This is a genomic window from Methylobacterium sp. 37f (assembly GCF_023093475.1).
Taxonomy (GTDB): domain Bacteria; phylum Pseudomonadota; class Alphaproteobacteria; order Rhizobiales; family Beijerinckiaceae; genus Methylobacterium.
Genome location: NZ_JAGHKN010000023.1, coordinates 1 through 56867 on the forward strand (window position 1 = coordinate 1; position 56867 = coordinate 56867).

Here is a 56867-nt window from a genome sequence, read left to right on the forward strand (position 1 = left end):
GATCCCCCCTCCCCCTCGCCCCCCTCGAACATCCGGAGCTGAACCATGGCAGCGCAACGCGGCAAGGACCTGCTCATCCGCATCGCCAACGGCGGCGCCTTCCTGGCCGTGGCGGGCCTGCGCGCCCGCCAGATCGCCTTCAACGCCGAGGCCGTCGACGTGACCAACGCCGATTCCGCCGGGCGCTGGCGCGAACTCCTGGCCGGGGCGGGGGTGCGCCGCGCCGCCGTCTCGGGCGCGGGCGTCTTCCGCGACGAGGCCTCGGATGCCCGCCTGCGGCAGGTGTTCTTCGACGGCACGCTGGAGACCTACCAGATCGTGGTGCCGGGCTTCGGCACCCTGGAGGGAGCGTTCCAGATCGCCAGCCTCGAATATCGCGGCGACCATGCCGGCGAGGTGACCTTCGACATGGCCCTCGACTCGGCCGGCCCCCTCGCCTTCACGGCCGCCTGATGGCCAACCGCAGGCGCGGCGAGGTGGCGCTCGCCCTCGGAACGGAGCGCTACACCCTCTGCCTCACCCTGGGCGCGCTCGCCGAACTCGAGGATGCCCTGGGTGCCGCCGACCTCACCGACCTCGCGGCCCGCCTCGGCGAGGGCCACCTCAAGAGCCGCGACCTCATCGCGCTGCTCGGCGCGGCCCTGCGGGGCGGCGGCCACGACCTCGACGCCTCCGCGGTGGCGGACCTGCCGCTGGCCGGCGACCTGGAGACGATGGGCACGGCCATCGGGGCGGTGCTGGCCGCCGCCTTCGGGGAGAGCCCCGACCACCCTTGAATCCCACGGGCGGGACGGCGCCGGAGCCCCCCTCCGCCTTCCCGTGGGACGAGGCGCTGGCGCTCGGTCTCGGGCGTCTGCACTGGCGCCCGCGCGATTTCTGGCGTGCCACGCCGCGCGAATTGATGGCCGCCGCCGGCCTGTCCGGCCCCCGGGCCGCCCTCGACGCGACCGGCCTGCGCGACCTGATCGACCGCTATCCCGATCCCCCCTGAGCCGAGAGAATCCGCCATGACCGACACCGAACCCGGGAGCGGCACCGCCGCCCGTGCCGACACCGCCCGGGTCAAGCAACTGGAGACCCTCGACAAGCTCGCCCAGAATTTCGGCCAGAGCCTCTCGAAAGCGCTGACCGGCAATGTCGGGGCCGGGCGCCAGCTCGACAGCGTCCTGGGCAGCCTGACCACCAAGCTCTCGGACGTGGCGCTCAAGGCGGCCCTCAGCCCGGTGAAGGCCGGCATCACCCGGCTGGTCAACGGGCTGATGGGCGCGGGCGCCGGGGCGGCCGGGGGCGAGGCCGCCTTCGCCCGCGGCGGGGTGGTGGCGCAGGGCCGGGTGCGCCCGTTCGCGGCGGGCGGCGTGGTGGCGGCCCCGACCTACTTCCCGATGCGCGACGGCCTCGGCCTGATGGGCGAGGCCGGGCCGGAGGCGATCCTGCCGCTGAAGCGCGGCAGCGACGGCCGCCTCGGCGTCGCCGCCGGCGCCCAGGCCGCGAGCCCCATCACCGTCAACATCGCGACGCCCGACCTCGAGAGCTTCCGCCGCTCCGAGGCGCAGGTGGCCGCCGGCCTCGCCCGCGCGGTGGCGCGGGGCCGGCGCGGTCTGTGAGCGGGCGGGGCAGGAATCGCAGGAGCGCATCATGGCCATCGAACCGCCGAGCGACTTCCACGAGGTCCGCTTTCCCCTCGACGTCGCCCTGCGCGGCAGCGGGGGGCCGAGCCGCCTCACCGAGATCGTCACCCTGGCCTCGGGCCGCGAGCACCGCAACAGCCGCTGGGCCGATTCGCGCCGGCGCTACGATGCCGGCTTCGGCATCCGCACCCTCGATGCGCTGCACGCGGTGCTGAGCTTCTTCGAGGAGCGGCGCGGCCGGCTCTACGGCTTCCGCTACCGCGACCGGGTCGATGCGCGTTCGGGGCCGCCCTCCGGCCCGATCGCCGCCACCGACCAGTTTCTCGGGCTCGGCGACGGGACCACGCGGGTGTTCCAGCTCGCCAAGACCTACGGCACCGGCCCGATGCCCTATCGCCGGATCATCGCCAAGCCGGTGGCCGAGAGCGTGCGGGTGGCGGTGGACGGCGTCGCGGTGGCGCCCGCCCAGGTCGTCTGCGACGGCACCACCGGGCGTCTCACCTTCGCGGCCGACGCGGTGCCGGGCGCAGGCCTCCGGGTCACCGCGGGCTTCACCTTCGACGTGCCGGTCCGCTTCGACACCGACGATCTTACCATCGACCTGTCGGCCTTCAGCGCCGGCGAGATCCCGAAGGTGCCGCTCATCGAGATCGTGCCGTAGCCGGCGCAGCAAAGCGCAGCGGCCACGCGCCCGGACGCCGGATCACCGTGCGGGGGGCGAAGCGCCACAGGCGCTCGGCGCCGGGGAAGTCCGCACAGTCGGGGGCATCGAGGATCACCGTGGGGCGGCCGGTCATCTGCAGCAGGTCGCCGCTGGCGAAGTCGATGACCAGGAGCCCGGCGCGCGGATTGGCCAGCATGTTGCCCAGCGTGTTGAAGAAGCGGTTGCCGGCGTAATCCGGCATGCTCAGCACGCCGTCCGATCCGACCCGGACGAAGCCGGCCGGGCCGCCGCGATGCGAGACGTCGACCTGCCGCGTCCCGTCCGCGCCCACCGCGTAGCTGGCGACGAACATCGTCTCCGCGCCTTCGATCAGCGCGCGGGCGCGCGCATCGAGGTGATCCGACACCTGGGCGGCAACCGGCGCCGCCGGGACCGGCTCCGGGGCGGTCCGAACCCGGATGTATTGCGGGCAATTGCCGAAGCTCTGCGCCACGCGGATCGCGAAGCCCTCCGGCCGGTGGCACGCCACGGTGCCGTTGAGGCGGTTGCGCCGCCGGGTGGCGAGGTCGATGCCGAGGAGCCCGATGGCGGCGCCGTCCGCCAGCCCGCCCTCGGCGGGATCGTCGGGCAGGGGCGCCGCCCGCACCCGCAGGTGCTCGGCATCGGGGGCGTCGAGGAAGCCCGGCGCCCCGGTCCGCACCGTCGCCCAGGCCTCGCCGGCCGGGTCGACCGTGCCCAGCACCACGAAGGGCAGATGCGCGTAGAAGGCGCGGTGCTGGTCGATCAGGTGGTCGCGGATCACCCGGGGACCGAGCTCGGCCATCCGCCCGGCGACCCCGACATGCGCCTGGATCGCGACCTCGCCCGGATGCCAGGGCCCGGCGGGGTGGGTCTCCGAGCGCGCGTTGGGGAGGGACATGGGGAATCTCCCGAGATTGAGCTTGATCATGATCCGATGAAAGGGTTCGGCGGGATTGGGCACTCCGCCTCCTGACCGGCGCGGTGACGGCGGACGGCACCACAGGGTCTTTCCGGGGCGCCACAGATGAGCCCGGCCCCGAAGGGGCGCGCCGGCGGCGTGCGATCCAGAGCCGCCGACGGCATAACATCTTGCACCGTAAGACAGTCGCCAGGCTCCGCTGCGCGGCCCCGGGATGACGGGGTGCTGTGCGCGTGTTTCCCAGAGGACGAGTCGGATCCGCGCCAGCTTGCGACCGTTCGGAGCCAACCACCTGCCGGGACGGTCAGGCGGCGCGCAGGCCGGCCGGAGTTTGGGGGAACAGCACGAAGCCCGGCAGGGCCTCGATACGGGCGAGCCAGGCGCGGACCTGCGCATAGGGGGCGAGGTCGACGTTCCCCTCGGGTGCGCCGGCGACGTAGCTGTAGAGCGCCACGTCCGCGACGGTGGGGCGGTCGCCGGCGAGCCAGGGCCGGTCTGCGAGTTCGGCCTCGACGCGGCCGAGGATGGCGTGGGCACGGGCGATGACCTCCGCGGCGTCGAAGGTGGCGCCGAACAGGGTGACCAGGCGAGCCGCCGCCGGCCCGAAGGCGATGGGGCCGGCCGCCACCGAGAGCCAGCGCTGCACCCGCGCCGCGCCGGCCGCATCCTCCGGCAGCCAGTCGGTACGGCCGAGGCGCTTGGCGAGGTAGACCAGGATGGCGTTGGAATCCGGGACGACCGTGTCGCCGTCGACGAGCACCGGCACCTGCCCGAAGGGATTGAGCGTCAGGAAGTCCGGCGCCCTGTGCTCGCCCCGGGCGAGGTCGACCTCGACGAGGTCGCAGGGCTGGCCGACCAGGTACAGGAACAGCCGGGCCCGGTGGGCGTGACCTGACAGGGCAAAGTGGAACAGCTTCATGGGAGATCTCCTGTCGGGCCGGAGCGTCGGCGACATCCGCATTCAAGATCCTGCGCCGGACCAGGAGAATGCTCTTTCTCCGGAAGCCACCGTTCCGCAAAATGGAATAATATGACCATCGGGGAGGCGCAGGCATGGATCGGTGGCAGGCGATGCGGGTCTTCGTCCGGGTTGCGGAGGGCGGGGGCTTCGCCGCGGCCGCGCGCCAGCTCGCCATGAGCCCGCCCGCCGTGACCCGGGCGGTGGCGGCCCTCGAGGACCGGATCGGCACGCGGCTGCTGACGCGGACCACCCGCTCGGTGAAGCTCACCGAGGCGGGCGGGCGCTACCTGGAGGATTGCCGGCGCATCCTGGCGGAGATCGAGGAGGCGGAGGCCGCCGCGGCAGGGTCCTACGCCACGCCGTCCGGCACGCTCACCGTCACCGCGCCGGTGCAGTTCGGCCGCCTCTACGTGCTGCCCGTGATCACCGACTACCTCGCGCGCCATGCCGCCGTCTCCGCCCGCGCCCTGTTCCTCGACCGGGTGATCAACCTGATCGACGAGGGGGCCGATGTCGGCGTCCGCATCGGTCCGCTCGCCGATTCCGGGCTCACGGCGGTCCGGGTCGGCGCCGTCCGCCGGGTGCTCTGCGCCGCGCCGGGCTATCTCGAGCGGCACGGCCAGCCAGCGACCCTGCGGGACCTTCGCCACCACGCCGTCATCGGCTCGGCGAGCCAGGGGCTCGGGGCGGACGGACGCTTCGGCCCCGAGCCGGGGACGGCCGTCGCCCTGCGGTCCCGGCTGAGCTGCAACACCATCGATTCCGTCCTGGCGGCCGCGCTGGCAGGCCAGGGCATCGCGCAATTGCTGTCCTATCAGGTCGCGCCGGCCCTGGCCGAGGGGCGCCTGCGCCTCGTGCTCGAGGATCCGGCCGCCGCCGCGATGCCGGTCCATGTGGTGAGCCCGGAGGGGCGCCGGGCCCCCGCGAAGGTGCGTGCCTTCATCGACCTCGCCGTGGCGCGCCTCCGGGCCGATCCGCGGGTGAACCCGACCCATTCCTGAGGAGGTTGGACCATGCGCGATCTGCCCCCCGACCTCGCCGCGCATCTCGCCGGCGGGGCCACCACCCTGTGCCATGCCTGGGCGCTGAGCCGGCGCGACGGTGCCCGCCTCGGCTTCACCGACCACGACCGCGACCTCACCTTCGGCGGCCTGACCTACGCCGCCCGGTCCGGGCTGGAGGCCGCCGAGGCCAGCGCCGAACTCGGCTTCGCCATCGGGGGCGGCGAGGTGGCGGGCGCCCTCTCGGCCCTCGGCCTCACCGACGCCGACATCGCGGGCGGGCTCTACGACGGGGCCTCGGTGGAGACCTGGCTGGTGGATTGGAGCCGACCGGAGACGCGGATCCTCCTCGATATCGGCACCATCGGCGAGGTGCGCCGGGCCGGCACCGCCTTCGTGGCAGAACTGCGCGGGCTGATGGACCAGCTCGACGCCGAGCGGGGCAGGACCTATCGCGCCACCTGCGGCGCCGATCTCGGCGATGCCCGATGCCGCGTGAATCTCGCCGACGCGCGCGTTTCCACCACCGGGACGGTAAGTGCCGTGCCGGAACCGGGCACGCTCGGCGTGACCCTGGCGGGCGTGTTCGCGCCCGGCTGGTTCACCGGGGGGCGGCTGACCTGGACCAGCGGCACCCAGGTCGGCCAGGAGGGCGACATCCGCGAACAGGCCGACATTCAGGACCGCACCGGCGACGCGAGGGCGATCCGGCTCGACCTGTGGCAGGCGCCGGCCCGCCCGGTGGCGCCCGGCGACCGGTTCCGCCTCCATGCGGGCTGCGACAAGCGCCTCGCCACCTGCCGCGAGAAATTCGCCAACGTGCCGAATTTCCAGGGCTTCCCGCACCTGCCGGGCAACGACTTCGTGCTGCGCCCCGTCCCGGGCTCCGGCCCGGGCCTCGACGGCGGCAGCCTGTTCCGGTGAGGCACACCATGACGCCTGAAACGGGGATGACGCCCGGGACGATCGTCCTCCTGGCGCGCGGCTGGATCGGCACGCCCTATCGCCATCAGGCCTCGCTGAAGGGCGTCGGCTGCGACTGCCTCGGGCTGCTGCGCGGGGTCTGGCGCGAGGCGTTCGGATCGGAGCCGGAGGCCGCCCCGGCCTACGGCGCATCCTGGGCGGAATCGGCCCCGCCCGGCACCGATCCGCTGGCGGAGGCGGCCGGGCGCCACCTCGCGCCGGTTGCCCGCGCCGAGCCGCGGGCCGGCGACGTGCTGCTGTTCCGGTTTCGCGCCCACCTGCCGGCCCGGCACTGCGCCCTCGCGTCGGGCGCCGGCACGATGATCCACGCCCATGACGGCGCCGTCGTCACGGAGGTGGCCCTGACGGGCTGGTGGCGGCGCCACCTCGCCCACGTCTTCCGCTTCCCGATTTCGGGAGACGGAGGCTAGCCGCACCGCCCCCGCTCTCGCCCCCTCTTCCGGAGTCCGCCATGGCCACGCTGATCCTGCAAACCGCCGGGGCGGCGGCCGGTACGGTGCTGGGTGGCCCGATCGGCGGGATCATCGGCGGCGCCCTCGGGACGATGGCGGGGTCGGGCCTCGACGCGGCCCTGCTGGGGGGCCTCGCAGGGGGACGCACCGTCGAGGGGCCGCGCCTGTCGGACGTGGCGGGCCTGAGCTCGACCGAGGGCGAGCCGATCCCGCGCGTCTACGGCCGGGCCCAGATCGGCGGCACCCTGATCTGGGCGACGCGGCCCCTGGAGGTGGCGAGCACGGGTGCCGTCACGGCCGCCGGCGGCAAGGCGATCGGGGGCGGCAAGGTCAAGCGCACCGCCTATGCCTACTTCGTCGATCTCGCCATCGGCCTGTGCGAGGGCCCGGTGGCGGGCGTCCGGCGGGTCTGGGCGGACGGGCGCGAGATCGACCTGACCACCGTCGCCCTGCGGTTGCATCGCGGCGCGGCGGACCAGGAGCCCGACCCGCTCATCGTCGCCAAGGAGGGGCCTGAAAACGCGCCGGCCTATCGGGGCCTCGCCTACGTGGTGTTCGAGCGGCTGGCGCTCGCCGAATTCGGCAACCGGATTCCGCAATTCGCCTTCGAGGTGCTGCGCCCGGTGGCGGGCCTCGCCGGGATGATCCGGGCGGTCTGCCTCATCCCCGGCTCCACCGAGTTCGGCCTCGATCCGCTCCGCGTCACCGAGGAGGCCGGCTACGGCACCACGCGCCCCGCCAACCGGTTCCAAATGCAGGCGGGTGCCGACGTCGTCGCCTCCCTGGACGCGCTCCAGGCCCTGTGCCCGCGCCTCACCCGGGTCTCCGTGGTGGCGAGCTGGTTCGGGGACGACCTGCGCGCCGGCCGCTGCACCATCCGGCCCCGGGTCGACAACGCCGCCAAGGTCACCAGCGGCGACACCTGGGCGGTGGCGGGCCTGCGCCGCGACGCGGTCGCGCCCGTCTCGACGGCCCCGGGCGGCGGCCCGGCCTATGGCGGCACGCCCTCGGATGCGGGCCTGACCCGGCTGGTGGCGGAGCTGAATCGGCGCGGCCTCGGCGTGGTGCTCTACCCCTTCGTGATGATGGATGTCGCCGCCGACAACGCGCTGCTGGACCCGCGCGACGGGCAGGCGGGGCGCCAGCCGGCCTATCCCTGGCGCGGGCGCATCACCTGCGACCCGGCTCCCGGACGGCCGGGAAGCCCCGACGGCACGGAGGCGGCCGGCGCCCAGGTGGCCGCGTTCTTCACCCAGTACCGCACCCTGGTGCTGCATTACGCCGCGCTGGCGGCCGGCTGGGCGGCGCAGGGCCTACCGCTCGCCGGCTTCATCGTGGGTAGCGAGTTCGTCGGCCTCACCCGGGTGCGGGCGGAAGCCGGGCGCTACCCCGCCGTGGAGGGATTTCGCGATCTCGCCGCCACCCTGCGCCAGCGCCTCGGCCCCGACGTCGCCCTCGTCTATGCCGCCGACTGGACCGAGTACGGCGCCGATGTGCGCGACGGGGGCGCCACCCTCCGGTTTCCCCTCGACGCCCTGTTCGCCGATCCCGCCATCGACGCGGTGGGCATCGACTACTACCCGCCCGTCACCGACTGGCGCGACGGCGCCGCCCATGCCGACCTGGCGCTGGCCGACGCCATCTACGACCCCGCCTACCTGAAGGACCGGGTCGGCGCCGGCGAGGCCTTCGACTGGTACTATGCCGACGCGGCCGACCGGGCGGCGCAGCGGCGCACGCCGATCACCGACGGGCGCTACGCCAAGCCCTGGACCTTCCGGGCCAAGGATCTGGTGGGCTGGTGGACGAACCGCCACGTGGAGCGGGACGGCGGGGTCGAGACCCGCGCGACCGCCTGGGTGCCGCGTTCGAAGCCGATCTGGCTCACCGAGATCGGCGTGCCGGCGGTGGACAAGGGCACCAACGGGCCGAACGTCTTTCCCGACCCGAAATCCGCCGAGAACGCCAGCCCGCCCGCCTCGCGCGGCACCCGCGACGACCTGATCCAGGCCCGCGGTCTCGCCGCGATCCTGGGGCGGTTCGACCCGGCCCTGCCGGGCTTCGAACCCGCCCACAACCCGGTCTCGTCCCTGTATGGCGGCCCGATGGTGCCGGCGGAGGCGATCTTCGTCTGGTGCTGGGACGCGCGACCCTACCCGGCCTTCCCGGACTTCGACAGCGTCTGGGCGGATGCGGGCAACTGGTCGGTGGGCCACTGGATCACCGGCCGGATCGAGGGGCTGGAACTCGACCGGCTCGTCGCCGCCATCCTGTCCGACCTCGGCATCACGGTGCCGGCGGCGATCACCGCGAACGCCTTCCTCGACGGCTACGTCATCGACCGGCCGATGTCGGCCCGGGCCGCCCTCGAGCCCCTGGCGCAGCTCTACGGCCTCGACGTCTCGGCCCAGGCCGGCGCCCTGACGATCCGGGGGCCGCGCCGGGAGGTGCCGCTGGCGATCGCGGCCGACGACCTCGTGGTGCTGCGCGAAGCCGAAGCCCCCCTCGCCCGGGTCCGGGCGGAGGAGGCGGAGCTGCCGCGCTCGCTGGAGATCGGCTTCACCGACGGCGACACCGCCGAGTACCGCCGGGCGAGCGCCGCCGCGATCCGCCCCACCGGTGCCCGCCGGCGCGAGACCCGGATGGAAGCCGCCGTGGTGACCCGGCGCGCCTGCGCCGAGGCCCTGGCGGAGGCCGCCCTCGATGCCCGCCTCGCGGCCCGGGACACCGCCCGCTTCACCTTGAGCCCGCGCCGGATCGACCTCGCGCCGGGCGACCTCCTCGCCTTGCCGGGGGAGCCCGGACCGCACCGGATCCTGCGCATCGCCGACAGCCCGCGCGGGCGCCAGATCGAGACCCGCGGCGTGCCCCTCCACGGCTGGACGCCCCGGACGGACGACCGCGCCGGGATGCGCCCCCGCCGCGCCGTGCCGGCCCTGGCCGGGCCGCCCTTCGCCGTCGCCCTCGACCTGCCGGCCGATCGCGGCAGCTCCACCGCCCTTCAGGTGCTGGCGGTGGCGGCGGACCCGTGGCCCGGGCCGGTGGCGATCTGGCGCGCCGAGGGTGAGGACGCGGCGCTCGTCCCCCACGGCTTCGTCGATCTTCCCGCCTGCCTGGGGGAGACCCTGACCGCCCTGCCCCCCGGCCCGCTCTGGCGCTTCGATCGCGGCGCCCGGCTCGATGTCCGCCTGCGCCACGCCGGCGATCTCGCCGCCATCGGCGAGGCGGCGGCGCTGGCCGGCGGCAACCTGTTCGCGGTCCGCAGCACGAGAGATGGGGCGATCGAGCTGATCGCGGCCGCCGGGGTGACGCTGATCGGGCCCGGGACTTACCGGTTGACCGGGCTCCTGCGCGGTCTGGCCGGCAGCGAGGCGCAGGCCGCCCGGGCCAGCCCCGCCGGCAGCCTGATCGTGCGCCTCGACGGGGCGGTGGTACCGCTGGTGGAACGCCTCGACGAGGCCGGACGGCCCTTCCGCTACCGCATCGGCCCGGCGACGGGCGAGCCCGCCGATCCGGCTTATGTCGCCCTGCAGGCCACGGCCGGCCTCACCGCCCTGCGCCCCTTGAGCCCCGTCCACCTGCGGGCGCAGCGGGAGCCCGAAGGCGTGCGCCTCGCCTGGATTCGCCGGACCCGGCGCGACGGGGATTCGTGGGACGCCGCCGAGATCCCGCTGGAGGAGCCCGAGGCCTACCGGGTCACGATGTTCTCGCCCGAGGGCCGGCCCCTGCGGGTTCTGACGGCGGCCGCGCCGGACCTCCTCTACCCGGCGACGGACGAGGCGGCGGATTTCGGCGGCCCCCAGGGGCGCCTCGACGTCGCGGTGGCGCAGGTCGGTCTGGCGGCGGGGGTCGGCCCCGAGACCCGCGCGCAGGTGGCGGTCGCGTCCGCCTGATCCGCCGCGACGCCGCCGGAGATTCTCGACCCTCAAGCCGGAGCCGACCGATGCCCGAGACGACCCCCAGCCTGGCGCTGCCGCTGATCGCGGCGGGTCAGGCGCAGAAGCATGTCACGCACAACGAAGCGCTGATGGGCCTCGACGCGCTGGTCCAGCTCGCCTGCCGCGACAAGGACCTCGGCGCGCCGCCGCCCACCCCCGCCGAGGGCGATCGCTACCTGGTGCTGAGCCCCAGTCCGACCGGGGCCTGGGCCGGTCTGTCTGGACAGATCGCCCGCTTCCAGGATGGGCGCTGGAGCGGCCTCGCGCCCAAGCCCGGCTGGCTCGCCTGGATGCTCGACGAGGACGAACTCTACGCCTTCACGGCAACCGGATGGATCGGACTCCGCTCCGCTCCGAAGCTGCTCCAGAACCTGACGCGCCTCGGCATCGGCACCACGGCCGACGCCGCCAATCCGTTCGCCGCCAAGCTGAACACCGCCCTCTGGACCGCCCTGACGACGGCGGAGGGCGGCACCGGGGACCTGCGCTACACCCTGAACAAGCAGGCCGCCGGCAACATCCTGTCCCTGCTGTTCCAGAGCGCCTTCACGGGGCGTGCCGAGATCGGACTGTCCGGCAACGACGATTTCGCGATCAAGGTCGCGCCCGACACGGGCGGGTTTCGCGAGGCGCTGCGGATCGACCGGGCATCGGGCCGGGTCGATCTCAAGGGGCCGATGCCAAGCCCGCTCCTCGGCGCGCCCGCCCTGCGCCTGACCCAGGATCTCGCCACGGACGGCAGCCTGCTGGGGGGCGGCCTGACCGTGCAGGCCACCAGCGGCGGCACTCCCTGGCCCCTGGCGGGCCTTGCCGGCACGATGGGCACGGCCGGCGCGTCGAGCGGGTATCCGGGCGGCCTCGCGATCTTCGTGAAGCCGGCGGACGGCGCGCGCCCCGGCACCCTGCGCGAGGTGGCGCGCTTCGGCCCGGACGGCAATCTCGGCCTCGGCACCAGCGCCACCCTGACGACGAAGCTCGGGGTGGCGGGCATCATCGCCCACACGGCCGACAACACCTGGAGCCTCGGCACCCCGGCCCTGCGCGCCGCGGTGCTGTATGCCGGCACGGGCGCGATCAACACCTCGGATGCCCGCGAGAAGACGCCCGTCGTTCCCCTGGCCGAGGCCGAGATCGCGGCGGCGCGCGCGCTCGCCCGGGAGATCGGCACCTTCCGGTTCCTTGAAGCGCTGGCGCGCAAGGGCGCCGGGGCACGCCGACATGTCGGCCTGACCGTGCAGCGGGCGACGGCGATCCTCGAAGCCCATGGCCTCGACCCGTTCGCCTACGGCTTCCTGTGTCGCGACGCGTGGCCGGCCGTGCCGCCCCGGCCGGCGATCCCCGCCTCCACCGCCGAGGTCGATGCGGCGGGCGCCGAGATCGTCGCGGCCGTTCCGGCGGAGGACGCGGTGCCGGGCCGCGCCGCCGGGGAGCGCTACGGCTTCCGCACGGACGAGCTGCTGCTGTTCCTGGCCCGGGGCCTCGAAGCGCGGCTCACCGCCCTGGAAGCCGCCCCGAAAGGGGCCTGACCGAAGGGAGCCTGACCGCAAGGGGCCTCGCCATCCCTCCCGCGCCCCTCAGCGCAGGTAGCCCGCCGCCCGCAGGTCGGCCTCGACGGCGGCGCACAGATCGGTGAGCGGATTGTCGTTCTCAGCCGGGGGCGGGGCCAGGGACCGCATGGACGGGAAGGTCCGGTCGAGCGCCGGCGCGGCCCCGCCGCCGGACCGGTCCTGCCCACCTGATTTCTGCCTCAAAGCATCCGAGATGAGCTTTCGCAACACATCCCCCTCCTGATCCCGCGTCGGAATCAGTTGTCGCGTAGAGATTCCGGCAAATCAACCGGAACTTCTGCGCTCATCACTTCAGTGCTCTCTCACTTTCATCATCCGGAGACGCGGCATGACCCTCAGTGCCATCGGCGAAGCCGTGCTCATCGCCCGCGAAGGCCGGCGCTTAAGCGCCTATCGCGACAGCGTCGGCGTCTGGACCATCGGGATCGGGCACACTTCGGCGGCGGGTCCGCCCCTGGTGACGCCGGGCCTTCGCCTGACCGAAGCGGCTTGCGACGCGCTCTTCCGCCGCGACGTCGCCCGCTACATCCAGGCCGTCGCCACGGCGGTCGGCGACGATCTGCCGGACCACGCCTTCGACGCCCTGGTCTCGCTCTGCTTCAACATCGGGCCGACGGCCTTCGCACGCTCCACCGTGGTCCGACGCCTGAAGGTCGGCGACCGCGACGGCGCGGCCAAGGCGTTCCTGCTCTGGAACCGTCCGGCGGAGCTGATCCCGCGACGCGGCGCCGAGGTCGACCAGTTCCGCACGCCCTATGCCGAGGCCCTGCCCCGGGCGCGACGGGGCGATGCGGCGGCGATTCCCCTGCCCAACGCCGCCACCCCGCCGCTGCCGACCGCGCGCCGGACCGTGCCGCGCCTGCCATTGTTGCCCCGAGCGCCTGCCCAGACGCCAACGAAACCTCAGGCGCCAGTCCAGCCCGAAGCACGCGTGGCGTCCAAGACTTCTGTGGCGCTCAGGGTTCCGGTGAAACCGGGCGCCCTGGCGACGCTGTGGTCGGCGGTGCGTCGCCGCCTGCGCGGCGAGGCCTGACGTCCGGCCCTCGCGCCCATCCACCTTGCTCCGCCCATCCACCGCGTCCCGCCCTGCCCCCGATGGAGTTTCCGATGATCCGTTCTCGCATCCGCCGCGCCGGCTTCCTCGCCGCCACCGGCCTCTTTCTCGTCGCGACCACGCGTCCGGGTACGGCGGCGGAGATGGCCTCCGTCGCGCTGCCCTGGGGCGACGCCGTCGCGTCCGCGATCCAGGGCCTCGGGAGCGTGCTGGTGCCGCTCGCCGTGACCGCCGCGATGGCGGCCGTAGCCCGGCTGACCGGTCCGCTGCGCCTCCTGATCACCGCCAGCCTGGTGGAACGCCTCGTCCGCAATGTCGCCGATTACGCGGTCAACGCGGTGGCGGGCGCGACCCGCGGGCAGACACTGACGGTTCCGGTCGGATCGCTGGTGATCGCGCGCGCGGTCCAGCGCGGCCTCGACGCCGCGCCGGGCTGGCTCATCCGGGCGGCCGGCGGCGGCGCGGGCCTCGGCGAGAAGGTGTTCCGCAGCCTGCCGCTGACCGAGGAGGCGACGGTCGCCAACACCCTGGTGCCGGCCCTGCGCGCAGCCGAGGTGGAAAGCCGGCGTCGGACGCCCTGACCCTGCTGAACCCGGACGCGGCAAGCCGAATGACGCGCGAGGCCGGGCGCGCGAGAGGCCGGGCGCGGAAGCCTGACGACGGCAGGACCGGGCAGGTGCAGAACCGGGCAGACGGAGGACCGGGCAGACGGAGGACCGGATTTGGAAAAGATCGCCTTCGAAGCCGCCCGGCTCCTGGTCTCGCAGGAGGGCGCCGGCTGGATCGTCGCCGTCCTCCTCGGGCTCGCCTGCATCCACCTCCACCGTCAATCCTTGCGCGTGCAGGAGGCGCGCCTCGGCGACATCGGTGCGACCGCGACCGCCCTGGAACGGGCCTCGCAGACCAACGCCGCCGTGGCGGCCGCCCTCGAAAGCCGAACCCGCGTGCTCGAAGACCTGTCGCGGCTGGCGACCGAGACCGCACGCAACGTCGAGCGCAACGACGCCCGCGCCCGGGAGAAGCTGGACGACATCCTGCGCCGTCTCGCCGAGACCCGGCCCCGATCCTGAGGACGTCCCATGGACCGCATCGCCCATCTCCTGCACGGACGCCGGGACCGCCGCCGGGCGGCAACCCTGCGCTTGTGCGCTGCCCGAATTCGCTTCGACCGCTCGGCGGCGGCCGTGCGCCGCGCCGCGCGCGACCATATCGACGGTCACGCCGTGGCCGGAACGCGCCTGCGCATGGCTCTCGCCCGCCTTTTGGCCCTGGCCGGGACGGGCTGAGCACCGGGTCGGACCGCACAGGAACCGAATGGCCGAGGTTATGCTTGGGGTTGTGCCGAGCAGGGTCGGGGGTTGAGCCGGACCAGGCTTGCCGGGTCGCCCTCGGCCCGACCCCGGCGCGCGCTGGCATTCAGGGCGCATTCAGTGCCTCCCCCCTAGACTGTTCCCACATGCGCATCCTCCTCGCCCTGTTGCTGATCGGACTGACCGTCGCGGGCTTCGCGACGGGTTCGATCGACACGTTCGCGGAGGAGACCACGACCGGCACCAGCTCGGTCGCGGCCCCCTTGGTCGCGATCCCCCGCAGCGAGACCTGCCTCAGTCCGGCGGATCTGCGCGAAGCGGTGGCCGACAAGCGGGTGATCGCCCCGGTGGCGGCCATCCGCGCCGCCCGGCAGGTGATTCCTCGGGCGGAGATCCAGCGCGCGCGCCTGTGCCGGCAGGACGAGACCCTCGTCTACCTGCTCACGGCTCTGCGCCGGGACGGACAGTTCGTTCACGTCATCGTGGATGCGACCACGGGGCAGGTCAGCGGTCCGTGACGCCGTTTCGCCGCCGGCCGGAGACGGCTAACGTGCGCTGCGCGCCGACCCGCGGGTTCGGGCCATCATCGTAGGAGTTCGATACCGTGCGGTTGCTCGTCGTGGAGGATGACCGGGACATCAACCGGCAGGTGGTCAACGCCCTGGAGGAGGCCGGCTACGTCGCCGACAAAGCCTTCGACGGCGAGGAAGGCGGCTATCTCGGTGAGAGCGAGCCCTACGACGCCATCATTCTCGACATGGGCCTGCCCAAGACCGATGGCGTCAGCGTGCTGCAGAAGTGGCGCCGGGCCGGGATCAAGACCCCCGTCATCATCCTGACCGCCCGCGACCGCTGGTCCGACAAGGTCGACGGCTTCGATGCGGGGGCCGACGACTACGTGACCAAGCCGTTCCACATGGAGGAGCTGATGGCCCGCGTGCGCGCCCTGCTGCGGCGCGCGGCTGGCCATGCCACCAGCCAGATCGCCTGTGGGCCGGTGGTGCTCGACACCCGCTCGGGCCGGGTCTTCGTGGACGGCAACCCGGTCAAGCTGACGAGCCACGAGTACCGCCTGCTCTCCTACCTGATGCACCATACCGGCCGGGTGGTCTCGCGCGCCGAGCTGACCGAGCATCTCTACGACCAGGATTTCGACCGCGATTCCAACACCATCGAGGTCTTCGTCGGCCGCCTGCGCAAGAAGCTCGCGGTCGACCTGATCCAGACCGTCCGGGGCCTCGGCTACCTCGTCGACCCGAACCAGCCGGTGGCGCGGGGGTGATGTCAGGGGCGCGGGCTCATCGCGAGGCGCCTGCCCTTGATCCGCGTCTGCATGGGCGCAAGCACGAGGGCGACGATGCAGCTTTCGTCCGCGGGCTTTCGCGAGATCACCAGGACGGCGGGCCGATCCGTCTGCGCCGCCGTTTGACCGTCGCGGTCCTCGTTCGACCAGAGGAAGGCGTAGCGGATCACGGTTCCGGCGATCGGCGGCTCACCCGGGATCATCGTCCGCGGCCCGCGCTAATCCGGGTCCGTCAGTCCCCCTGGAACCTTGGCGCTCAAGATCGCGTCGGCGATGTCGTCCGGGATGTCGTCGACCGTGGATGAGCTTGAACAGGTTCATGCCGCGCTCGCACGCAAACAATTATCGCGAACTACCCGTAGATTACGGAAAACCCGCAACAGGCGAGGTGAGACATCCGGCTCGGCGCAGGCTATGATTTGACCGTCGGCGATCTGAAATCGGTTCAGGTCGCCAGCGGTCACGCCACCATCATCGACCGCGACGATTTCCCTTCCAATCTGTAGCTCAGACCTGCAGCCGTGGCGTAGACTTGGTCCACATGATCCCCTCCCCGTCCTGGCTGCCCATGCGCCGCCGCTCGATCGCGGTGCGCCTCGCCACCTCGGCGCTGCTGGCGAGTTCGGCGATCCTGCTGATCGCCGCCTGGATCCTGACCACCCTGTACCGCGAGAACACCGAGCGGGCCTTCGACAGCCGCCTGCTGGTCTATGCCAACAATCTCGCCACCGATCTCGTCTCGCCCAACGACCCGGAGAGCCGGTCCTTCACCTTGAGCGATCCGCGCTTCGACCTGCCCCTGTCGGGCTGGTACTGGCAGATCGGGCGCCCCGACGCGAAGCCGCGCGACCTGCGCACCTCACGCTCCCTGGTGGGCGTGCCCCTGAAGGCCGCCGCCACCTCCGACAGCAAGGCGGGCATCGGCCAGATCCGCCAGGGCTACGGCCGGGCCCAGGACGAGCGCCGCCTGCGCATCATCGAGCGCGACGTCGATATCGGGGAGGACGGCCGCTACACCGTGCGGGTGGCCGGCCCCGCCGACGAGATCGAGAACGACGTCGACCGCTTCCGCTTCTCGCTGATGGTCACCTTCGGGCTGCTCGGCCTGTCACTGGCGCTCACCACCCTGCTGCAGATCCGCTTCGGCCTCGCGCCGCTGGCCAAGCTGCGCACGGCGCTGGGTGCCATCCGGCGGGGTGAATCGGACCGCATCACCGGCGAGTACCCGCGCGACATCGCCCCCCTGGCGGGCGAGGTGAACCTGCTGATCGAGACCAACCGGGAGATCCTGGAGCGGGCGCGGACGCAGGTCGGCAACCTCGCACACGCCCTCAAGACCCCGCTCTCGATCATCGTCAACGAGGTCGGCGCCGCCGATGCGCCCGGTGACCTCGCGGCCAAGATCCGCGAACAGGCGGCGGTGATGCGCGACCAGGTCAACTACCATCTCGACCGCGCCCGGGCGGCGGCCCTGGCCGGCACCCTCGGCACCTCGACGGAGGTGGAGCCGGCGCTGGCCGGTCTGGTCCGCACCTTCGGCAAGATCTACCGCGACAAGGATATCGCCTACGAGGTCCATGTGCCGCCCGGCCTGCGCTTCCGGGGCGAACGCCAGGATTTCGAGGAGATGATCGGCAATCTCGTCGACAACGCCTCGAAATGGGCGCACGGCCGCGTCGCGATCCGGGCCGAGGCGGTCGGCAAGGACGATTATCCCCACCTTCTGGTGGCGATCGAGGACGATGGCCCCGGCCTCGCCCCGGACGATCGGGCCGCGGTCCTCGGGCGCGGCCGGCGCCTCGACGAGTCGAAGCCCGGCTCGGGCCTCGGCCTCTCGATCGTAGCCGATCTCGCGGCCCTCTACCGCGGCCGCTTCCGCCTGGAGGAGGCCGCGCTCGGCGGATTGCGGGCGGTGATCGAGGTGCCGGGGGACGCGCCGGCGGGCATCGTCCCACACTGACCCGCCGGACTGGGGCGGCCGGACTGGGGCGGATTGATCCGCCCGGCATATCCGCTAGGGTTGCGCGCTCCCCCGAAGGGCTGCGCGTGACACCGTGTCGCCCGACGCCTGCATCGTGCTGGCGGGAACCCGCGTCTACATGCAAGCGGGGCAGCGTTCGGGGCGTGATGACGGCACTTTGGTTCATACTGGCGGTCATGACGGGTGCCGCGGTGTTCGCCCTGCTCTGGCCGATGTCGCGCCGGGCCAATCCCGCCGCCCCGCCCGAGGCCGGCGGTCTCGCCACCGAGACCGGGTTCTACGAGGATCAGCTCCGCGAGATCGAGCGTGACCAGGCCCGGGGCCTGATCGCCGCACCCGAGGCGGAGGCCGCCCGCACCGAGGCGGCCCGTCGCCTGCTGCGCGCCAACCGCGCCGGCGTTCCGGCGGCGCAGGACATCGCCGAGCCGGCCCTGCGCCAGCGCCGGGCGGCCTCGGCGTTCGCCCTCTCAACCATCCCGCTCGTCGCCCTTATCGCGTACGGCCTCTACGGCTCGCCGCACATGCCGGCCCAGGGCCAGGCCGAGCGCTCGGCCGCCCAGACCGGCGACCAGGATCTCCTCAAGGCGATCGGCCAGATCGAAGCCCGGCTCGCGGCCGATCCGACCGACGGGCGCGGCTGGTCGGTGCTCGCCCCCGTCTACATGCGGATGGGCCGGTTCGACGACGCCGCCCACGCCTACGAGGCGGCCGCCCGCCTCCTCGGTGAGACGCCGCAGCGCCTGTCCGATTGGGGCGAGGCCCTGGTGGCGGGCAGCAACGGCGCCGTCACACCCCAGGCCAAGGCGATCTTCCAGCGCGCGGTCGACCTCGATGCTCAGGCGGCCAAGCCGCGCTTCTACCTGGCGCGCGGCGCCGAACTCGACGGCGACATCCCGGAAGCGATCCGGCGCCTGCAGGCCATGGCCGAGGCTGCCCCCGCGGATGCGCCCTGGTTGCCCCTCGTGCGCGAAAACCTCGCCCGACTGAAGGGCGAAGCGGCCCCGGCCTCCCCTGACTCCGATCGCGCCGCCGCACTCCAGGCGCTGCCGCCGGCGAGCCGCGACGGCGCCATCCGGGCCATGGTCGACAGCCTCGACAAGCGCCTCGCCGACCGGGGCGGCACGCTCGAGGACTGGCTGCGGCTGGTGCGCTCCTACGGGGTGCTCAAGGAGACCGACAAGGCGGCCGCCGCCCTCGAGCGGGCGCGCAAGGCCCTGGCCGACGAGCCGGAGGCCAAGAATCACCTGGACGAGATGGCGCGCGAGATCGCCCTCGGGGCGAATGCCGCGCCGGTCGCGCCGGCGGCCAACCCGGACGAGGCGGGGCGCGCCGGGACCGAGGCCGCCGTGGCGGCCGTCAAGGCGATGCCGGCGGCCGAGCGCGATGCCGCGATCCGTGGCATGGTGGCGGGCCTCGACCGCCGCCTGGCCTCCAAGGGCGGCAGCATCGACGATTGGCTGCGCCTCGTGCGCTCCTACAGCGCCCTCGGGGAGCGCGACAAGGCGGCTCAGACCCTCGACCGGGCCCGCATGGCGCTCAGCCCCGATCCCGGAGCGATCGAGCGTCTCGATGAATTGTCGCGCGAACTTCAGCTTCGCCCTCAGGCACCCCGGCCGGCGCCCAAACCCTGACATCGCAACCCGCCGATACCTCAACCCACGGACGTCCCGATACGGGCTCGGGGCTGCGCCGGAGCCGCGCTGCCCCTGACAATCGGTCCCGGCCCCGGCCCTTGACCGCGCCAGTCACTCGGCCGACACCGTGAGCCACCGGATTTTATCCTGGATCACGTCCACCGGACTGCAACGCCGGCGGGGCACACCCTTCCCGCCGCACCGCCCCGAGCCACCGAACCGGACCCCTTTCCGTGACACGCAAGAGCCGCCGCCTGATCCTGATCGCCGCCTGCGGTGCCGTGCTGGCCCTGGCGCTCGGCCTGATCCTGTCAGCCATGAGCGGATCGATCGTGTTCTTCCGCTCGCCCACCGAGGTGGCCTCCCAGGCGGTGACGCCGGGAACGCGCTTCCGCTTGGGCGGCCTCGTCAAGGACGGCTCCCTTCAGCGCGGGCCGGACCAGACCGTGGATTTCTCGGTGACGGACACCAACGCCACCGTGCAGGTGCAGTATCGCGGCCTGCTGCCGGATCTGTTCCGCGAGGGCCAGGGCGTGGTGGCCGAGGGCACGCTGCAGCCCGGCGGTATCTTCCGCGCCGATACGGTGCTGGCCAAGCACGACGAATCCTACATGCCGCGCGAGGTCGCCGATGCGCTGAAGGCGCAGGGCCGTTGGCAGGAGGGCAAGGGCATGGTCGACAAGGGCGTGGTCGACAAGGGTATGGTCGACAAACCCAGGCCGGCCGCCGAGGCCAAGCCTTCGGTGGGGGACAAGACCCTCGGTCAGCGCAGCGAGCGATGATGCGCCGCCGCGTCCAACATCTCGCCTCGCGACCCTCCGCTTTTCGACTCTTCGCCTCTCGACCCTTCGCCTCTCGACCCTTCGCCCCTCGGTCACTCTTTCCCGGAAGGACACCCCAGCCTTGCTGATCGAGGTCGGCCATTTCGCGCTGGCGCTGGCGCTGGCCCTGTCCCTGGTTCAGGCGGTGATGCCGGTCTGGGCCGCGCGTTCCGGCGACCAGGCCCTGCGGGCGGTGGCCACGCCGGCGGCGCTGGGCGCCTTCGCCTGCATCCTGTTCAGCTTCGGCGCGCTGACCTACGCCCATGCCACGTCGGATTTCTCGGTCCAGAACGTGATCGAGAACTCGCACACCACGAAGCCCTTCCTCTACAAGATCTCCGGCGTCTGGGGGAACCATGAGGGCTCGATGCTGCTCTGGGTCCTGATCCTGGCCCTGTTCGGAGCCCTGGTGGCGGTGGCGCGCGATTCGGTGCCCCCGACCCTGCGGGCCAACACCCTCGCGGTGCAGGGCCTGATCACCTTCGTGTTCGTGCTCTTCATCATCACGACCTCGAACCCGTTCACCCGGGTGAGCCCGGCCCCGGCCGAGGGCAACGACCTCAACCCGTTGCTGCAGGATTTCGGCCTCGCGGTGCATCCGCCGCTGCTCTACGTCGGCTATGTCGGCTTCTCGATCACCTTCGCGTTCGCCATCGCGGCGCTGATCGAGGGCCGCATCGACGCCGTCTGGGCGCGGGCCGTGCGGCCCTGGACGCTGACCGCCTGGAGTTTCCTGACGCTCGGAATCGCGATGGGCTCGTACTGGGCCTATTACGAGCTCGGCTGGGGCGGCTGGTGGTTCTGGGACCCGGTCGAGAACGCCTCGCTGATGCCCTGGCTCGCCGGCACCGCCCTGCTGCACTCCACCGTCGTCATGGAGAAGCGCGACGCCCTGAAGGTGTGGACGGTGCTGCTCGCCATCCTGACCTTCTCGCTCTCGCTGCTCGGCACCTTCATCGTGCGCTCGGGCGTGCTGACCTCGGTCCACACCTTCGCCACCGACCCGACCCGCGGCGTGTTCATCCTCGCCATCCTGATCCTGTTCATCGGCGGCTCGTTCACGCTCTTCGCCTGGCGGGCCCCGATGCTGCGCCAGGGCGGCATCTTCGCGCCGATCTCCCGCGAGGGCGCGCTGGTGATGAACAACCTGTTCCTGGCCGCCGCCTGCGCGACGGTGTTCGTCGGAACGCTCTACCCGCTGTTGCTGGAGATGCTGACCGGCGAGAAGATCTCGGTGGGACCGCCCTTCTTCAACTACACCTTCATTCCCCTGGCGATCCCCCTGCTGCTCATCGTGCCCTTCGGCCAGACCCTGGCGTGGAAGCGTGGCGACGTGCACGCGGCGACGCAGCGCCTGTTCGCGGCCCTGGCCGTCGCCCTGGTGATCGGACTCGCCGTCCTGGCCCTGACCTGGGGCGGACCGATGATGGCCCCGGTCGGCATCGGCCTCGGCGCCTACCTCGTGGTCGGCTCCGCCATGGAGATCGTCTCGCGGGCCCGCGGCTATGGCGCCAATCGCACCCGGGGCGCCGCCGCGATCTGGCGCCGCGCCGCCGGCCTGCCGCGCTCGGCCTGGGGCACGGCCCTGGCCCATGCGGGCGTCGGCGTGGTGGTCCTCGGCATCGCCGCCCAAGGCTGGGCGACGGAAGGCCTGAAGACCCTGAAGCCCGGCGAATCCCTGGCGTCCGGCCCCTACGTGGCCACCCTCGACCGGGTCGGCCCGCGCGCCGGCGAGAACTACGCCGAGACCGCCGCCTTCCTCACCATCCGCAATACCGGCGGCGACTTCATCGGGACGGTGGAGACCGGCAAACGGTTCTATCCGAGCCGCAAGATGACGGTGACCGAATCCGGCCTGCTGACCATCGGGGCGAGCCAGGTCTATGCCAGCCTCGGCGAGGTGCTGCCCGAGGGCGCCATCGGCCTGCGGCTGTACTACAAGCCCCTCGTGCTGCTGATCTGGCTCGGGGCGGTGGTGATGGCGCTCGGCGGCGCGGTGTCGCTGACCGACCGGCGCATGCGGGTCGGCGCCCCGGCGCGGGCGAAGGCCAAGGCGCTGCCCCCCGGCATGGCGCCCGCCGAATGAGCCGCGCGCCCGCCAGACGCGCGGCCGTCGCGCTCGCCCTCTTGCTCGCAGCCGCGGGCGGCGCCCGCGCGGTTCAGCCGGACGAGGTCCTCAAGGACCCTGTGATGGAGGCGCGGGCACGGGACATCTCGTCGGGCCTGCGCTGCCTCGTATGCCAGAATCAGTCCATCGACGATTCCGATGCGCCCCTGGCTCGGGATCTGCGCCTCATCGTGCGCGAGCGCCTGAAGGCGGGAGACGACGACGCGCAGGTGCAGTCCTACGTGGTCGGGCGCTACGGCGAATACGTGCTCCTGCGCCCGGTCTTTGCCCTGCACACCCTGCTGCTCTGGCTCACCCCGATCGCAGTGGTGATCCTCGGACTGTTCGGTCTCTGGCGCCTGTCGCGCCGCCGGGTGGAGTCGGCCCCCGAAGGCCTCAGCGCCGCCGAGCAGGCCGAGATCACCGCGCTGACCCGGCGGGACTGATCGGAGGCCGCCCCCACGGCCTCCCGGTCCGGCGCCTCGCTTTCGCCCCACTGACCCCGGAGACATCGGATCGCGCAGAGCCACGCGGTCAGCGCCTGTTAACGATGTCTTCACCTTAAGTCGCGAGCGTCCCGTGCCATGCCGATCGCGTCGCCGTTCCGCCTCCTGACCCTCTGCGGGCTGACGCTCGCGGCGTCCGGCCTCGCCACGCCGAGCCTTGCCCATCCGCACGTCTGGGTGACGACCAAGGCCGAAATTGCCTATGGCGAAGGCGGGCGGGTGACGGGCATCCGGCACGCCTGGAGCTTCGACGCCTCCTACTCGGCCTTCGTCACGCAGGGGCTCGACGCCAACAAGGACGGCAAGCTCACGCCTGACGAACTCGCCGGCCTCGCCGCCGAGAACACCGCCAATCTCGCCGAATTCGCCTACTTCACCAAGATGAAGGTCGGCGGCAAGGAACAGGCCTTCGCCGATCCAATCGAGCCCCGCATGGTCATGGAGGGCGACAAGCTCACGCTGAGCTTTCTGCTGCCCCTCAAGACGCCCGTGGCGCAGGGCCGCGGCGTCACCGCCCTGGAGGTCTACGATCCGACCTTCTTCGTCTCGTTCGCCCTGGCGGAGGGCAGCGATGCGGCCCGCCTCGCCGGAGCGCCAGCCGGGTGCGCCGCCACGGTGACGCGCCCGAAGACCGATCCGGGAGCGGACGGCAGATCTGCGGACGGCAAAACGGCGGATGCCAAGCCGGGGATGTCGGAAGCCTTCTTCGAGGCCCTGACCTCGGCCTCCAATTACGGGCTCCAATTCGCCAACCGGGTCATCGTCGCGTGTCCGTAGGCACCGCCCTCGAGACCGGATCGCCCCGGTCCGCCCGGCGTCTCGGCCGACAGGCGCTCCTCGCCCTCGGGGCGGTGGTGGCGGCGACACTCATCGTCACCGGCCTCGTCTGGCTGGTGAGCCCCGAGATGCGGGCGCCGGCGCCGCGCTCCCCCTTCGGGATCGGCTTTCGCGAGGCCGCCCCTGCCGCCACCGGCCTCGGCGGCTGGATCCTCGCCCTGCAATCGAGCTTTTCGCGCAGCCTTCAGGCCTCGGTCCAGGCGCTGAAGCAGGACGGCCCCTGGGGGCCGATGATGCTGCTGGGCTTCAGCTACGGCGTCTTCCACGCCGCTGGCCCGGGCCACGGCAAGGCGGTGATCGCCGGCTACATCGTCGCCGGCGAGCGAGCCCTGACGCGCGGCTTCACCCTGAGCTTCGCCGCTGCCCTGCTGCAGGCGCTCGTGGCCATCGCCCTCGTGGGGATCGGCACGCTGGTGCTCGGCGCCACCGCCGCGGGCATGACCCGCGCCGGCACGGTGATCGAGACCGTCAGTTTCGCCCTGGTGGCCCTCCTCGGCCTCAGCGTCACCTGGCGCAAGGCCGGGCGGCTCGCCGGGCTCGGGAACGCCGCCTGCGCGCCCGATTGCGGGCACGTCCACCTCACCGACGCGACCGCCCTCGCACGCCTCCACACCTGGCGCGAGCGGGCCGGGGTGGTGCTGGCAGCCGGCACGCGTCCGTGTGCCGGGGCCGTCCTGATCCTGGTCTTCTCCGCCTCGCAGGGCCTGCTTGCCGCCGGCATCGCCGCGACCTTCGCGATGGCGCTCGGCACCGCCCTGACCACGGGCGCGCTCGCCAGCCTCGCGGTCTTCGCCAAGGCCTTCGCCCTTCGGCTCGCGGGCGGACGCGGCCAGGCTGGCGCCCGCGCGGTCGGGACGCTCGAACTCCTGGCGGGCGCCTTCGTGCTGGTGCTCGGCCTCGCCATGCTGGCCGGGCTCGCGGCCAATCTCGGCGGCTGAAGGCGGGGGGCGCTCGTCAACCTCTCTCGTGAAGCTCTCTCGCCAAGCCCTGTGCGACGTGCCAGTCTCCCGGAGACCGGCGGGAGATCCTGAGGCATGGCGGCGGGCTTCGAACAGATTCTGAACTGGCGGCTCCTGGCCGGCTCCTGGCCGGCTCCCATGATTTTCCCGGCCCGGACGGCGGCACCTGCATCAACGAAGCCGCCATCGTGGCGGCGGGCCTGCCCTACCGGGCGATCCGCGCCTCGACCGATTGCCCGCCCTGCTTCTCGCAACCCCTCGCCGCCTATGTCCTCGGGCTGAACGACGCCATGCCGGATGGTGAGCGCCCCCGGCTGATGGCCTTCGTGCTCCGCCTTGCCGGCTCCGCCGCCGAACCCGAGACCGAGGCGCGGCGCGTCGCTTTCCTGGCCGAGGCCAGCGTTCGGCGGATCCTGCCTCCCCTCCTCGACGCCGCTGGTCTCCCGGCCCTCGCCGCCCGCTGCGACGGCGCGTGTGGCCCCGAGGGTGCGCGCGCGGCAGCCCGCGATGCGGCCTGGGAGGGTGGAGCGCTGGCCGATGCCGCGCGTCGCGACGGGGCGCCTGGACCCAGGGCGCCCGCGCGTCGGCGGTGGCCCGCGCAGCCTCGGCGGCCGTGAAGGCGTTCTGCGATGCACGCTGTGCCGCCGAGGTCGCGGAAGGGGCCGCTCCCTTCATCGACGGAACCTGGGCGGTGGCCGCCCAGATCCTTGATGAGGCCCTGGCGCTCGGGCGCGGCGCCTCGTCGATCGATGCGGGGCTGGCGCGGGACCGTTTCGATGCCGCGCGAGCACGGGCTGGCCTGCGCGGTCCGGGCTCGAGTCAGACGAGGACCGGCTCGGCGGTGGGGTCGAACGTGACGGTCTGACAATTGTCGAGCCAGACCCCGGTCAGGTGGTAGAAAAAGGTGCCGTGCCCGACCACCGCGATGCTGCGCTCCGGCCGGGCAGCCAACCAGTCGCGAAAACCGAGGACGCGGGCATCGAACAGGGTGCGGGGCTCGATGTGCACCCCGCTCGCATCCGGCTCGCCCTCGGCGTGCCACCAAATTTCCGGCAGGTGATCGACCGCCACGTCGGGGAACTCGGTGGCCAGGATCGAAGCGGCGCGGCCGACGTCGCAACTGCTCTCCTGGCATTCGCGGTGCAGCACCTCCACGAGGATGCGCGGCCGGCTCGGATGGTCGCCGAAGATACCCTGGGTGGTCTGGATCGCCCGGGTCAGCGGCGACGTGACCACGAGGTCGAAGGGGATGTCGTGCAGGGCCGTCCGGGCCGCCTGGACCTGGCCCAGGCCGCGCTCGGTCAGCCGGGCGTCCACGTGTCCCGGGTCGCGCCCGGTCAACCGATGGGCGGCGTTGAAGGTCGATTCGCCGTGGCGGACGCAGACGATGCGGGAGGGAGCCATACCAGTCCGGTGTCAGAGGGGAGACGGGAGAGGCGGCCGGAGCCGCCGGAGCGATCATTCGCCCAGCGATAACCCGGGCCGGTCCCCATCGTTGCGGCACCGCCGCTCGAGACGGGAGGAGGACGGCATCGGGACGGCTGCCGCGAACGAAAAAGGCCCGGTTGCCCGGGCCTCGATCGTGGTCTTGCGGGATCCGCCGTCGTCCCGGTGCAGGTCTTGTTTCAGGCCTTGCGGGCCAAGGGGGTGCGGCGACGCAGACGCACGATGACCTCGACGCCGGCGATTTCCATGCCCTCGGGCGCATCCGGCAGCGAATCGACCGTGATCCCGCAATCGGGCATGTCCAGCACCTGCCCCTCGTCCTCGAGGAAGAAGTGGTGGTGCTCGCTCGGATTGGTGTCGAAATAGGCCTTCGAGCCGTCGAGAGCGAGCTGACGCAGCAGGCCCGCCTCGGTGAACTGGTGCAGGGTGTTGTAGACGGTGGCCAGCGACACCGGCACCTTGGCGCGCATCGCCTCGTCGTAGAGCATTTCCGCCGTGAGGTGACGATCGCCCCGTCCGAACAGCAGCCAACCCAGGGACAGGCGCTGACGGGTCGGGCGCAGACCCGCCCGGCGCAGACGATCGCGCAGATCCGACAACGGACATCCGCGACGGCCGGCAGCCGCATCGCCGGCGGAAACGGAAGTCCGCGCGTTCAGCACGGCCTGCAGGGGCAGAAGGTTCGACATCGGGCTGACAAACATCCCACGCGGAAAACAGAACAGAATGAGGGAATATCTATACGGAACCCGCCGTCCTACCGCAACCCGAGCCACGCGCGGGGCTGCCAGACCGGGCTCCGGGTCCGGCCCATCGTCGGCCTCCCCGTTTCAAGTCCCCCGGCATTCCCGTGCAGTGTTCCTCGGTGGATCTTCCGATCCCAGGCATCGACTTCGGGAGAACTTCGGGTGCCGGGGCAGCTTTGAGGTGCACAGGCCCTGTGTTAACGAAGCGCCGATTTCGCGCCGCATCGCCGGCGGAACCGGCTCGCGCCGGGTCCGCATCGGGGTTCGCGACACGAGCCCCAGGGGCCCCGCGCCCGGACCCATCCTCGAGGACCGAACCGCTCATCATGTCTTCCGCTTCCGATCCGAACGCTCCGTCGGGCACCGCCCCGGCGACCGCCGCGCCCCAGCGGGCCTCGCACTATTCCTACGAGGAACTGCTCGCCTGCGGCCGTGGCGAGCTGTTCGGCGCCGGGAACGCGCAGCTGCCGCTGCCGCCGATGCTGATGTTCGACCGCATCGTCTCGATCGGGTCGGAGGGCGGCGCCCACGGCAAGGGCCACGTGCTCGCCGAGTTCGACATCCGGCCGGACCTTTGGTTCTTCGGCTGCCACTTCAAGAACGATCCGGTGATGCCGGGCTGCCTCGGCCTCGACGCGCTCTGGCAGCTCGTCGGCTTCCACCTTGGCTGGCTCGGTGCTCCGGGGCGCGGTCGCGCGCTCGGCGTCGGCGAGGTCAAATTCTCGGATCAGGTCCTGCCCACGGTGACCAAGGTCGTCTACGGGATCGATATCAAGCGGGTCCGCCTCGGCAAGCTGGTGCTGGGCATCGCCGATGGCTGGCTCGAGGCCGACGGCACCCGCATCTACGAGGCGAAGGACCTGCGCGTCGCGCTGTTCCAGGCCCAGGCCTAGATTCCAAGCCTAGGCCCAGCTCTGGACCCAGTTCTAGACCCAAGCCGCGGGCGGATGAACCCGACGCGGTTGAGATCGGGACGCCCGAGTCCTACCTGAATCCACGCGAAGGTGCCGTCTCAAGAACAAGCACCGCGAAGAACAAGCCCCGGCGGCGGAGAGCATCGTGTCCATGCGGCGTGTCGTGATCACCGGGATGGGCATCGTCTCATCCATCGGCAACAACACCGAGGAAGTCCTCGCCTCCCTGCGCGAGGCCAAGTCCGGCATCGGGCGCTCGGCCTCCTACGCGGAGCACGGCTTCCGCAGTCAGGTCGAGGGTCGCCCGACCCTCGATCCCGAGGGCGTCGTCGATCGGCGTGCCATGCGCTTCCACGGCGGCGGCACCGCCTGGAACCACGTCGCCATGGACCAGGCGATCCGGAACGCCGGCCTTGAGGCGAGCGACGTTTCGAACGATCGCACCGGCATCATCATGGGCTCCGGCGGCCCCTCCACGAAGGTCATCGTCGAATCCGCCGCCATCGCGCTGGACAAGGGTCCGAAGCGCGTCGGCCCCTTCGCGGTGCCCAAGGCCATGTCCTCGACCGCCTCGGCGACACTGGCGACGTGGTTCAAGATCAAGGGTGTGAACTACTCGATCTCCTCGGCCTGCGCGACGTCGAACCACTGCATCGGCAATGCCGCCGAGGTCATCCAGGGCGGGCGCCAGGACATCATCTTCGCGGGCGGCTGCGAGGATCTCGACTGGACCCTCTCGGTGCTGTTCGACGCCATGGGCGCCATGTCGTCAAAGTACAACGACAACCCGGCCCGGGCCTCCCGCGCCTATGACGCCAATCGCGACGGCTTCGTCATCGCGGGCGGCGCCGGCGTGCTGGTGCTCGAGGAATACGAGCACGCCAAGGCGCGCGGCGCGACCATCTACGGCGAGATCGCCGGCTACGGCGCGACCTCGGACGGGTACGACATGGTCGCCCCTTCCGGCGAGGGCGCGGTGCGCTGCATGCGCCAGGCGATCGAGGGTCTGAAGGGCGCCAAGATCGACTACATCAACCCGCACGCCACCGCGACGCCGGTGGGCGACGCAAAGGAAATCGACGCCATCCGCCAGGTCTTCGGACGCGGCGACGCCTGTCCGCCGATCGCCGCCACCAAGTCGCTCACCGGCCACTCCCTCGGCGCGACCGGCGTGCAGGAGGCGATCTACGCGCTCCTGATGATGAACAACGACTTCATCTGCGAGAGTGCCCATATCGACGAGATCGACCCGGCCTTCGCCGACATGCCGATCCTGCGCCAGCGCCGGGACGGGGCCAAGCTCGGCCACGTCCTGTCGAACTCCTTCGGCTTCGGCGGCACCAACGCGACGCTGGTGCTCAAGCACGTCGACGCCTGACCCGCGTGATCCGGAGCGCAGGCGCAGTCGTGCGGCCGCAGCTTAACGGTTCGTTCACGGCTCCGGGGAACCCAAAAGAGTCTTCCGCCGTTCCTTGTTTCTGAAGGAATTCTGGAAGGCTCCGCCATGTTGTGGTTCGCCCTCGGGACGGTCGGCGGCATCGCTCTTGCCGGGACCACCGCCGTCTACATCAAGCAGGTCATGATCGACCGCGCCAACTGCGACACCAACGGCCACTTCTGAAGGCCGCGCCCTCGCGACGCGGCAACCGATCGTTCTCGACAGACCCCGACGCGACCTCACCGCGACGGGGTCTGTGCGTTTTCGGGCCTATGCAGACCGGCCCGGGATTGGACAGGGCCACGAGCCCCGCGCTAAGCCTCCCCCAACGGTGATGGGTCCTCAGGCGGCCCGCGTTCTGCGTCCGGGGGAAGTGCATGACAGGTTTGATGGCGGGAAAGCGCGGCCTCATCATGGGGGTCGCCAACGATCACTCGATCGCCTGGGGCATCGCCAAGGTTCTGCACCGGCACGGCGCCGAACTGGCCTTCACCTATCAGGGCGACGCGCTGGGCCGCCGGGTGACGCCGCTGGCCGCCTCGGTCGGCTCGGACATCGTGCTGCCCTGCGACGTCGAGGACGTCGCCAGCGTCGATACGCTGTTCACGGCCCTCGATGCGCGCTTTCCGGACGGGCTCGACTTCGTGGTCCACGCGATCGGATTCTCCGACAAGGGCCAGCTCAAGGGCCGCTACGTCGACGTCACCACCCGCGAGAACTTTTCCCGCACGATGACGATCTCGTGCTTCTCCTTCACGGAGATCGCGCAGCGCGCGGCCAAGCGGATGCCGCGGGGCGGATCGCTGCTCACCCTGACCTATGGCGGCTCCACCCGGATCATGCCGAACTACAACGTGATGGGCGTGGCCAAGGCGGCCCTTGAAGCGTCGGTACGCTATCTCGCGGGCGATCTCGGCCCCGACGGCATCCGGGTCAACGCCCTCTCGGCCGGACCGATGCGGACCCTGGCCGGCGCGGGCATCGCCGACGCGCGCCTGATGTTCAACCACCAGAAGGCCCATGCGCCCCTCCGCCGGACCGTGACCCAGGAAGAGGTCGGCGGCTCGGCCATGTACCTGCTCTCGGAGCTGTCGGGGGGCGTCACCGGCGAGATCCATTTCGTCGATTCCGGCTACAACATCATCTCGATGCCGCGTCCCGACGTGCTCCAGGCCCAGGACGAGGCCGGCGTGATCGGCGACGCGGTCTGACCCCTTCGCCGACACCATCGCCCACCAGTTCGCCGATTACCCGGCGAACAGGTCCGGCCTGCGGACCCGCAGGGCCAGCACCAGGGTCAGGGTCTTGAGGTCTGTCAGCTCGCAGCGCTCCGCCATGCGGGCGAGGTCGGCCAAAGGCATCTCGACGACGCGGATGTTCTCGTGCTCGCCCTCTGCGCCACCTCCGCCGGCCACGCGGTCGGCCTCGGCATAGGCCGCCAGGAACAGGTGGATGCGCTCCGTCGAGATGCCGCCGCAGGAATAGGTGGCGCCGACGAAGTCCAGGTCACCGAGGCGAAGGCCCGCTTCTTCCAGCACCTCGCGCCGGGCGTTCTCCTCGGGCGTGCCGTCGTCGATCAGCCCGGCCGGTGCTTCGAGCTGGCTCTGCTCCCCGTTGGCGTAGAGGGCGGGAACGCGCAGCTCGCGCACCAGCGTCGCGACCCGGCGTTCGGGATCGTAGGGCAGCACGCCGACGGAATTGCCGTGGTCCTCGATTTCCCGCTCGGCCTCGCTGCCGTCGGCGAGGCGAACCCGGGCCAGCGTGTAGCGGCTCCAACCGTCATGGAGGGTGCGCAGGCTGAGGATCTCGGCTTTCAACGGCGATGTTTCCTTAGCCAAAGGGACGATGGCGAAAAGGGGTGATGAGGAACCGGGTGATAGCGAAGGAGGCCGACGCGGCGTCCCGGACGACGGTTCGGCCGGCACTCACGGCCCTCCGGCCAGCGCGCCCTCGATCACCATGATGAGGGCGTCGAGATCGATCCGCCCATCGACCGTGAGATACCCCGGCTCGCTGGCATCAAGCGTCAGCCCGGGCTCGCCGATCTCGGCCTGACGCTGCAGCTCGGCGATGATCGCCTCCGCGATGGTGCCCTGGATGTCCATGTCGTTCTCCCGCGTGCGCATTCTGTCGGGGCCCTCCTGGGCCAACGCCGGGGCGGGACCGAGGTTCGGGTATTCCAGGCCCAAGCTCATCGCCCGAGCAGCATCAGGACTGCGATCAGCAGGGCCAGCACGATCAGGCCCGCCACGAGCACCGCGCGCCCGACTCGGCCCTCCCTGACGGGCGGATTGGCCTCGGCCTGTCCCTCGCTGGAGGCTGACGGGGCCTCCTGCCGTGGCTTGGCGCCGGATACGCGCGGCGAGGAGGCGGGCACGGCCGGACTCGCGGGACCGAGGGCGGGCGCGAGCGGCACCGGCGCGATTCCACCCGGATGGGCGAGCCCTGGAACCAGATCCTCCAATTCCACCGCGATGCCGGCGGCATCGAGGTCCAGGACGACCTGCGCGATCGCCTCCGCGCTCATACTCTGGATCGGCAGGGCCGCCTGCAGGTCGGCCGGCGTGAGTTCGCCCCTCTGCCGTCCCAGGGCAATCAGGCGGTCGAGGTCGCGGCGCGGGAAAGCCGGGGCGCCGCTCGCCGGGGCTCCGCTCAATGTCGGCCGCCCGTCATGGCGTTCCCCCGGCGGCCCCGGTCGGCTCCTCTCGGTGCGGGATGATCCGCATCTGCGGCCCGTATGCTGTCGCCGTCGGGCGTCTCGCCGGCCATCCGCCACTCCCTTCGCCAGACGCAGTTCGTGCGCCCCACGCGACGCTGTGGATCGAGAAACCCGGCTGGCCGTGGCGCTGTTCCCCATATGCCGGAACCGGGTCCGGAGCCGGAGCCGGGTCCGGAGCAGCCCTCACGCCTGGCTCGGCCCCACGCTGTCGGCGGCATAGGCCTGCCGGACGCCCAGCGGCTTCGGGCGTCCCTCGGTGCTGTCGCACCCGGTCTGGCGCTCCATCTCCGAGTTGATCTCGGCCCCCACCAGCATGATCACGATCGACAGCCACATCCAGGTCATGAAGCCGATGCCGGCGCCGAGCGAGCCGTAGATGCGGTTGTAGCTGTCGAAACTCGCCACGTACCAGGAGAAGAGCCCGGAGGCCGAGACCCAGAGCAGCGCCGCCAGGGTACCGCCCCAGGTCACCCAGCGCCACTTCGCCCGGTTCCGGCTCGGGCCGTAGCGGTAGATCAGCGACAGGCTGAGGCTCACGATGGCGAGGAGAACCGGCCAGCGCACGATTTGCAGGATCGTGTCGGTGGCGGTGACGACGCCGAGGCGATCGAGGATCGCGGGGAGCAGCACGACCGCACTGGTGGAGACGAGGAAGAACACCACACTGGTGATCGTGAACAGGAAGGTGGTGGCGTAGAAGCGGAGCAGGGTGCGCTTCTCGCGCTCCTTGTAGATCACGTTCAAGGCATCGAAGAGCGCGCTGACCCCGGAATTGGCGCTCCACAGGGCGATCAGTAGGCTGATGCCGGATGTGGTGCCGAGGGAGCCTGTGCCACGCTGGGCGATCCGTACGAGCTGATCCGACAGGAGCTGGAGTGCACCAGGGGGCAGGATATCCGCCAGGAGGCTGACATGCTGGCTAATGACGTTGGGGTCCGAGAACAGCCCGTAGATCGAGACCACGGCGACGAGGCCTGGGAAAACGGCGAGCAGGGCGAAGAACGCGACGCCCCCCGCCGTGGTCAGCACCCGGTCCTGCGGTATCGCCCAGACCACCCGCCACAGGATGTCCCGCCACCCGGCCCGGGGGATGTCGGCGGGATCGGTCGCGCGGCGCCCGCGGCCGGGCTCGTGCGCGCGCTGGCGCGCCTGCGTCAGTTCGTCCGGATTCAGCGCCCGGGTGCTGACCGAGCGCCAATCCTCACCCTCGTCCTCGTCTTGCACCATGCCGAGATCCCGCCGGACCGCTCGTCGCCGGAACGCTGCCGCGCGGCGTTCGCCCCGCGCCCTCACACTCTGCCTGAATGCGCATGATCCGTCGCCACCGAGGCGCGCACCCGCGTGGGTCGATCATGCCCGGCCATGCTGCAGATCGCGGCCTGCCGGGCCATCTCCATGCGGACATGCTCGCGGAATAGCCGCACCCGCGCGGGAAGCTCCCGCCCCGCGAGAGTGACGGCCCGCAGGGTTCCGCCCCGGCTCGCCCAGGCGGGTAGGACGCGCACGAGGTCGCCCCGGACCAGGGACTTGGCGGCGACGAGGCTGGGGATGTGGCCGATCCCGGCTCCCGCCAGGGTAAGGCGCAGCACCGTGGCGAAATCCGTCGCCCGTACGGCCGGGCGCAGGGTGACGCCCTGTTCCCGGCCATCGCCGTCGGAGACGAGGATCTGGGTGGCCCCGAGGCGCTCGCGGGCCAGTACCACATCGTGCGCCGACAACGCGGCGATCTCGACCGGGGCCGGGCGTTGCGCCAGATAGGCGGGTGCCGCGTAGAGACCGATGGTCAGGTCGGCGAGGATCGGGGCGGTGTAGCCGCTGTCGGGATGGTCGCCACCGCCGAGGCGCAGCGCCAGGTCGACCCGGTTGGCCGCAAGGTCGAGGCGGCTGTCGGTGATGAGAAGTTCGAGAGTGATCTGCGGGTGGCGCGCCCGAAAGCTCGCCACGAGGTCCGGCAGCACTTCGACCCCGAAATCGATCGAGGCCGTCACCCGCAGGTGACCGCTGGGCTGCGTGCGGGCGCCCCGGGCCGTCTGCAGGGCCTCGTCGAGGAGAGCGAGGCTCTCCAACGCCCGGGCATGGAAGGCGAGCCCTTCGGCGGTAGGCGAGACCGCCCGGGGCGTGCGGGCCAGCAGGGTCACCTTCAGCACCGATTCGAGGCGGGCCACGCGCCGGCTGACGCTGCCCTTGGTCTCGCGCAGGACCACGCCGGCCTGGGTCATGCTGCCGAGATCGACCACCGCGCAGAACGCACGCACGTCGTCGAGGTTTCCAGCGAAGGTTTCCAGATGCGCAACCATGTGTCCCCGATTAGCGCGCTATCGCACCGCGGGGAAGCGGCCTATCTGCGCTCCATCGAACGGCACCCCTCGGTGTCCCACGATCTCGGAGTCGCCACGTGATTCGTCTCTCCTCGTCGCTCATCGCCCTCACCCTCGCGCTCTCGGCACCCGCCCTGGCTCAGACCCCGCCGACCCGCGACCCGGCCCAGATCCAGGCCGGCACCTACGCGGTCGATCCCGGCCACACCCAGGTCGGCTGGACGGTCTCGCATATGGGCTTCTCGAACTACTCGGGCGGCTTCTCGGACGTGTCCGGCACCCTGGATCTGCAGCCGAAGAACCCCGGCGCCTCGAAGTTGTCGATCAAGATTCCGGTCGCCTCGGTGACGACGACCAGCGACAAGCTGACCGGCGAGCTGAAGGGCGACCAGTGGCTCGACGGGGCGAAGTTCCCCGAGATGACCTTCGTCTCCACGAAGGTGACGCCCGAGGGCAAGGACAAGGCCAAGGTCGCCGGCAACCTGACCCTGCACGGCGTGACGAAGCCTGTCACCCTCGACGTCAAGCTCATCGGCGCCGGCGTCAACCCGCTCAACAAGAAGGTCACGGTCGGCTTCGAGGCCACCGGCACGCTCAAGCGCTCGGAATTCGGCGTGAAGACCTACGTGCCGCTGATCGGCGACGACCTGCACCTGACCATCGCGGGCGCCTTCGAACGCCAGGACTAAGCCTCGGCCGTCCACCAGACCACGGAGAGCGTCATGATCGGGACCGCCCGCACTGCGCCCCGGCCGCGCTACACCCACGTCGCCATCGCGCTGCACTGGCTCAGTGCGCTGGCGGTGCTCGGACTGATCGCGATCGGTCTCGTCATGTCGCATGGGGACCTGGCGCCGATGCGCCGGTTCCAGCTCTATCAATGGCATAAGTCGGTCGGAATCACGGTGCTGGTCCTGTCGCTGCTGCGGCTCGGCTGGCGCCTGATCCATCGGCCGCCACCCCTGCCCGCGACGCTGCCGGCCCGTGAGCGGGCCGGCGCCCACGCGGCGCACGCCCTGCTCTACGGCTTCCTCCTCGGCCTGCCGCTGATCGGCTGGGCCGTTGTCTCGGTCTCACCCTTCAACCTGCCGACCGTGCTCTACGGGATCCTACCCTGGCCGCACCTCCCGGTGCTGCCCGAGCTGGCCGACAAGGGTGCCATGGAGGCGGTGCTCAAGCAGGTCCATGCCTGGGGGGCCTGGATCCTTATCGGTCTCCTGCTGCTGCATGTGGGCGCGGCCCTGCGCCACCACCTCGTCCTGCGCGACGACACCCTTCGGCGGATGCTGCCCCAAACCTCGCCTCCCTCTGGATCGTCGCCATGATCACCGTCCGTCTCGCCCTCGTCGCCGCCCTGGCTGTTGCGTCCCTGGCTATCGCTTCCCTGGCGCGACCCACCGGCGCCGAGGCCGCCGCCTGGACCGTGGATGCGGCCAAGAGCCGGATCGGGTTCTCGGGGGTCCAGGTCGGCGTACCGTTCCAGGGGCGGTTCAAGCGCTTCACCGCCCGGATCGACTTCGATCCCGCCGCCCCGGAGGCCGGGCACGCCGTGGTCGACATCGATCTGGCGAGCGCCGAGACCGGCGACGCCCAGCGCGACACCGCCCTGCCTCAGGCGGAGTGGTTCGACACGAAGGCGACGCCGCAGGCCCGTTTCGAGGCAACGCGGTTCGTCGCCAAGGGAGGCGATGCCTACGAGGCCGTCGGCACCCTGACGATCCGCGGCATCCGCCGCGACGCGATCCTGCCCTTCCGGCTGACCCGCGCGGGATCGACCGCCCGGGCGGTCGGGCACCTCGACCTCGTACGCACGCAGTTCGGCGTCGGGCAGGGTCCCTGGGCCTCGGGCCAGTGGGTCGCCCTGGAGGTCGGCGTCGAGATCGACCTGACCGCGACGGAGACGGCGTCCAAGCCCTGAGACAGCGTGACCGGGCGTCCCGCTCATCGATCTCGTCAGGTCGCGCTCCGCTTGCGGCAGATCGCCAGCGTCTGCGTAACCGACAGGGCGTAGTGTCATTGCAGTCCGGTCGAGAAACGCGGACCCGGCAAGATGAGCCCGCCTTTTTTGGTGGATTCTCTTCCGGGTATCTGGTCCTAGCACCTGGACATCTCGAGGCTTGCGACGAAATCTGTGGGTATGCTTCCGCTCCGGACGGCCCGTCCGGCCAGCGGCGATGATCTTCGCATCGACGTGGCCAGTTCCACCACGTATGGCGAAGGCCAGTCGAAACCGGGCTCGTCCGCCTTCGCAGGACGAGCGTCATCACACGAAAGACATCGGACCTGACGGCGGAGTTCTCGACCACGCGCTTGATCGTGATCCTGGCCTTCGCGGGCTTCGCCAGCACCTTCGCGGGCCGCTCGATCGAACCGCTCGTCGGCGTGCTGGCGCGAGACCTGCAAAGCGATCCCCATACGGTGGCGCTGCTCTCCACCGCCTTCGCCCTGCCCTACGCGCTGATCCAGCCCATCCTCGGGCCCGTCGGCGACGCCCTGGGCAAGGAGCGGATCATCGCGATCTGTCTCGCCATTCTCACCTTGGCGCTGGCCGGTTGCGCCGTCACCACCAACCTCGACACCCTGTTCGTGCTGCGGATGATCGCGGGAGGCAGTGCCGGGGGTGTCGTCCCGCTCGCCCTGGCGCTGATGGGCGACCGCATCCCGATCGAGCGCCGCCAGGTCGCCATCGGCCGCTTTCTGGTGGCTGTCATCCTCGGGCAGCTCTCAGGCTCGACCTTCGCGGGGCTGATCGAGGGGGTGATCGGCTGGACCGGGGTCTTCGCCATCACCTCCGCGGTGGCGGCCCTGGGCTGCGGCGCGGCCTGGATCGGGTTCGACAGGAGGGACGCCGCGGCGGCCCGGCGTCCCGAATTCCGCACGGCGGTGGCGCGCTACCGCACCATCCTCGGCAATCCGCGCGCCCGCATCCTGTTCGGGGCCGTCTTCATCGAGGCGATCTCGGTGTTCGGGATCTTCCCCCACCTCGCGCCGCTGATCGAAGCGCGCGGCGAGGGCGGCGCCCGCGAGGCCGGACTGGCGCTCGCCGGCTTCGCCGCCGGGGGGCTGCTCTATTCGGTCTCGGTCGGCCTGCTCCTGCGCTTCCTCGGAATGTCGCGAATGCTGATCGGCGGCGGGTTTATTTGCGCGGGGGCTCTCGTCACCCTAGGCCTCGCCGGCACTTGGCAGCTCGACTGCGCCGCCCTGGTGGCCATGGGTCTGGGCTTCTATATGCTCCACAACACCTTCCAGGTGCAGGTGACGGAGGTGGCGCCGACCGCCCGGGCCTCGGCGGTCGCGCTACACGCCTTCTCGTTCTTCTGCGGGCAGGCGTTGGGCGTGGCGATTCTGGGGGGAGCCCTGCAGAGCCTGGGACAAGGGGCGTCCCTCGGTCTCTGCGCCCTGGTGATCGCCATCCTCGGGGTCGTCACGGCCCGGCGCCTGGCGACGACCCCCTCGCGCTAGAGTTTGTCGCGGATCGGTGGAAACCGGTTCTCCCGACCAGACATACGAAAACGAAAGCCTCGGGGGTCTGGCTGGTTCAGAAAGAACCTGACAGACTCTCGGACCCCCTCGCGCGAGCCGGCCCCTACTGGTTGCCGATCGAGGGACCGCCCGAAGTGCCGCCGGTGCCGGGCGGGCCGCTGGTCGGTGTCCCGCCGATGTTGACGCCCGGGGTGCTGCCGGGGACAGAGGTCGGGCTGGGGTTGCCGGGCACCGCCTGAGCCGGGCGGCCGGCCGGACCCGTTGCGTCGGGCACTTCGCCGGGCGCCATCGAGGGCGGCCTCACGCCCGTATTGCCGGCGCCACCGGTGGGCGCCAGCGTCTGGGCGAAAGCGGGTCCGCACAGGCACACGCCCCATGCCGCCGCGTGTACCAGGGTCCGGAAATGCATGGGTTCGTCCGTTTCGGTTGACGTCGGTGACGCAACCGCCGAAACACCCGGAAGTTCATGGGTCTGGACGTTGGTGGCCACGCGTTCCCGGATGGGCGCTCCTGTCTCCGGACCTCCGCGCCACCAGCCCCCTCACGTACCGACGCCTGTCCGGGCCGGAACGCGGTTCAATCCGGGCGAGGCGCCTGGGCTCCGGGTCCGGGTGGCCTGCACAACTGCTGGGCCAGGATTCCGATTTCGGCGGAGACGCCGTTCGCCCTCAGGTCGGCCTGGACCCGCTCCACGAGGGCCTGGCTGCGTGCCCCTTGGATAACCGAGGCCATCAGCTCGTCCGCGTAGGCGTCCGAGCTGAGCCGGTCGACGCCGAGCAGTTCGGCGGCATAGGCCGCCAGCGACTTCACGCCCTGACAATGCGCCAGGAACCGCGCCTCCTCGGAGCGGACGAACCGCATCTCGGCCGCACGCTCGCGCTCCTCGAACAAGCGAGACATCCCCGCCACCCTCCCTGAATATTGGCCAAGTTTTACGCCAAATCCTCTTCGCCTCCATTTACGAGATCGAAGACCAGTTTACCTTCACAAAGATCAAGCAACGGCGCGATCTGGAGCACCCGCAGGGCTTTCCTGGCTTCGACCGGACGCAAGCCGGCGCGACCGGGCCGAGCGCTCTGGATGTTTCGTCATGCTCCCGCGCACTCGGACTTCCGCGCACCGGGAATTGGCGCAGCGGTCGACCTTGGCGTATCTCCCCGCTGGATCGAGGATCGGGAGCGGCGTTGGAACAGGCATTGCTCTCATGGATCGGCGCCCTGGCGTCGATTCCCACCGAGGTCGTCTGGCTTGCGGGCGCCACCCTGTCGGGCCTGATCAGCATCCACATCCTCCTGCGCAAGCGCGAGGTCGGCGCGGCCATCGGCTGGATCGGACTGGTGTGGCTGGCGCCCCTGTTCGGCAGCGCGCTCTACGCCCTGTTCGGCGTCAACCGGGTCACGCGCCGGGCGCAGAAGCTGCGCATCAAGCCGTCGCGGCCCAACCCGGCTGACCGCGCGGAGGAGCCCGAAGGGCCGCCCCTCCCCGAGCGTTTCCGCCCCCTCGACCGGGCGGTCCAGCGCATCACCGCCCTCTCCCTCCAGGCCGGCAACCGCATCGAGACCCTGCGCAACGGCGATCAGGTCTATCCGGCAATGCTGGCGGCGATCGGCGAGGCGCAGCACTCGGTGGCGCTCTCGAGCTACATCTTCCGCAAGGATGAGATCGGGCGCGCCTTCCTGTCGGCGCTGGAGGACGCCCATCACCGGGGCGTCGCGGTGCGGGTCCTGGTGGATGGAATCGGCAGCGGCTACTTCTTCGCCGCCATCTATGGCGGGTTGCGACGGCGCGGCGTGCCGGTTGGCCGCTTCATGCATTCCGTGCTGCCCTGGCGGATGCCGTTTCTCAACCTGCGCACCCACAAGAAGCTGCTGATCGTCGACGGAGCGCTCGCCTTCACGGGCGGGATCAACATCGCCGACGAGAATCGCGTGACAACGAACCCGCCCGAGCCGGTGCGCGACGTCCATTTCCGCATCGAGGGGCCAGTCGTGGCGCAACTCACGGCGGCTTTCGCCAGCGACTGGGCCTTCGTGATGGACGAGGACTTGGAGGGGCCGCTCTGGTTTCCGCCCCTCGGCCCCTGCGGCGAGACCCAGGCCCGGGTCGTCACCTCGGGGCCGGACGCGGACCTGCGCAAGATCGAACTGGTGGTGCTTGAGGCGATCACCTGCGCCCGAACCAGCATCCGCCTCATGACGCCCTATTTCCTGCCGAGCGAGGTGCTGGTCAGTGCGCTCTCCCTCGCGGCCCTGCGCGGCCTCGCCGTGGACGTGATCATCCCGATGGACAGCGACCACGCCGTCGTCGACTGGGCGACGCGGGCCCATGTCGATCCGCTCCTGCGCAGCGACGTCCGGATCTGGCTCGACGATCCGCCGTTCGACCACGCCAAGCTCCTGGTGATCGACGACGCCTGGTGCTTCATCGGCAGCGCCAACTGGGACACCCGCAGCTTCCGCCTGAACTTCGAGCTGAACGTCGAGGCCTACGATCCGGGATTGGCCCGGCACCTCGATGCCTTCATGCGAGAAAAGATGAGCGTTCGGCTGACGCTCGAGGACCTGTCCCGCCGCGACCTCCCCGTCCGGCTGCGCGACGCAGGTGTCCGATTATTGCTGCCATACCTGTAGGCTTGTCGGCCTCCGCGGGGTCCCGCAGGACGGACCCCTGGGTCGGCGCCAGGTGGACGATGATCGGCCGGTGATCCGATTCCCCGCGCGGCAGCACGCTGCGGCCGTGGCAGGTCAGCCCGCGCACGAGGCAGCGGTCGAGCCGCAGGGGCACGACCCGCGCCATGGCGTGCGTCGGCAGGCGCGGACCGACGTCGCGGAAGCCCGGCAGCAGGGTCGGCCCGACGAGGTTGTAGTCGCCGATGACGGCGGCCCGTTCCGGCAGACTCTGCTCGATGCAGCGCAACTGCCGGCGGTTCAGCACCTGCCCGTGCGAGAGATGGACGTTGGCGACGCCGAAGGCGCCGAGATCGATGACCTGACTGACCCGGTCGAACATCGCCCCGGCGGGCAGCGCGATGGCCTTCGGGGCCGTGACGAACGGCGTCGGACTCCAGACCGCGAGGCCATGGATGCGCCCGGGCATCTGGGCCCAGGCATAATGGCCGCCGACTTTGGCCCGCAGACCCTCGATCTCCTTCGTGGCCTCCTGCATCAGCACGAGGTCGGGCTGCTCGCGCTCGATCAGCGCGGCGATGCCGGCGACGTTGGCGCCGACCCGCCGCAACAGGTTCCAGCTGACGATCTTGCGCAGGCCCGGCCTGTCCTGGCTCGGGCGCCCATGGGAGGTCTGGAGGGCACGGGCCGTCAGGCGGGCCAGGCGACGATCATTCAGCATTGTCACATAGGTGGGTCAGGCGCCCGCCTCGGAAAGCCCGAGCCGGCGCGTCGTCGGAACCAGCCCCGTCACGACTCCATGAGGACCGCCACGTGCGCGGCGGTGGATTCGGCGAGGCCGCGCAGGTCATAGCCGCCCTCCAGCAGGGAGACGATGCGCCCATTGCAGGCCTGTTCCGCAATCGTCATCACCGCACGGGTCGCCCAGGCAAAATCTTCCGCTTCCAGCATCAGGTTGGCGAGAGGGTCGCGCCAATGGGCATCGAAACCGGCCGAGATGATGATGAGGTCGGGCCAGAAATCCGTCAGGCGGGGCAGGATGCGCGCCGTGAACGCCTCGCGGAACCGCTCGCCGTCCGCTCCCGGCTTGAGGGGGGCGTTGACGATGGTGTCGTGGTCGCCGGATTCGGAGACCGCGCCGGTGCCGGGATAGAGCGGCATCTGGTGGGTGGAGCAGAACAGCACGGCGGGATCGGCCCAGAAGATGTCCTGGGTCCCGTTGCCGTGGTGCACATCCCAGTCGACGATGGCCACCCGCTCCACCCCGTAGGTGACCTTGGCATGACGGGCCGCGATCGCCGCGTTGTTGAACAGGCAGAACCCCATGGCGCGGGTGCGCTCGGCATGGTGGCCCGGCGGGCGCATGGCCGAGAAGGCGTTGCGGGCCTGGCCCGTCATCACCGCGTCAACGCCCTGGACCGCGGCACCGACCCCGCGCAGCACGCAGTCGATGGTGCCGGGCGACAGCACGGTATCGGAATCGACATGGACCAGTCCCTCGGCGGGGGCGGCCGCCACCATGGCCCGGACCCATTCCTCGGGATGGGCCAGCGCAACGGTCTCCAGGCTCGCGGGCTCCGGCGCCCGGCGGTCGAGGGCCGCGAAAGCCTCCGTCCCGAGCGCGTCCTGGACCGCCTGCATGCGCTCCGGCCGCTCGGGATGCCCATGCGGGGTCCGGTGCCCGAAGGCGGCCTCGTGGCTGAAGAGAAGGGTCATGCGGCGCTCCGAAGCCTGCGTCTACTCGTGGTATACCAGATCGTTCGGTGACGGCCAGAGGCGCATTCCACCTCAGAACGTCGGCGGCGTGCAGGCGCTCACGACCTCGCAGGCGACGGGACCGACGCAGCGGAAGCGATGGGGACGGCGGCTGTCGAACGAATAGGCGTCGCCCGGTCCGAGGATGCGACGCTCCGAATCGACCGTCACCTCCAGGCGGCCGGACAGGATGATGCCGCCCTCCTCGCCGTCATGGACCAGGGGCACGCGGCCGGTATCTGCGCCCGGCTCGTAGCGCTCCCTCAGCAATTGCAGGCTGCGACCGAACAGGTTGTCGCCGACCTGCCGGTAGGAGATCGGCGCCCGGCCGATCTCGGTGAGTTCGTCGGCGCGGTAGAACGCCTTGCGCGAGCGCTCCGGCTCCACCGCGAAGAACTCCGACAAGCCGATGGGAATGCCGTCGAGAATGCGCTTGAGGGCCCCCACGGAGGGGTTCACACCGTTCGATTCGATCAACGAGATCGTGGAATTCGGGACACCGGTGCGCTTGGCGAGCGCACGCTGCGACAGGCCGTGGGCGGTGCGGACGAAGCGCAGGCGCGCGCCGAGATCGATGCTCATCGGAACCCGTGAGTCGGCCCCAGGGCGGAACGCCCGTTAGGGATGTTCAGGATTCACCGACATTGCCCGCAGAGCCCCCGTCTTATCAAGCACTTCGTCTCGCGCAGAAAAGGACTTGTCCGGCCGCGACAATCAGCGCTTCTTCGGACGCAGCGACATCTCTGGGTTGAAGATCTTCATGGACCACCACCCGACAGCCAATGCTCCTGGGCTCGATGCCTACTGGATGCCCTTCACGGCAAACCGGCAGTTCAAGGCCGCGCCCCGCATGCTCGCCTCGGCCAAGGGCATGCACTACACCGCCACCGATGGACGCAGCGTCCTCGACGGCACCGCAGGCCTCTGGTGCGTCAATGCCGGGCATGGGCGGCAGGGCATCGCCTCGGCGGTGGAGCGCCAGCTCACCACCCTCGATTTCGCGCCTTCCTTCCAGATGGGGCATCCGGCGGCCTTCGACTTCGCCGAACGGCTCGCCGCCATCGCGCCGGGCGGCCCGGAAGCCGGGCTCGACCGCGTGTTCTTCACGGGCTCCGGCTCCGAATCGGTCGACACCGCCCTGAAGATCGCGCTGGCCTATCAGCGCGCCATCGGCCAGGGCACGCGCACCAAGCTGATCGGGCGCGAGCGCGGCTATCATGGCGTCGGCTTCGGCGGCATCTCGGTGGGCGGTCTCGTCAACAACCGTCGCGTGTTTCCGCTGCTGCCGGGCGTCGACCACCTGCGACACACCCACGACCCCGAGCGCAACGCCTTCTCGAAGGGCCTGCCCGCACACGGCGCAGACCTCGCCGACGATCTCGAACGCCTCGTGGCGCTCCACGGCGCCGAGACCATCGCGGCCTGCATCGTCGAGCCGGTGGCCGGCTCCACCGGCGTCCTCCTGCCGCCGACGGACTATCTGGAGCGCCTGCGCGCGATCTGCGACCGGCACGGCATCCTGCTGATCTTCGACGAGGTCATCACCGGTTTCGGCCGCCTCGGCACGCCCTTCGCGACGGATTACTTCGGCGTGATCCCCGACCTCGTCACCACCGCGAAGGGGCTGACCAACGGCACCCTGCCGATGGGAGCGGTCTTCTGCGCGCGGCGGGTCCACGATGCGCTGATGCACGGCCCGGAGGCGGTGATCGAGCTGTTCCACGGCTACACCTATTCCGGTCACCCGGTCGCCTGCGCCGCCGGTCTCGCGACCCTCGACATCTACGCGCAGGAGGGCCTGCTCACCCGCGGCGCCGATCTTGCCGACGATTGGTCCAGCGCCATGCACGACCTGCGGGGCGCCGGCCACGTCGTCGACATCCGCACGATCGGCCTCGTCGCCGGCATCGAGCTGTCGCCCCGGCCCGGAGCCCCCGGGGCGCGAGCCTACGACGTCTTCGTCGACTGCTTCGAGCGCGGCCTCCTCGTCCGGGTCACCGGCGACATCGTCGCCCTGTCGCCGCCGCTGATCGTGGAGCGCGACCAGATCGACACCATGGCGTCGATTCTCGGCGACGCCATCGCCCGCGCGGCCTGAACTTTTCCGAAGCGCTTTCTGTCAGGACTTACGATGACCACCACGATCTCCCACTTCATCGGCGGCCGCACCGTCGCCGGCACCGGCACGCGCTCCGCCCCGGTCTTCAATCCCGCCACCGGCGAGGAGACCGGCCGTGTCGCGCTGGCCAGCACCGCGGACGTGAACACGGCCGTGGCCGCCGCCAAGGCGGTCGCCCGCACCTGGGCATCGACCACGCCCCTGCGCCGCGCACGCATCCTCAATGCCTTCCTGCGCATCGCCGAGGACCGGATCGACGAACTCGCAGCCCTGATCACCGCCGAGCACGGCAAGGTGCTGTCGGACGCCAAGGGCGAGATCCAGCGCGGCCTCGAGGTGGTGGAGTTCGCCACCGGCATCCCCCAGCTCCTCAAGGGTGAGGTCACCGAGAACGTCGGCACCCGCGTCGACAGCCATTCGCTGCGTCAGCCGCTCGGCGTGGTCGCCGGCATCACGCCGTTCAACTTCCCCGTCATGGTGCCGATGTGGATGTTTCCGGTGGCGCTGGCCTGCGGCAACTGCTTCATCCTGAAGCCCTCCGAGCGCGACCCCTCGCCCGCGCTGCTGGTGGCGGCCTGGCTCAAGGAGGCGGGCCTGCCCCACGGCGTCTTCAGCGTGGTGCACGGTGACAAGGAAGCGGTGGACGCCCTCCTGCACCACCCCGACATCGCAGCCGTCAGCTTCGTCGGCTCGACCCCGATCGCCCGGTACATCTACGCGACGGCGACGGCCAACGGAAAGCGCGCCCAGTGCCTGGGCGGGGCCAAGAACCACATGATCGTCATGCCCGACGCCGACCTCGACCAGGCGGTGGACGCACTGATGGGCGCCGCCTACGGCTCGGCCGGCGAGCGCTGCATGGCGATCTCGGTGGCGGTGCCCGTCGGCGAGAAGACCGCCGACGCGCTGGTGGCGAAGCTGATCCCCAAGGTGCGGGCGCTGAAGGTCGGGCCGGGCACCGATCCGGATTCGGAAATGGGTCCTCTGGTGACACGGGTCCATCGCGACAAGGTCAGCGGCTACATCGATGCGGGTGTGGCGGAGGGCGCCGAACTCCTCGTCGACGGGCGCGGCCTGAGCCTGCAGGGCTACGAGGGCGGCTATTTTCTCGGCGGAACGCTGTTCGACCGGGTCACCCCGGACATGTCGATCTACAAGGAGGAGATCTTCGGCCCCGTCCTGGCGATCACCCGGGTGCCGGACTACGCCACGGCGGCGAAGCTCATCAACGAGCACGAGTTCGGCAACGGGACGGCAATCTTCACCCGCGACGGGGATGCGGCCCGCGAGTTCGCCCACGGGATCGAGGTCGGCATGGTCGGCATCAACGTGCCGATCCCGGTACCGATGGCGTTCCACTCCTTCGGCGGCTGGAAGGCGTCGCTGTTCGGCGACCACCACATGCACGGGCCGGAGGGGGTGCGCTTCTACACTCGCCTGAAGACCATCACGACCCGCTGGCCCACCGGCATCCGCGCCGGTGCCGACTTCGTCATGCCGACGATGTCCTGAGCGGACCATCGAGCGCCCGCACTCTGTTTGACGACTCCGGCGCGCCGGGGTCGTCGAGGAACGCGGGTGCGATCTCGTCGCCGAGACACAGCGCTGGCGAAGTCACGCAAAGAGTGATGATGGACCGGATTCGGCGCCCGTCCGCAAGTGTGCAGTAAAAATTCACATAGCGGACGTGGCAATCCAAGGTTCAGTCCGATGTGTCGGCTGCTTCAACAGCGGCGGCACGCTTCGAATCTTCGGGATATTAATCTTAACGTTGATTTTCATACCGGCAGGCACAACCTGACATACGTTGGACCACCGTCTCTGAACTAAGAAATCAGTCAACAAAGGTCGACCCGTGCGACTGAAAGCACGAAGTTTTTAAATTCAGGCTGACGGACACCCAGTCATCGCCCCCGGATCTAACCATCAGCACCAATGCTCGATAGTATTACAAGATAACAAAAACTCAGACTTATTTTATTGATGCATACGCGCCTGCTCGGTCTTCCGAAATTTTGACCAGTCTTTACTGTTCTGGCGCCTCGCAGATCGGCTCCGGTCGCCCGGACTCACGCGAGTTCGCGTGCAGTGCGGCATGTTGCTCGCGACCGGAAATCCGTTTATTGAACGCTACGATCCGTCTTATATTCATCCAGATCCGAACGGATTGCGACAGGCCAGCATAATGCTTCATGTGAAGGGTAGTTCTGCATCCTACCTTGATGCCGATCAGGATGCTGGGAACGAAGCCTTCTCGTGGCTTCCGTCGGCGTTCGCCTTCCTCAGACGATCGCGGGTCATCGTTGCCGTTTCAGCATCCTTTCTGCTGGCCCTGGCCATCCTGTATCTTTTCATCGCAACGCCGAAATACGATGCGACCGCGGATATCCTGATCGATCTGCGCCAGGCCGAGCTATTCCGGCAGCAGAACACCGCCACCGATGCGCAGGTGCTCAATGCCATCGTCGAGAGTCAGACCGAGATTTTGAGGTCGAACACCGCTGCCCTCGGCGCGATTCGACAGCTCGGCCCGTCGGTCGACAAGGAGCTGAACGAGAAAGGCCTGCTTCAATCGCTGTTGGGCCCGGTGATGGGGCTGATGGGCAGCGGCCCTCCCCTCACCCAGGAGCAGCTTGAGCTTGCCGCGGCCGAGAAGCTCATGACGCTGTACTCGGTGCGGCGCGTCGGCATCACCAACATCATCGAGGTCTCGGTCCGTACGCCGAACGCAGCGCGCTCCGCTCGCTACGCCAACGCCATCGCCGATGCGTTCATCGCCGACCAGCTCGAAGCGAAGTACGAGACGACCCGTCGTGGACGCGGATGGCTCGAGGGCCGTCTGGCGGAGCTGCGCGACCAGGCGACGGCCGCCGACCGGGCCGTCCAAGACTACAAAGCCAAGATGAACATCGTCGACACCGACAAGGGGCTGATGAGCGAACGGCAGGTCGGCGACCTGAACGGAAGCTTGATCGTGGCCCAGGCCAAGACTGCGGAAGCCAAGGCTCGCCTCGACCGCATCACGGACATCGTCGACAAGAACATCACCGATGGATCGATGACCGATCTCACGCAGAATCAGGTCATTGTTCGTCTGCGTCAGCAATATTTCGATACCGCGAGGCGCGAAGCCGACATCTCGGCCAAGTACGGCACCAACCACGTCGCAGCCGTGAACGCCCGCGCCGAGATGGCGGAACTCCAGCGCTCCCTCCGCAGCGAATTCAACCGCCTCGCGGAAGCCTACAGGAGCGACTACGAGGTTGCGCTCTCGGGTGAGGCGGCCATCAAGAAGCGGCTCGACGGCTTGGTGGCCGATGCGGGAACCAGCAATCGCTCCCGGGTCGAGTTGCGGTCGCTGGAAAGCTCCTCGCAGACCTACCGGTCCCTCTACGAGAACTTCCTGCAGAAATACACGCAGGCGGTTCAGGATCAGTCCTTCCCGATTTCCGAAGCCCGCGTGGTCTCCCCGGCCAGGCCTCCCCTGCGGAAGTCATGGCCGAAGGGTCTCGTCATCATCGGTCTGGCCCTCGTCGGTGGCGTCGGCCTCGGGTTGATGATCGCCCTGTTCCGAGAGCTCGTTCGAAGCAGCCTGCGGACGCCGTCGGCCGTGGAACAGGTGACGGGCCTGGCTTGCGTGGCGATGATCCCGCGCGTCGAGACCTTCAAGACCCTCAAGGATATCGTGCCGAGAGCCTTGGCCGCGCTGGGCTTGCGGCCTCCCCTGGTCTCGAGATCCATGCTGGTCGACGCCGTGATCAATCCGAGATCCGGAACGGCGGCGGCCATGCAGGAGGTCAAGATGCTGCTTGATCGCCCGTCGAGCCGCGCCGGGAATGGCGGTCGGGTGATCGGGATGATCTCGGCGATTTCCGGCGAGGGCAAGACGATGGTCGCATCGAACCTCGCCCATTATCTCGCCCATTCCGGAAAGCGCGTTCTCCTTCTCGATTACGACCTTCGCTCGCCGTCGATGTCACAGGCCCTCGCCCCGGAGGCGGAGACCGGACTTCTCGAGTCGATCAACACAGGACGGCTGCAAGGCCTGGTGACGCTGCAGGCCCGCGGCACTAAGCTGCACATGCTGCCGACGGTCGCCGACCCTCAGCTCGATCATGCGTCGGAGATCCTGCGGTCTCCCAACAATGTCGCCCTGCTGAACGCTCTGAGATCATCCTACGATTTCATCATCGTCGACTATCCTCCGGCCCTCGACTTCCCGGATGTCCGTGCGACCGACGAGCTCATCGACGAATACCTGATGGTGGTCGGATACGATCGCCCGAGCCGACGTGACCTCGCGGAATGCATTCTGCGCGACCGGTTCGACACGACGCGGGTGCTGGGGATCGTCTTCAACCGGACCGATCCGAATCGGCATACCAAGCAGCGCTCGCGGATTGGACGGTACATGCCGTGGAACTCCGAGGGTGGCTCGCGCTACGTCGGCAATACGACGGCATCGTCCTGATCGCCGTTCCCGTCCCGGGCATCGTCAGTTTTCGACGCCCGGGCACGGCCCATGAGCCAGCCACAGACCGCGGCAGCGTTGGCCAGAGTTCGATGGCCGAGAATCGATCTTCGCATCGCGAAACGGTTCGGTCGCACACACATCCGATGACCTCGCGGACTCCCGCCACGGCGACGTCGCCGCTGGCCGGTGCGCCGCGGCATGACCCGACAGGCTGATCGATGGACGCTCCCTCGAAAGCGGCGCGAACGAGCCGGACGATTGCGGCGCCCGATCCAGGTGGGACCCGCGAGGCCACCGGCGCCCCCCGCATTTCCGTGATCATGGCCAATTATTGCGGTCGGGATCATCTGGCGGACGCGATCGAGAGCGTTCTCGCGCAGACCCTGACCGATTTCGAGCTGATCGTGGTGGACGACCGGTCTCCCGACGACAGCGTCAGCGTCATTCAGCGTTACGCCGAACGTGACCCACGCGTTCGCCTGATCGCACTCCAGGAAAACCTCGGCCCTGCAGGCGCGCGGAATCGCGGGTTCGACGTCGCCACGGGGGACTGGATCGCCATCGTGGACAACGATGACCTGATCCACCCGTCTAGGCTGGCATTCCTGCTCGATGCAGCGCTCGCCGACCAGGCCGATATCGTCGCCGATGATCTGCTGATCTTCAACGACCGAAGCCCCGGCATCACCACGATGCTGCCGGAGGCAGCCGATGCGCCGTTCTGGGTCGATGCGGCGGGCTTCATCCGATCCAACGTAATCTATGCCCCACGGCCCTCGCTCGGCTTTTGCAAGCCGATGATCCGGCGGCAGGCCCTCGGCGCCCTGCGCTACGACGAGACGCTCCGGATCGGTGAGGATGCAGACCTCCTGCTGCGCCTCGTCGTCGCCGGACGCACCTTCCGGATCTACCCCGAACTCCTGTATTTCTACCGCAAGCACAGCGCCTCGATCTCCCACAGGTTCAGCGAGGATGATTCCCGCCGCCTGATCGACGTCGAGCAACGCTTGATGCGCGAGCATGCCAAGCTCGGTGCCGATGTCGTTGCAGCGCACCGGGAGCGGCTCGCATCCCTGGAGCGTGCCGCGGCATTCGCGATGCTGGTCGCCGGCCTGAAGGCGCGATCGCCGGCGGCCGTCCTCGGGGCCGTGCGCGCCGCGCCGGCGGCCTTGTGGCTGCTTCGACTGCCGCTGAAGGCCGCCCTGAAGCGGCGCCTCGGAGCCTGGAAGCGCCCCCCTGCCCTTCAGACCGAGCAGCCCGGAATCCTGGTGCTGAGCCGCCAGCGCATTGCGGGTGCCACCAACGGAAGTTCGGCCTACCTCATCAGCATCGCGCGTTTTCTGCGCCAGCGCGGCTACCGGGTCAGCTACCTCTCGCCCTCTCCGACCACGTTCGGCCGGTGGCCGTTTCTTCGAGTGGTCGACGAAACACGATCGGCGTTCGACGCCTTTGTGGTCCGCGGGAGCGTTCGCGTCGGAAGCTATCTTCTGGTCCGGGATCCCAAGGTCTGGCTGCGGGCCTGCCTGTCGGTGGCCGAGGATCTTCTTCTGCGAGTGGGGATCGTGGCGCGCCGGCGGATCGCGAGCGCGCCGTACGCGGTGAGCCAGCCCCTGACCCGGCAGGATTGCCTGTTCCTGGCGCGACAGGGACGCCAGGGCAACGATGCCATGTTGCTCGACTATGCCTTCCTGGCATCGGCGCGGCCCTATGTGCTGCGGCCGGACGCCCGCTCGCTCATCGTCATGCACGACCTGTTCTCGAGCCGTGTCGCACGCTTCGACAAGGCCAGCGCCCAGGATTCCGTGGCACTTCTCGATGCCGACCAGGAATACGCCCTGCTCGCCCAGTCCGACGGCGTCGTGGCGATCCAGAGCGCCGAAGCGGAGGCCGTTCGGGCGCAGTTGCCCGACCAACCCGTCATTCTCGCGCCCATGGCGGTGTCCGTCGTGGCCGAACCGGCACCGGGGCAGGACGGAACCCTCCTGTTCGTCGGCAGCAACACAGCACCCAACGTCATCGGGATGCAGTGGTTCCTGGCGTCGGTCTGGCCCACGATCCGCGCGCGGCATCCGACCGCCACCCTGCAGATCGCGGGCTCGGTCGCCCGGAGCCTGTCCAGCCTCCCAGAGGGAGCGACGTGCCTCGGCGTCGTCCCGGACCTCGCCCCTCTGTATCGTGAGGCCGGCGTCGTCATCTCGCCGCTAACGGTCGGGTCCGGACTGAAGATCAAGTTGATCGAGGCCATGGGCTTCGGCAAGGCGATTGTCGCGACATCGACGACAGTGGAAGGTGTCGAAACTCTCGTCGAGGGCGCCGTGGTGGTGGCCGACGAGGCGGCGACCTTCGCGGTGGCGGTGTGCGATCTCCTCACGGCGACGGCGCGTCGGACCCATCTCGCCCGGGAAGCCCTTGCCGTGGCCCGATCCTCCTTCGCAGCGGAAGCGTGTTACGGCCCCCTGCTTCCTGCCTTGTTCCCGAATCGGGAGACGACGCGACCGGGGCTCAGCGCAGAGACCACAGGTGGCTTGACGGGATGACAGACGCCGGACAGGGATTGATCAGCGCTTGCATCGAGGCTGACTGAACCGTTTGACGCCCTCGACGGAACGGCAAGATCCATCCGTTGCCACCTAAGTAATAATCTTCTGTTTCCGAATCCAATCCGACGAACCGACACGACTTGGAGAGTGGATTTGGATGAATAGACAATGCAAGGCGTTCACGGACGCGCTTATCAGCAAATTTAGGAACCTACCTTGAAACTACGATACTATCATACCAAGGTTCCCAACTTCGGCGATGATCTGAATGCCAAGCTGTGGCCGCATTTTGCCCCCGATCTATTCGACGACAGCACGAAAGAAGCGTTTGTCGGCATCGGTACGATCATCGGCTTCCCCTGCGCGCCGCAAACCAAGCTGAACGTCTTCTCCAGCGGAGCCGGGAACGATCCGCTGAGCCGCTGGTCCGGCCTCGACGTCACCTACTGGTGCGTGCGCGGGCCCTTGTCCGCCCGGCATCTCGGTCTCGCCCCGGATATCGCCATTTCGGATGGGGCGGTCATCACTCCCCTGGCCGAAGGTTTTCCGCGCAAGCGCGTGAGCGAGCGCGGCGTGCTGATAATCCCGCATTGGGAAAGCCTGAATGATCCGAGCTGGAACGAGATCGCGCGCCTGACCGGATTCGAACTCCTAGACCCGCGCGGCTCACCCGAATCCGTCATCGGTCGCATCGCCGAAGCGCGCTGCGTTCTCACGGAGTCCCTGCACGGTGCCATCCTGGCTGATACCTACGGTGTCGAATGGGCCGCGTTTGCGACAACGGGCAACTTCCAGATTTCCAAATGGCTCGACTGGGCCATGTCCTGTGGCCACAAACTCTCGGTCACGATCGTCCCGCCTCCCACCGCTCAGGGGATCCTCAAGTACGGCCGACCGGGAGCGCCGTTCGGCGACACGATCGGCATCACCGAGGGTGCCGCGATGGAGGAGATGCGGCGACGAACTTCGGAACCCAAACCGCCGCGTCTTCAGGATCGCGCGAAGGGATGGATCAAGCAGACCGGTGTCATGAGCCGTTTTCTGAACATGTCGCCGGAGCGGACGGCGCAAGCTCTGATTGACCTCTCGTCGCGCCTGACAGCGCCCAGTCGTGAATCGACCGTGAAGACGCTTCAGGAACGAATGCTCGATCGCCTCGAGCAGTTGCGGCGCTCCGCGCGCTAACGTTTTCAGGGCTCTTAGACACGTGAACTCGATGCTGCGGACCGTCTCCATCCCTTACCCGGCGGGTGGTCCGTGCGTGACATAGGCTCGACCGGCAACCGGCTCAATCTCGCGATGCCGATGTCGTCGAGGTTGCGTTCATCCGCCCGCTCCAATGCACAGCGTCGGCCGTCAAGGTTAATTTGATACATCGCCGCAGAATTACATAAAACATTGACGCACCAATTAATATTTCGTAAAAATTACACGTTCGAAGGCTGGAGCAGTGAAATGTCATCACCGGATGATGGAGTTATTGTCGTCGTTCCAGTGTTGAACGAGGAAAAGCACCTCAAGACCTGTATCGACGCGCTCCTGCGCCAGGATTGCAAGGCCATCACCGCCATCGTGATCGCGGATGGCGGCAGCACGGACGCGACGCGCCAGATCGCACGCGATCTCTGCAGCGCTCATGCGGTTGTTAGATTGGTGGAGAATCCCAAGCGCATCCAATCCGCCGCGGTCAATTTGGTCGCTGCCTCATCGATGCCGGGTGCAATCCTGGTGCGAGCGGATGCGCATGCCGATTACCCGAACGACTTCGTCTCGCTCTGCGTCGAGGCCCTGCGCGACCATGAGGCCGAAACCGTGGTCGTTCCCATGCGTACGGTGGGCCTTCAGCCTTTCCAGCGGGCTGTGGCGGCGGCCCAGAACAGCCTGCTGGGGAATGGCGGTTCGGCCCATCGGCGCAACACCGAATCCCGATTTGTCGATCACGGGCACCATGCGGCCTTCCGCAGGTCCTTCTTCCTGCGCATCGGCGGCTACGACGAAACCTTCACCCACAACGAAGATGCGGAATTCGATGTGCGGGCGGTCGCGGCGGGCGGCCGGATCTGGCTCTGCGCCGAGGCGATGATCACCTACTATCCGCGCGGACGCCTCGACAGCCTCTCGAAGCAATACTTCAATTACGGCCGGGGCAGAGCGCGAAACATGATCGCACACCGCAGCCGGCCCAAGCTCAGGCAATTGGCGCCGCTGCTGATCAGCGGCTCCGCACTTGCCAGCCTGATCGCGATCCCGGTCATTCCAGAAGCCGCCCTGGTGCCGATCGCCTATGCCTGCCTCTACTCCGGATGGTCAGTCTTCGCGTCGGTTCGCACGCGCGATCCAGCCGTTCTCGGCATGGGGGTCGCCGCAGCCGCCATGCATGTGAGCTGGTCGGTGGGATTCGTCAAAATGGCAATCGAAGCCGGGCTTCGGCGCAGCGCCTCGGCGTAACGACGCTGAGGCGCCAGCCCCGATTCGATCGATCGCCCAATCGATAGACGGCAAAGGCAACCAATTTTTTCGAAGCGGGCGAGACCAGCGGAGGCCGCCGCGCGCCCGTCGAGGGCTTCGCTCACTCGGTCCATCGATGTTGTTCGAGACGTGTCTGCTCCGATGCCGGGCGACGGGTTTACCGTCTTAAGAACAAACTCCGATCGACTTTGGCTGTCAGTTGAGCCGAAACGCAACATCAGTTATCGATCCTGCTTTGCCGTTTTCAGGATTCAGAAGCGACATCGTTTTTCAGACACGTTCCTATGCCCTTGAAGAAATCGGGTCCTTAATCGGATTCGCAAGTAGAGAACACCCACTCTTGAGTGACCCGCGGAGGGTGCGCTTAATCTTTTCGTGAGCTACATTTCCAGGTTCGCAGCTCGGCTCCGTTCGTCGGTACAAGTTCCAAGTGAGGTCAGGGTTGTGCATAAGACGTCGGATACCCCCGAGATAACGGCAGCCATCAGCAAATGCCGCTTGGCATTTCTGTTCGTGGCGATTACCAGCGGCCTCATCAATATTCTATACTTGACCGCATCGTTCTTCATGCTCGAAGTCTACGATCGCGTCATTCCCAGCCGATCGATTCCGACGCTGGTCGGTCTCGGTCTCCTGGCCCTCGTCCTGTATGCCTTCCAGGGTTTGTTCGAGATGCTCCGGACGCGAATCCTCGGTCGAATCTCCGGGGCGGTCGATGAAGCGATCGCCCACCGGGTTTTCGACGTGGTTGCGCGTGCGCCTCTGCGGGGCCCGTCCGACCATGACGGGTCGCTGCCCATGCGCGACTTCGATCAGGTCCGATCCTTCCTGGCGGGACCGGGTCCAAGCGCGTTCTTCGATCTGCCCTGGATGCCGGTCTATATCGTCATCTGCTCCCTGTTCCATCCGCTGATCGGCGTCGCTGCCATCGTCGGTCTGGTGATCCTCTTCCTGCTGACACTCTTGAGCGACTGGACCACGAGCCGGAAGATCAAGTCGAGCGTGCATTACGGATCGCGACGCTACCTCCTGGCGGAAGCCGGACGGCGGAACGCGGAGGTTCTGGCCGCCATGGGCATGCGGCGCCGGTTCGGCGCACGTTGGGCTCACGTCAATCGCGAATACATGGATATTCAGCAAAACGTTTCGGACCTCGGCGGAGGCGTCGCCTCTCTCACCAAGGTGTTCCGCATGAGTCTCCAATCCGGCGTCCTCGCCCTGGGCGCGTTCCTGGTGATCAACAACCAGGCGACCGGCGGCGTCATCATCGCGAGTTCGATCCTGGTCGCACGGGCCCTCGCGCCGGCCGAGATGGTCATCGGAAACTGGAAAAGCTTCATCCAGGCGCGCCAATCCTGGAAGCGCCTCTCGGATGCGCTGGCCCTCAATGCCCCCGAGAAAAACCTGCAGGTTCTGCCGGCCCCCACCCAGACCATCGCCTTCGAGAACGTAAGCATCTCGCCGCCCGGCTCGCGCCGCGTCGTCGTCAAGGGCGCGACGTTCTCCCTTGAGGCCGGACAGGGCTTGGGGATCATCGGACCGTCGGCCTCCGGAAAGTCGTCGCTGGTGCGCGCACTGGTCGGAATCTGGCCCTGCGCGAGCGGGTCGGTCCGCATCGATGGCGCATCGCTCGATCAATGGACGTCGAACGAGCTCGGACCGCATGTGGGCTTCCTGCCGCAGGAGGTCGAACTGTTCGCCGGCACCATCGCGGAGAACATCGCGCGGTTCGAACCGGACGCGACGTCCGAGAGCATCATCGCCGCCGCACAGGCGGCCGGAGTCCACGCCCTGATCCTGCGCCTGTCCGAAGGCTACGAGACGGCGATCGGAGATGGCGGCATCGGCCTCTCGGCCGGGCAGCGCCAGCGCGTCGGACTGGCCCGCGCGCTCTATCGCGATCCCTTCATGGTCGTTCTCGACGAACCGAACGCGAACCTCGACCATGAGGGCGAAAACGCCCTGACGTCGGCGATCATGAGTGTTCGCGAACGGGGCGGCATCTGCGTCGTCGTCGCGCATCGGCCCAGCGCCCTGGCGGCGCTCGATACGGTGATGCTGATCTCCGAAGGTCAGATCCAGGCGTTCGGTCCCAAGGATGATGTCCTGAAGCGGATTCTGAAGCCCACGTCGCAGTCCGATGCATCCGAGGCGGAATCCGATCGGAATCGACCACGGCCCACGGGGCAGTTGCGGGCCGATGGCGTGCCCGGCGCCCTGACCCTGCAGGAGAGTGCGTGATGTCCTCGACGAGCGTTCCCTCCCTGAGACCGGGCACCGGTATCGCCCGCTTCGCGCCTCCGCGCTCGCCGGTTCAGCTTCCGCCGGCCCGAGCCCACGGATCGCTGAACCGCCACATGATCCTCCTGGCGCTGAGCTGGGCGGTCCTGGTATTCGGCGTCGCCGGCTGGGCGGTCCTCACGAACATCTCCGCCGCTGTCATCGCGCCCGGCCAGCTCGTGGTCGAATCCGATGTGAAGAAGGTCCAGCATCCGACCGGGGGCGTGATCGGCCAGCTGCTCGTGCGCGAGGGCTCGAAGGTCAAGGCCGGCGACATCCTCATCCGTCTGGACGAGACGCAGACCCGCTCCAATCTGGAGATCATCCTGAAGGCGTTGGATGAACTGGATGCCCGCCGTGCACGGGACGAAGCCGAACGCGACGGCGTCCGGGCCGTCGTCTTTCCACCGGACCTGATGGAGCGTGCGGCGACCGATCCATCGGTGGCGCGCCTGATCGACGGTGAGGAACGCCTGTTCAGCACGCGGCTCTCCGGGCGTGAGGGGCAGAAAGCCCAGTTCCGCGAGCGCATCGATCAGCTTCGCCAGGAAGTGAAGGGCCTCACCAAGCAGACCTTTGCCAAGGACCGTGAGATCAGCCTGATCACCCAGGAACTCAAAGGTGTGAATGAGCTCTTCGCGAAGAACCTCGTGCCGTATGCCCGCGTGACCTCGCTCGAGCGCGATGCCGCCCGTCTCGAGGGCGAGCGCGGCCAGCTCTCCGCCTCCATCGCCTCGGCGCAGGGCAAGATGACCGAGATCGAGCTCCAGATCTTTCAGGTCGATCAGGATCTACGCACGGAGGTCAGCAAGGACCTGTCCGAGATCCGCGGCAAATGGTCGGAACTGAGCGAGAAGAAGGTGGCCGCGCTGGATATGCTGAAGCGGATCG

Annotated in this window: 54 protein-coding genes and 2 pseudogenes (1 of these 56 running past the window's edge); 40 read left to right on the forward strand and 16 right to left on the reverse strand. The window is 69.6% G+C overall.

Features of this window, described 5'->3' with window-relative positions:
• Window positions 1–45: 45 nt before the first annotated feature.
• Genes J7U37_RS15665 through J7U37_RS15685 form a run of 5 tightly spaced genes read left to right on the forward strand, consistent with a single transcriptional unit; the run spans window position 46 to window position 2289 of the window.
• Window positions 46–453 (forward strand): phage major tail protein, TP901-1 family, encoded by a 408-nt coding sequence (locus J7U37_RS15665; protein WP_056178576.1) that lies wholly within the window; start codon window positions 46–48, stop codon window positions 451–453.
• Entirely contained in the window at window positions 453–776 is a 324-nt protein-coding gene (locus J7U37_RS15670; RefSeq protein WP_247636320.1) for a gene transfer agent family protein, read from the forward strand. Before J7U37_RS15665 ends, J7U37_RS15670 begins: the two co-directional genes overlap by 1 nt.
• Window positions 773–991: a phage tail assembly chaperone gene (locus J7U37_RS15675; RefSeq protein WP_247636321.1), complete on the forward strand. Its 219-nt coding sequence runs from the start codon at window positions 773–775 to the stop codon at window positions 989–991. Before J7U37_RS15670 ends, J7U37_RS15675 begins: the two co-directional genes overlap by 4 nt.
• Before the next feature lie 16 nt (window positions 992–1007).
• Window positions 1008–1604: a phage tail tape measure protein gene (locus J7U37_RS15680; RefSeq protein ID WP_247636322.1), complete on the forward strand. Its 597-nt coding sequence runs from the start codon at window positions 1008–1010 to the stop codon at window positions 1602–1604.
• Between the two features lie 31 nt (window positions 1605–1635).
• Window positions 1636–2289 carry a DUF2460 domain-containing protein gene (locus tag J7U37_RS15685; RefSeq protein WP_247636323.1) on the forward strand — a complete coding sequence of 218 codons (654 nt, stop codon included), beginning with the start codon at window positions 1636–1638 and terminating at the stop codon, window positions 2287–2289.
• Here the strand turns inward: J7U37_RS15685 and J7U37_RS15690 are convergent.
• Together J7U37_RS15690 and J7U37_RS15695 are read right to left on the reverse strand one after the other, a co-directional pair.
• Window positions 2270–3211: a pyridoxamine 5'-phosphate oxidase family protein gene (locus J7U37_RS15690; RefSeq protein WP_247636324.1), complete on the reverse strand. Its 942-nt coding sequence runs from the start codon at window positions 3209–3211 to the stop codon at window positions 2270–2272. The two genes, J7U37_RS15685 and J7U37_RS15690, sit on opposite strands and share 20 nt — an antisense overlap.
• Window positions 3212–3536: 325 nt before the next feature.
• Window positions 3537–4151: a glutathione S-transferase gene (locus J7U37_RS15695; RefSeq protein ID WP_247636325.1), complete on the reverse strand. Its 615-nt coding sequence runs from the start codon at window positions 4149–4151 to the stop codon at window positions 3537–3539.
• A gap of 134 nt (window positions 4152–4285) precedes the next feature.
• Here J7U37_RS15695 and J7U37_RS15700 point away from each other — a divergent pair, with 134 nt between their 5' ends.
• Genes J7U37_RS15700 through J7U37_RS15720 form a run of 5 tightly spaced genes read left to right on the forward strand, consistent with a single transcriptional unit; the run spans window position 4286 to window position 12094 of the window.
• Window positions 4286–5194, forward strand: a complete 909-nt coding sequence (locus J7U37_RS15700; RefSeq protein WP_056178557.1) for a LysR family transcriptional regulator — start codon at window positions 4286–4288, stop codon at window positions 5192–5194.
• Between the two features lie 12 nt (window positions 5195–5206).
• Window positions 5207–6118 carry a DUF2163 domain-containing protein gene (locus J7U37_RS15705; protein ID WP_247636326.1) on the forward strand — a complete coding sequence of 304 codons (912 nt, stop codon included), beginning with the start codon at window positions 5207–5209 and terminating at the stop codon, window positions 6116–6118.
• 8 nt (window positions 6119–6126) lie between these two features.
• A complete protein-coding gene (locus J7U37_RS15710) occupies window positions 6127–6588 on the forward strand; it encodes an NlpC/P60 family protein (protein ID WP_056178551.1) in 462 nt (153 codons plus the stop codon).
• Window positions 6589–6629: 41 nt separating this feature from the next.
• Entirely contained in the window at window positions 6630–10523 is a 3894-nt protein-coding gene (locus J7U37_RS15715; RefSeq protein ID WP_247636327.1) for a glycoside hydrolase/phage tail family protein, read from the forward strand.
• Between the two features lie 50 nt (window positions 10524–10573).
• Window positions 10574–12094 (forward strand): DUF2793 domain-containing protein, encoded by a 1521-nt coding sequence (locus J7U37_RS15720; RefSeq protein ID WP_247636328.1) that lies wholly within the window; start codon window positions 10574–10576, stop codon window positions 12092–12094.
• A 48-nt stretch (window positions 12095–12142) separates the two neighbouring features.
• Here J7U37_RS15720 and J7U37_RS15725 read toward each other — a convergent pair whose 3' ends face one another.
• Window positions 12143–12343: a hypothetical protein gene (locus tag J7U37_RS15725; protein ID WP_247636329.1), complete on the reverse strand. Its 201-nt coding sequence runs from the start codon at window positions 12341–12343 to the stop codon at window positions 12143–12145.
• 121 nt (window positions 12344–12464) lie between these two features.
• On the opposite strand from J7U37_RS15725, the gene J7U37_RS15730 reads away from it, so the two are divergent.
• The 6 genes from J7U37_RS15730 (at window position 12465) to J7U37_RS15755 (ending at window position 15782) form a co-directional block, all read left to right on the forward strand.
• Window positions 12465–13169, forward strand: coding sequence for a lysozyme (locus J7U37_RS15730; protein ID WP_247636330.1), 705 nt, complete (start codon window positions 12465–12467; stop codon window positions 13167–13169).
• A gap of 74 nt (window positions 13170–13243) precedes the next feature.
• On the forward strand, window positions 13244–13771 hold the full coding sequence (locus tag J7U37_RS15735; RefSeq protein WP_056178542.1) for a hypothetical protein: 528 nt from the start codon (window positions 13244–13246) through the stop codon (window positions 13769–13771).
• Window positions 13772–13912: 141 nt separating this feature from the next.
• Window positions 13913–14260, forward strand: a complete 348-nt coding sequence (locus J7U37_RS15740; RefSeq protein WP_247636331.1) for a hypothetical protein — start codon at window positions 13913–13915, stop codon at window positions 14258–14260.
• 9 nt (window positions 14261–14269) lie between these two features.
• Window positions 14270–14476 (forward strand): hypothetical protein, encoded by a 207-nt coding sequence (locus tag J7U37_RS15745; RefSeq protein ID WP_247636332.1) that lies wholly within the window; start codon window positions 14270–14272, stop codon window positions 14474–14476.
• Between the two features lie 170 nt (window positions 14477–14646).
• Window positions 14647–15018, forward strand: a complete 372-nt coding sequence (locus J7U37_RS15750) for a PepSY domain-containing protein (protein WP_056178533.1) — start codon at window positions 14647–14649, stop codon at window positions 15016–15018.
• Between the two features lie 86 nt (window positions 15019–15104).
• The gene (locus J7U37_RS15755; RefSeq protein WP_056178530.1) at window positions 15105–15782 is read left to right on the forward strand and encodes a response regulator transcription factor; all 678 of its coding nucleotides are present in this window, start codon (window positions 15105–15107) and stop codon (window positions 15780–15782) included.
• A 2-nt stretch (window positions 15783–15784) separates the two neighbouring features.
• Here J7U37_RS15755 and J7U37_RS15760 read toward each other — a convergent pair whose 3' ends face one another.
• Window positions 15785–15973 carry a hypothetical protein gene (locus J7U37_RS15760; protein WP_247636333.1) on the reverse strand — a complete coding sequence of 63 codons (189 nt, stop codon included), beginning with the start codon at window positions 15971–15973 and terminating at the stop codon, window positions 15785–15787.
• 371 nt (window positions 15974–16344) lie between these two features.
• Between J7U37_RS15760 and J7U37_RS15765 the strand changes: the two genes are divergently transcribed.
• The 8 genes and pseudogenes from J7U37_RS15765 to J7U37_RS15800 all read left to right on the forward strand — a co-directional run bounded on the left by J7U37_RS15765 (window position 16345) and on the right by J7U37_RS15800 (window position 25513).
• Window positions 16345–17763: a sensor histidine kinase gene (locus J7U37_RS15765; RefSeq protein WP_056179889.1), complete on the forward strand. Its 1419-nt coding sequence runs from the start codon at window positions 16345–16347 to the stop codon at window positions 17761–17763.
• A 167-nt stretch (window positions 17764–17930) separates the two neighbouring features.
• Window positions 17931–19415, forward strand: a complete 1485-nt coding sequence (ccmI, locus tag J7U37_RS15770) for a c-type cytochrome biogenesis protein CcmI (RefSeq protein ID WP_056483475.1) — start codon at window positions 17931–17933, stop codon at window positions 19413–19415.
• Window positions 19416–19651: 236 nt separating this feature from the next.
• Window positions 19652–20083, forward strand: a pseudogene (gene ccmE / locus J7U37_RS15775) (cytochrome c maturation protein CcmE); the annotation flags it as partial.
• Between the two features lie 238 nt (window positions 20084–20321).
• The gene (locus J7U37_RS15780) at window positions 20322–22325 is read left to right on the forward strand and encodes a heme lyase CcmF/NrfE family subunit (protein ID WP_056178517.1); all 2004 of its coding nucleotides are present in this window, start codon (window positions 20322–20324) and stop codon (window positions 22323–22325) included.
• Entirely contained in the window at window positions 22322–22792 is a 471-nt protein-coding gene (locus J7U37_RS15785; RefSeq protein ID WP_247636335.1) for a cytochrome c-type biogenesis protein, read from the forward strand. The genes J7U37_RS15780 and J7U37_RS15785 overlap by 4 nt, the downstream gene beginning before the upstream one ends.
• A gap of 138 nt (window positions 22793–22930) precedes the next feature.
• Complete coding sequence (locus tag J7U37_RS15790) at window positions 22931–23629, forward strand: DUF1007 family protein (RefSeq protein WP_247636336.1); 699 nt, start codon at window positions 22931–22933, stop codon at window positions 23627–23629.
• Window positions 23620–24627 (forward strand): nickel transporter, encoded by a 1008-nt coding sequence (locus J7U37_RS15795; RefSeq protein ID WP_247636337.1) that lies wholly within the window; start codon window positions 23620–23622, stop codon window positions 24625–24627. Before J7U37_RS15790 ends, J7U37_RS15795 begins: the two co-directional genes overlap by 10 nt.
• A 96-nt stretch (window positions 24628–24723) precedes the next feature.
• Window positions 24724–25513: pseudogene (locus J7U37_RS15800) on the forward strand (hypothetical protein).
• Here J7U37_RS15800 and J7U37_RS15805 read toward each other — a convergent pair.
• Complete coding sequence (locus J7U37_RS15805) at window positions 25468–26052, reverse strand: histidine phosphatase family protein (protein ID WP_056178504.1); 585 nt, start codon at window positions 26050–26052, stop codon at window positions 25468–25470. The pseudogene J7U37_RS15800 and the gene J7U37_RS15805 sit on opposite strands and share 46 nt — an antisense overlap.
• 221 nt (window positions 26053–26273) lie before the next feature.
• Window positions 26274–26783: a Fur family transcriptional regulator Irr gene (irr, locus tag J7U37_RS15810; RefSeq protein ID WP_056178502.1), complete on the reverse strand. Its 510-nt coding sequence runs from the start codon at window positions 26781–26783 to the stop codon at window positions 26274–26276.
• A 383-nt stretch (window positions 26784–27166) separates the two neighbouring features.
• Between irr and fabA the strand changes: the two genes are divergently transcribed.
• From fabA to fabI, 3 genes are all read left to right on the forward strand, one after another.
• Window positions 27167–27733: a 3-hydroxyacyl-[acyl-carrier-protein] dehydratase FabA gene (gene fabA, locus J7U37_RS15815; RefSeq protein ID WP_056178498.1), complete on the forward strand. Its 567-nt coding sequence runs from the start codon at window positions 27167–27169 to the stop codon at window positions 27731–27733.
• Between the two features lie 172 nt (window positions 27734–27905).
• Window positions 27906–29132, forward strand: a complete 1227-nt coding sequence (gene fabB, locus J7U37_RS15820; RefSeq protein ID WP_247636338.1) for a beta-ketoacyl-ACP synthase I — start codon at window positions 27906–27908, stop codon at window positions 29130–29132.
• 437 nt (window positions 29133–29569) lie between these two features.
• Window positions 29570–30403: an enoyl-ACP reductase FabI gene (fabI, locus tag J7U37_RS15825; protein WP_056178491.1), complete on the forward strand. Its 834-nt coding sequence runs from the start codon at window positions 29570–29572 to the stop codon at window positions 30401–30403.
• Window positions 30404–30439: 36 nt separating this feature from the next.
• Here the strand turns inward: fabI and J7U37_RS15830 are convergent, their stop codons facing one another.
• The 5 genes from J7U37_RS15830 to J7U37_RS15850 all read right to left on the reverse strand — a co-directional run bounded on the left by J7U37_RS15830 (window position 30440) and on the right by J7U37_RS15850 (window position 34208).
• A complete protein-coding gene (locus J7U37_RS15830) occupies window positions 30440–31009 on the reverse strand; it encodes an NUDIX hydrolase (protein ID WP_247636339.1) in 570 nt (189 codons plus the stop codon).
• 108 nt (window positions 31010–31117) lie between these two features.
• Window positions 31118–31318: a hypothetical protein gene (locus J7U37_RS15835; RefSeq protein ID WP_247636340.1), complete on the reverse strand. Its 201-nt coding sequence runs from the start codon at window positions 31316–31318 to the stop codon at window positions 31118–31120.
• 65 nt (window positions 31319–31383) lie between these two features.
• Window positions 31384–31848, reverse strand: a complete 465-nt coding sequence (locus J7U37_RS15840) for an RNA polymerase sigma factor region1.1 domain-containing protein (RefSeq protein WP_247636341.1) — start codon at window positions 31846–31848, stop codon at window positions 31384–31386.
• A gap of 246 nt (window positions 31849–32094) precedes the next feature.
• Entirely contained in the window at window positions 32095–33138 is a 1044-nt protein-coding gene (locus tag J7U37_RS15845) for a YihY/virulence factor BrkB family protein (protein WP_247636342.1), read from the reverse strand.
• A 62-nt stretch (window positions 33139–33200) separates the two neighbouring features.
• Window positions 33201–34208, reverse strand: a complete 1008-nt coding sequence (locus tag J7U37_RS15850; RefSeq protein ID WP_247636343.1) for a LysR family transcriptional regulator — start codon at window positions 34206–34208, stop codon at window positions 33201–33203.
• A gap of 98 nt (window positions 34209–34306) precedes the next feature.
• Between J7U37_RS15850 and J7U37_RS15855 the strand changes: the two genes are divergently transcribed.
• From J7U37_RS15855 to J7U37_RS15870, 4 genes are all read left to right on the forward strand, one after another.
• Window positions 34307–34918, forward strand: a complete 612-nt coding sequence (locus J7U37_RS15855; protein ID WP_200940870.1) for a YceI family protein — start codon at window positions 34307–34309, stop codon at window positions 34916–34918.
• Window positions 34919–34951: 33 nt separating this feature from the next.
• Entirely contained in the window at window positions 34952–35554 is a 603-nt protein-coding gene (locus J7U37_RS15860; RefSeq protein ID WP_247636344.1) for a cytochrome b, read from the forward strand.
• Window positions 35551–36147 carry a YceI family protein gene (locus J7U37_RS15865; protein ID WP_247636345.1) on the forward strand — a complete coding sequence of 199 codons (597 nt, stop codon included), beginning with the start codon at window positions 35551–35553 and terminating at the stop codon, window positions 36145–36147. Before J7U37_RS15860 ends, J7U37_RS15865 begins: the two co-directional genes overlap by 4 nt.
• A gap of 344 nt (window positions 36148–36491) precedes the next feature.
• Window positions 36492–37691, forward strand: a complete 1200-nt coding sequence (locus J7U37_RS15870) for an MFS transporter (protein ID WP_247636361.1) — start codon at window positions 36492–36494, stop codon at window positions 37689–37691.
• Window positions 37692–37815: 124 nt separating this feature from the next.
• Here J7U37_RS15870 and J7U37_RS15875 read toward each other — a convergent pair whose 3' ends face one another.
• Together J7U37_RS15875 and J7U37_RS15880 are read right to left on the reverse strand one after the other, a co-directional pair.
• A complete protein-coding gene (locus J7U37_RS15875; RefSeq protein ID WP_056178469.1) occupies window positions 37816–38121 on the reverse strand; it encodes a hypothetical protein in 306 nt (101 codons plus the stop codon).
• A 167-nt stretch (window positions 38122–38288) separates the two neighbouring features.
• Window positions 38289–38612, reverse strand: a complete 324-nt coding sequence (locus tag J7U37_RS15880) for an ATPase inhibitor subunit zeta (RefSeq protein ID WP_056178466.1) — start codon at window positions 38610–38612, stop codon at window positions 38289–38291.
• Window positions 38613–38896: 284 nt separating this feature from the next.
• On the opposite strand from J7U37_RS15880, the gene J7U37_RS15885 reads away from it, so the two are divergent.
• On the forward strand, window positions 38897–40342 hold the full coding sequence (locus tag J7U37_RS15885) for a phospholipase D-like domain-containing protein (protein ID WP_247636346.1): 1446 nt from the start codon (window positions 38897–38899) through the stop codon (window positions 40340–40342).
• Here the strand turns inward: J7U37_RS15885 and J7U37_RS15890 are convergent.
• The 3 genes from J7U37_RS15890 to J7U37_RS15900 form a co-directional block, all read right to left on the reverse strand.
• Complete coding sequence (locus J7U37_RS15890) at window positions 40233–41060, reverse strand: endonuclease/exonuclease/phosphatase family protein (RefSeq protein WP_247636347.1); 828 nt, start codon at window positions 41058–41060, stop codon at window positions 40233–40235. The genes J7U37_RS15885 and J7U37_RS15890 overlap by 110 nt on opposite strands.
• A gap of 68 nt (window positions 41061–41128) precedes the next feature.
• On the reverse strand, window positions 41129–42055 hold the full coding sequence (locus J7U37_RS15895) for a histone deacetylase family protein (RefSeq protein WP_247636348.1): 927 nt from the start codon (window positions 42053–42055) through the stop codon (window positions 41129–41131).
• A 72-nt stretch (window positions 42056–42127) separates the two neighbouring features.
• On the reverse strand, window positions 42128–42676 hold the full coding sequence (locus J7U37_RS15900; RefSeq protein WP_056178454.1) for a cupin domain-containing protein: 549 nt from the start codon (window positions 42674–42676) through the stop codon (window positions 42128–42130).
• A gap of 178 nt (window positions 42677–42854) precedes the next feature.
• On the opposite strand from J7U37_RS15900, the gene J7U37_RS15905 reads away from it, so the two are divergent.
• The 8 genes from J7U37_RS15905 to J7U37_RS15940 all read left to right on the forward strand — a co-directional run.
• Window positions 42855–44192: an aspartate aminotransferase family protein gene (locus tag J7U37_RS15905; RefSeq protein ID WP_247636362.1), complete on the forward strand. Its 1338-nt coding sequence runs from the start codon at window positions 42855–42857 to the stop codon at window positions 44190–44192.
• Between the two features lie 33 nt (window positions 44193–44225).
• Window positions 44226–45725 (forward strand): CoA-acylating methylmalonate-semialdehyde dehydrogenase, encoded by a 1500-nt coding sequence (locus J7U37_RS15910; RefSeq protein ID WP_247636349.1) that lies wholly within the window; start codon window positions 44226–44228, stop codon window positions 45723–45725.
• Window positions 45726–46398: 673 nt separating this feature from the next.
• On the forward strand, window positions 46399–48684 hold the full coding sequence (locus tag J7U37_RS15915) for an AAA family ATPase (RefSeq protein WP_056483423.1): 2286 nt from the start codon (window positions 46399–46401) through the stop codon (window positions 48682–48684).
• Window positions 48685–48905: 221 nt separating this feature from the next.
• Window positions 48906–51224, forward strand: a complete 2319-nt coding sequence (locus tag J7U37_RS15920) for a glycosyltransferase (protein ID WP_247636350.1) — start codon at window positions 48906–48908, stop codon at window positions 51222–51224.
• Window positions 51225–51443: 219 nt separating this feature from the next.
• Window positions 51444–52412, forward strand: a complete 969-nt coding sequence (locus tag J7U37_RS15925) for a polysaccharide pyruvyl transferase family protein (RefSeq protein ID WP_247636351.1) — start codon at window positions 51444–51446, stop codon at window positions 52410–52412.
• Window positions 52413–52625: 213 nt separating this feature from the next.
• Window positions 52626–53675, forward strand: a complete 1050-nt coding sequence (locus tag J7U37_RS15930; RefSeq protein ID WP_244476913.1) for a glycosyltransferase family 2 protein — start codon at window positions 52626–52628, stop codon at window positions 53673–53675.
• Window positions 53676–54140: 465 nt separating this feature from the next.
• The gene (locus J7U37_RS15935; protein WP_247636352.1) at window positions 54141–55937 is read left to right on the forward strand and encodes a type I secretion system permease/ATPase; all 1797 of its coding nucleotides are present in this window, start codon (window positions 54141–54143) and stop codon (window positions 55935–55937) included.
• A 116-nt stretch (window positions 55938–56053) separates the two neighbouring features.
• On the forward strand, window positions 56054–56867 hold the 5' portion of the coding sequence (locus J7U37_RS15940; protein WP_247636353.1) for an HlyD family type I secretion periplasmic adaptor subunit. Its footprint extends 452 nt past the window's final position; the window shows 814 of its 1266 coding nt (coding positions 1–814); the start codon lies at window positions 56054–56056; its stop codon lies beyond the right edge, outside the window.

Bases quoted from the DNA above. Each gene is read 5' to 3' on its own strand.
- J7U37_RS15665 (WP_056178576.1), top strand. From the start codon at position 46: ATGGCAGCGCAACGCGGCAAGGACCTGCTCATCCGCATCGCCAACGGC.
- J7U37_RS15670 (WP_247636320.1), top strand. From the start codon at position 453: ATGGCCAACCGCAGGCGCGGCGAGGTGGCGCTCGCCCTCGGAACGGAG.
- J7U37_RS15680 (WP_247636322.1), top strand. From the start codon at position 1,008: ATGACCGACACCGAACCCGGGAGCGGCACCGCCGCCCGTGCCGACACC.
- J7U37_RS15685 (WP_247636323.1), top strand. From the start codon at position 1,636: ATGGCCATCGAACCGCCGAGCGACTTCCACGAGGTCCGCTTTCCCCTC.
- J7U37_RS15690 (WP_247636324.1), bottom strand. From the start codon at position 3,211: ATGTCCCTCCCCAACGCGCGCTCGGAGACCCACCCCGCCGGGCCCTGG.
- J7U37_RS15695 (WP_247636325.1), bottom strand. From the start codon at position 4,151: ATGAAGCTGTTCCACTTTGCCCTGTCAGGTCACGCCCACCGGGCCCGG.
- J7U37_RS15700 (WP_056178557.1), top strand. From the start codon at position 4,286: ATGGATCGGTGGCAGGCGATGCGGGTCTTCGTCCGGGTTGCGGAGGGC.
- J7U37_RS15705 (WP_247636326.1), top strand. From the start codon at position 5,207: ATGCGCGATCTGCCCCCCGACCTCGCCGCGCATCTCGCCGGCGGGGCC.
- J7U37_RS15710 (WP_056178551.1), top strand. From the start codon at position 6,127: ATGACGCCTGAAACGGGGATGACGCCCGGGACGATCGTCCTCCTGGCG.
- J7U37_RS15715 (WP_247636327.1), top strand. From the start codon at position 6,630: ATGGCCACGCTGATCCTGCAAACCGCCGGGGCGGCGGCCGGTACGGTG.
- J7U37_RS15720 (WP_247636328.1), top strand. From the start codon at position 10,574: ATGCCCGAGACGACCCCCAGCCTGGCGCTGCCGCTGATCGCGGCGGGT.
- J7U37_RS15730 (WP_247636330.1), top strand. From the start codon at position 12,465: ATGACCCTCAGTGCCATCGGCGAAGCCGTGCTCATCGCCCGCGAAGGC.
- J7U37_RS15735 (WP_056178542.1), top strand. From the start codon at position 13,244: ATGATCCGTTCTCGCATCCGCCGCGCCGGCTTCCTCGCCGCCACCGGC.
- J7U37_RS15745 (WP_247636332.1), top strand. From the start codon at position 14,270: ATGGACCGCATCGCCCATCTCCTGCACGGACGCCGGGACCGCCGCCGG.
- J7U37_RS15750 (WP_056178533.1), top strand. From the start codon at position 14,647: ATGCGCATCCTCCTCGCCCTGTTGCTGATCGGACTGACCGTCGCGGGC.
- J7U37_RS15765 (WP_056179889.1), top strand. From the start codon at position 16,345: ATGATCCCCTCCCCGTCCTGGCTGCCCATGCGCCGCCGCTCGATCGCG.
- ccmI (WP_056483475.1), top strand. From the start codon at position 17,931: ATGACGGCACTTTGGTTCATACTGGCGGTCATGACGGGTGCCGCGGTG.
- J7U37_RS15785 (WP_247636335.1), top strand. From the start codon at position 22,322: ATGAGCCGCGCGCCCGCCAGACGCGCGGCCGTCGCGCTCGCCCTCTTG.
- J7U37_RS15790 (WP_247636336.1), top strand. From the start codon at position 22,931: ATGCCGATCGCGTCGCCGTTCCGCCTCCTGACCCTCTGCGGGCTGACG.
- J7U37_RS15805 (WP_056178504.1), bottom strand. From the start codon at position 26,052: ATGGCTCCCTCCCGCATCGTCTGCGTCCGCCACGGCGAATCGACCTTC.
- irr (WP_056178502.1), bottom strand. From the start codon at position 26,783: ATGTCGAACCTTCTGCCCCTGCAGGCCGTGCTGAACGCGCGGACTTCC.
- fabA (WP_056178498.1), top strand. From the start codon at position 27,167: ATGTCTTCCGCTTCCGATCCGAACGCTCCGTCGGGCACCGCCCCGGCG.
- fabB (WP_247636338.1), top strand. From the start codon at position 27,906: ATGCGGCGTGTCGTGATCACCGGGATGGGCATCGTCTCATCCATCGGC.
- fabI (WP_056178491.1), top strand. From the start codon at position 29,570: ATGACAGGTTTGATGGCGGGAAAGCGCGGCCTCATCATGGGGGTCGCC.
- J7U37_RS15835 (WP_247636340.1), bottom strand. From the start codon at position 31,318: ATGCGCACGCGGGAGAACGACATGGACATCCAGGGCACCATCGCGGAG.
- J7U37_RS15845 (WP_247636342.1), bottom strand. From the start codon at position 33,138: ATGGTGCAAGACGAGGACGAGGGTGAGGATTGGCGCTCGGTCAGCACC.
- J7U37_RS15850 (WP_247636343.1), bottom strand. From the start codon at position 34,208: ATGGTTGCGCATCTGGAAACCTTCGCTGGAAACCTCGACGACGTGCGT.
- J7U37_RS15860 (WP_247636344.1), top strand. From the start codon at position 34,952: ATGATCGGGACCGCCCGCACTGCGCCCCGGCCGCGCTACACCCACGTC.
- J7U37_RS15865 (WP_247636345.1), top strand. From the start codon at position 35,551: ATGATCACCGTCCGTCTCGCCCTCGTCGCCGCCCTGGCTGTTGCGTCC.
- J7U37_RS15875 (WP_056178469.1), bottom strand. From the start codon at position 38,121: ATGCATTTCCGGACCCTGGTACACGCGGCGGCATGGGGCGTGTGCCTG.
- J7U37_RS15880 (WP_056178466.1), bottom strand. From the start codon at position 38,612: ATGTCTCGCTTGTTCGAGGAGCGCGAGCGTGCGGCCGAGATGCGGTTC.
- J7U37_RS15890 (WP_247636347.1), bottom strand. From the start codon at position 41,060: ATGCTGAATGATCGTCGCCTGGCCCGCCTGACGGCCCGTGCCCTCCAG.
- J7U37_RS15895 (WP_247636348.1), bottom strand. From the start codon at position 42,055: ATGACCCTTCTCTTCAGCCACGAGGCCGCCTTCGGGCACCGGACCCCG.
- J7U37_RS15900 (WP_056178454.1), bottom strand. From the start codon at position 42,676: ATGAGCATCGATCTCGGCGCGCGCCTGCGCTTCGTCCGCACCGCCCAC.
- J7U37_RS15905 (WP_247636362.1), top strand. From the start codon at position 42,855: ATGGACCACCACCCGACAGCCAATGCTCCTGGGCTCGATGCCTACTGG.
- J7U37_RS15910 (WP_247636349.1), top strand. From the start codon at position 44,226: ATGACCACCACGATCTCCCACTTCATCGGCGGCCGCACCGTCGCCGGC.
- J7U37_RS15915 (WP_056483423.1), top strand. From the start codon at position 46,399: ATGCTTCATGTGAAGGGTAGTTCTGCATCCTACCTTGATGCCGATCAG.
- J7U37_RS15920 (WP_247636350.1), top strand. From the start codon at position 48,906: ATGGACGCTCCCTCGAAAGCGGCGCGAACGAGCCGGACGATTGCGGCG.